The 55,786-nt window shown below is 63.2% G+C and carries 55 protein-coding genes and 4 pseudogenes (1 of these 59 cut by a window edge); 19 read left to right on the top strand and 40 right to left on the bottom strand.

Translation table 11 applies throughout. The features are described 5' to 3' along the window. The 6 genes from AAG816_RS19320 to AAG816_RS19295 form a co-directional block, all read right to left on the bottom strand. Positions 1-232 carry the beginning of a tyrosine-type recombinase/integrase gene (locus AAG816_RS19320; protein ID WP_341991305.1) on the bottom strand. It extends 401 nt beyond the left edge of the window, so 232 of the gene's 633 nt are visible here — the first part of the coding sequence; it begins with the start codon at positions 230-232; its stop codon lies beyond the left edge, outside the window. 272 nt (positions 233-504) lie between these two features. Next, on the bottom strand, positions 505-1,131 hold the full coding sequence (locus AAG816_RS19315) for a hypothetical protein (RefSeq protein ID WP_341991304.1): 627 nt from the start codon (positions 1,129-1,131) through the stop codon (positions 505-507). A gap of 44 nt (positions 1,132-1,175) precedes the next feature. Further along, on the bottom strand, positions 1,176-2,285 hold the full coding sequence (lpxD, locus tag AAG816_RS19310) for a UDP-3-O-(3-hydroxymyristoyl)glucosamine N-acyltransferase (RefSeq protein WP_341991303.1): 1,110 nt from the start codon (positions 2,283-2,285) through the stop codon (positions 1,176-1,178). Between the two features lie 203 nt (positions 2,286-2,488). Beyond that, positions 2,489-3,139 (bottom strand): DUF3313 domain-containing protein, encoded by a 651-nt coding sequence (locus tag AAG816_RS19305; RefSeq protein ID WP_341991302.1) that lies wholly within the window; start codon positions 3,137-3,139, stop codon positions 2,489-2,491. Positions 3,140-3,289: 150 nt separating this feature from the next. After that, entirely contained in the window at positions 3,290-4,648 is a 1,359-nt protein-coding gene (locus AAG816_RS19300; protein WP_341991301.1) for an ATP-binding protein, read from the bottom strand. Further along, a complete protein-coding gene (locus AAG816_RS19295) occupies positions 4,645-5,394 on the bottom strand; it encodes a response regulator (RefSeq protein ID WP_341991300.1) in 750 nt (249 codons plus the stop codon). The genes AAG816_RS19300 and AAG816_RS19295 overlap by 4 nt, the downstream gene beginning before the upstream one ends. A 766-nt stretch (positions 5,395-6,160) precedes the next feature. On the opposite strand from AAG816_RS19295, the pseudogene AAG816_RS19290 reads away from it, so the two are divergent. From AAG816_RS19290 to AAG816_RS19280, 3 genes and pseudogenes are all read left to right on the top strand, one after another. Further along, positions 6,161-6,319: pseudogene (locus tag AAG816_RS19290) on the top strand (site-specific integrase); the annotation flags it as partial. Positions 6,320-6,415: 96 nt separating this feature from the next. Further along, complete coding sequence (locus AAG816_RS19285) at positions 6,416-6,667, top strand: hypothetical protein (RefSeq protein ID WP_341991299.1); 252 nt, start codon at positions 6,416-6,418, stop codon at positions 6,665-6,667. Further along, positions 6,627-7,412, top strand: a complete 786-nt coding sequence (locus AAG816_RS19280; RefSeq protein ID WP_341991298.1) for a DUF4238 domain-containing protein — start codon at positions 6,627-6,629, stop codon at positions 7,410-7,412. Before AAG816_RS19285 ends, AAG816_RS19280 begins: the two co-directional genes overlap by 41 nt. 678 nt (positions 7,413-8,090) lie before the next feature. Here the strand turns inward: AAG816_RS19280 and AAG816_RS19275 are convergent. Beyond that, positions 8,091-9,800 carry a DUF6119 family protein gene (locus tag AAG816_RS19275; RefSeq protein ID WP_341991297.1) on the bottom strand — a complete coding sequence of 570 codons (1,710 nt, stop codon included), beginning with the start codon at positions 9,798-9,800 and terminating at the stop codon, positions 8,091-8,093. Positions 9,801-9,980: 180 nt separating this feature from the next. Between AAG816_RS19275 and AAG816_RS19270 the strand changes: the two genes are divergently transcribed. The 3 genes from AAG816_RS19270 to AAG816_RS19260 all read left to right on the top strand — a co-directional run bounded on the left by AAG816_RS19270 (position 9,981) and on the right by AAG816_RS19260 (position 13,168). Continuing rightward, positions 9,981-10,646, top strand: coding sequence for a hypothetical protein (locus AAG816_RS19270; protein WP_341991296.1), 666 nt, complete (start codon positions 9,981-9,983; stop codon positions 10,644-10,646). A 456-nt stretch (positions 10,647-11,102) separates the two neighbouring features. Further along, positions 11,103-11,861: a DUF5131 family protein gene (locus AAG816_RS19265; RefSeq protein ID WP_341991295.1), complete on the top strand. Its 759-nt coding sequence runs from the start codon at positions 11,103-11,105 to the stop codon at positions 11,859-11,861. Positions 11,862-11,902: 41 nt separating this feature from the next. Beyond that, positions 11,903-13,168, top strand: a complete 1,266-nt coding sequence (locus tag AAG816_RS19260) for a three-Cys-motif partner protein TcmP (protein ID WP_341991294.1) — start codon at positions 11,903-11,905, stop codon at positions 13,166-13,168. Positions 13,169-13,584: 416 nt separating this feature from the next. Here AAG816_RS19260 and AAG816_RS19255 read toward each other — a convergent pair whose 3' ends face one another. The 10 genes from AAG816_RS19255 to AAG816_RS19210 form a co-directional block, all read right to left on the bottom strand. Then, on the bottom strand, positions 13,585-14,991 hold the full coding sequence (locus AAG816_RS19255; protein ID WP_341991293.1) for a hypothetical protein: 1,407 nt from the start codon (positions 14,989-14,991) through the stop codon (positions 13,585-13,587). 173 nt (positions 14,992-15,164) lie between these two features. Continuing rightward, positions 15,165-15,413 carry a DUF2188 domain-containing protein gene (locus AAG816_RS19250; RefSeq protein ID WP_341991292.1) on the bottom strand — a complete coding sequence of 83 codons (249 nt, stop codon included), beginning with the start codon at positions 15,411-15,413 and terminating at the stop codon, positions 15,165-15,167. A 2-nt stretch (positions 15,414-15,415) separates the two neighbouring features. Further along, positions 15,416-17,686 carry a S8 family serine peptidase gene (locus AAG816_RS19245; RefSeq protein ID WP_341991291.1) on the bottom strand — a complete coding sequence of 757 codons (2,271 nt, stop codon included), beginning with the start codon at positions 17,684-17,686 and terminating at the stop codon, positions 15,416-15,418. Continuing rightward, positions 17,679-18,803, bottom strand: coding sequence for an AAA family ATPase (locus AAG816_RS19240; RefSeq protein WP_341991290.1), 1,125 nt, complete (start codon positions 18,801-18,803; stop codon positions 17,679-17,681). The genes AAG816_RS19245 and AAG816_RS19240 overlap by 8 nt, the downstream gene beginning before the upstream one ends. Positions 18,804-19,276: 473 nt before the next feature. Continuing rightward, positions 19,277-20,080 (bottom strand): ABC transporter ATP-binding protein, encoded by an 804-nt coding sequence (locus AAG816_RS19235; protein WP_341991289.1) that lies wholly within the window; start codon positions 20,078-20,080, stop codon positions 19,277-19,279. Next, entirely contained in the window at positions 20,077-20,874 is a 798-nt protein-coding gene (rutD, locus tag AAG816_RS19230) for a pyrimidine utilization protein D (RefSeq protein ID WP_341991288.1), read from the bottom strand. Before rutD ends, AAG816_RS19235 begins: the two co-directional genes overlap by 4 nt. Before the next feature lie 33 nt (positions 20,875-20,907). Then, complete coding sequence (locus AAG816_RS19225; RefSeq protein WP_341991287.1) at positions 20,908-21,708, bottom strand: ABC transporter permease; 801 nt, start codon at positions 21,706-21,708, stop codon at positions 20,908-20,910. A 4-nt stretch (positions 21,709-21,712) separates the two neighbouring features. Further along, positions 21,713-22,096 carry a pyrimidine utilization protein C gene (rutC, locus tag AAG816_RS19220; protein WP_341991286.1) on the bottom strand — a complete coding sequence of 128 codons (384 nt, stop codon included), beginning with the start codon at positions 22,094-22,096 and terminating at the stop codon, positions 21,713-21,715. Between the two features lie 5 nt (positions 22,097-22,101). After that, positions 22,102-22,848: a pyrimidine utilization protein B gene (rutB, locus tag AAG816_RS19215; protein ID WP_341991285.1), complete on the bottom strand. Its 747-nt coding sequence runs from the start codon at positions 22,846-22,848 to the stop codon at positions 22,102-22,104. 11 nt (positions 22,849-22,859) lie between these two features. Further along, positions 22,860-23,870 carry an ABC transporter substrate-binding protein gene (locus tag AAG816_RS19210; protein WP_341991284.1) on the bottom strand — a complete coding sequence of 337 codons (1,011 nt, stop codon included), beginning with the start codon at positions 23,868-23,870 and terminating at the stop codon, positions 22,860-22,862. A gap of 154 nt (positions 23,871-24,024) precedes the next feature. Here AAG816_RS19210 and AAG816_RS19205 point away from each other — a divergent pair, with 154 nt between their 5' ends. Continuing rightward, positions 24,025-24,924, top strand: coding sequence for a LysR family transcriptional regulator (locus AAG816_RS19205; protein WP_341991283.1), 900 nt, complete (start codon positions 24,025-24,027; stop codon positions 24,922-24,924). 141 nt (positions 24,925-25,065) lie between these two features. Here the strand turns inward: AAG816_RS19205 and AAG816_RS19200 are convergent, their stop codons facing one another. Both AAG816_RS19200 and AAG816_RS19195 read right to left on the bottom strand, forming a co-directional pair. Next, positions 25,066-25,737, bottom strand: a complete 672-nt coding sequence (locus tag AAG816_RS19200; RefSeq protein ID WP_341991282.1) for an RES family NAD+ phosphorylase — start codon at positions 25,735-25,737, stop codon at positions 25,066-25,068. Then, a complete protein-coding gene (locus AAG816_RS19195; RefSeq protein ID WP_341991281.1) occupies positions 25,734-26,255 on the bottom strand; it encodes an antitoxin Xre/MbcA/ParS toxin-binding domain-containing protein in 522 nt (173 codons plus the stop codon). The genes AAG816_RS19200 and AAG816_RS19195 overlap by 4 nt, the downstream gene beginning before the upstream one ends. A gap of 209 nt (positions 26,256-26,464) precedes the next feature. On the opposite strand from AAG816_RS19195, the pseudogene AAG816_RS19190 reads away from it, so the two are divergent. Then, positions 26,465-26,731 (top strand): annotated as a pseudogene (locus AAG816_RS19190) (DNA polymerase IV); the annotation flags it as partial. Positions 26,732-26,762: 31 nt separating this feature from the next. On the opposite strand, the pseudogene AAG816_RS19185 reads toward AAG816_RS19190, so the two are convergent. After that, positions 26,763-27,645 (bottom strand): annotated as a pseudogene (locus AAG816_RS19185) (IS3 family transposase); the annotation flags it as partial. Positions 27,646-27,719: 74 nt separating this feature from the next. Between AAG816_RS19185 and AAG816_RS19180 the strand changes: the two are divergent. Then, entirely contained in the window at positions 27,720-28,754 is a 1,035-nt protein-coding gene (locus AAG816_RS19180; RefSeq protein ID WP_341991280.1) for an IS110 family transposase, read from the top strand. A 259-nt stretch (positions 28,755-29,013) separates the two neighbouring features. Here the strand turns inward: AAG816_RS19180 and AAG816_RS19175 are convergent. The 3 genes and pseudogenes from AAG816_RS19175 to AAG816_RS19165 form a co-directional block, all read right to left on the bottom strand. Then, a pseudogene (locus AAG816_RS19175) lies at positions 29,014-29,247 on the bottom strand (transposase); the annotation flags it as partial. Between the two features lie 52 nt (positions 29,248-29,299). Continuing rightward, positions 29,300-29,539, bottom strand: coding sequence for a DUF4238 domain-containing protein (locus tag AAG816_RS19170; RefSeq protein ID WP_341991279.1), 240 nt, complete (start codon positions 29,537-29,539; stop codon positions 29,300-29,302). 19 nt (positions 29,540-29,558) lie between these two features. Then, a complete protein-coding gene (locus tag AAG816_RS19165; RefSeq protein ID WP_341991278.1) occupies positions 29,559-29,744 on the bottom strand; it encodes a hypothetical protein in 186 nt (61 codons plus the stop codon). Positions 29,745-29,825: 81 nt separating this feature from the next. On the opposite strand from AAG816_RS19165, the gene AAG816_RS19160 reads away from it, so the two are divergent. The 9 genes from AAG816_RS19160 to AAG816_RS19120 all read left to right on the top strand — a co-directional run bounded on the left by AAG816_RS19160 (position 29,826) and on the right by AAG816_RS19120 (position 42,957). Continuing rightward, the gene (locus AAG816_RS19160) at positions 29,826-34,184 is read left to right on the top strand and encodes a dsDNA nuclease domain-containing protein (RefSeq protein WP_341991277.1); all 4,359 of its coding nucleotides are present in this window, start codon (positions 29,826-29,828) and stop codon (positions 34,182-34,184) included. After that, the gene (locus tag AAG816_RS19155; protein WP_341991276.1) at positions 34,172-35,617 is read left to right on the top strand and encodes a hypothetical protein; all 1,446 of its coding nucleotides are present in this window, start codon (positions 34,172-34,174) and stop codon (positions 35,615-35,617) included. Before AAG816_RS19160 ends, AAG816_RS19155 begins: the two co-directional genes overlap by 13 nt. Positions 35,618-36,029: 412 nt before the next feature. Beyond that, positions 36,030-36,392, top strand: coding sequence for a hypothetical protein (locus AAG816_RS19150; protein WP_341991275.1), 363 nt, complete (start codon positions 36,030-36,032; stop codon positions 36,390-36,392). A gap of 65 nt (positions 36,393-36,457) precedes the next feature. After that, on the top strand, positions 36,458-37,729 hold the full coding sequence (locus AAG816_RS19145) for a TolC family protein (RefSeq protein ID WP_341991274.1): 1,272 nt from the start codon (positions 36,458-36,460) through the stop codon (positions 37,727-37,729). Continuing rightward, positions 37,726-38,709 (top strand): divalent metal ion exporter adaptor subunit IhpB, encoded by a 984-nt coding sequence (ihpB, locus tag AAG816_RS19140; RefSeq protein WP_341991273.1) that lies wholly within the window; start codon positions 37,726-37,728, stop codon positions 38,707-38,709. Before AAG816_RS19145 ends, ihpB begins: the two co-directional genes overlap by 4 nt. After that, entirely contained in the window at positions 38,699-39,064 is a 366-nt protein-coding gene (locus tag AAG816_RS19135; protein WP_341991272.1) for a P-II family nitrogen regulator, read from the top strand. Before ihpB ends, AAG816_RS19135 begins: the two co-directional genes overlap by 11 nt. Then, positions 39,061-42,270 (top strand): CusA/CzcA family heavy metal efflux RND transporter, encoded by a 3,210-nt coding sequence (locus AAG816_RS19130; RefSeq protein WP_341991271.1) that lies wholly within the window; start codon positions 39,061-39,063, stop codon positions 42,268-42,270. Before AAG816_RS19135 ends, AAG816_RS19130 begins: the two co-directional genes overlap by 4 nt. 18 nt (positions 42,271-42,288) lie before the next feature. Beyond that, the gene (locus AAG816_RS19125) at positions 42,289-42,672 is read left to right on the top strand and encodes a hypothetical protein (RefSeq protein ID WP_341991270.1); all 384 of its coding nucleotides are present in this window, start codon (positions 42,289-42,291) and stop codon (positions 42,670-42,672) included. A 9-nt stretch (positions 42,673-42,681) separates the two neighbouring features. Next, positions 42,682-42,957 (top strand): hypothetical protein, encoded by a 276-nt coding sequence (locus AAG816_RS19120; RefSeq protein ID WP_341991269.1) that lies wholly within the window; start codon positions 42,682-42,684, stop codon positions 42,955-42,957. A 183-nt stretch (positions 42,958-43,140) separates the two neighbouring features. Here AAG816_RS19120 and AAG816_RS19115 read toward each other — a convergent pair whose 3' ends face one another. The 13 genes from AAG816_RS19115 to AAG816_RS19055 all read right to left on the bottom strand — a co-directional run bounded on the left by AAG816_RS19115 (position 43,141) and on the right by AAG816_RS19055 (position 52,842). Further along, positions 43,141-43,587, bottom strand: a complete 447-nt coding sequence (locus AAG816_RS19115; protein WP_341991268.1) for a CopG family transcriptional regulator — start codon at positions 43,585-43,587, stop codon at positions 43,141-43,143. 5 nt (positions 43,588-43,592) lie between these two features. Continuing rightward, complete coding sequence (locus AAG816_RS19110; RefSeq protein WP_341991267.1) at positions 43,593-45,584, bottom strand: conjugal transfer protein TraG; 1,992 nt, start codon at positions 45,582-45,584, stop codon at positions 43,593-43,595. A 21-nt stretch (positions 45,585-45,605) separates the two neighbouring features. Further along, positions 45,606-47,336 (bottom strand): DUF3363 domain-containing protein, encoded by a 1,731-nt coding sequence (locus AAG816_RS19105; RefSeq protein ID WP_341991266.1) that lies wholly within the window; start codon positions 47,334-47,336, stop codon positions 45,606-45,608. 243 nt (positions 47,337-47,579) lie between these two features. Continuing rightward, positions 47,580-48,230 carry a lytic transglycosylase domain-containing protein gene (locus tag AAG816_RS19100; RefSeq protein ID WP_341991265.1) on the bottom strand — a complete coding sequence of 217 codons (651 nt, stop codon included), beginning with the start codon at positions 48,228-48,230 and terminating at the stop codon, positions 47,580-47,582. A gap of 13 nt (positions 48,231-48,243) precedes the next feature. Next, positions 48,244-48,789, bottom strand: coding sequence for a S26 family signal peptidase (locus AAG816_RS19095; RefSeq protein ID WP_341991264.1), 546 nt, complete (start codon positions 48,787-48,789; stop codon positions 48,244-48,246). After that, the gene (locus AAG816_RS19090; RefSeq protein ID WP_341991263.1) at positions 48,786-49,307 is read right to left on the bottom strand and encodes a DUF2840 domain-containing protein; all 522 of its coding nucleotides are present in this window, start codon (positions 49,305-49,307) and stop codon (positions 48,786-48,788) included. The genes AAG816_RS19095 and AAG816_RS19090 overlap by 4 nt, the downstream gene beginning before the upstream one ends. Further along, entirely contained in the window at positions 49,304-49,555 is a 252-nt protein-coding gene (locus AAG816_RS19085) for a hypothetical protein (protein ID WP_341991262.1), read from the bottom strand. Before AAG816_RS19085 ends, AAG816_RS19090 begins: the two co-directional genes overlap by 4 nt. After that, positions 49,552-50,205, bottom strand: coding sequence for a ParA family partition ATPase (gene parA, locus AAG816_RS19080; protein ID WP_341991261.1), 654 nt, complete (start codon positions 50,203-50,205; stop codon positions 49,552-49,554). The genes AAG816_RS19085 and parA overlap by 4 nt, the downstream gene beginning before the upstream one ends. Further along, the gene (locus tag AAG816_RS19075; protein ID WP_341991260.1) at positions 50,202-51,311 is read right to left on the bottom strand and encodes a replication initiator protein A; all 1,110 of its coding nucleotides are present in this window, start codon (positions 51,309-51,311) and stop codon (positions 50,202-50,204) included. The genes parA and AAG816_RS19075 overlap by 4 nt, the downstream gene beginning before the upstream one ends. 9 nt (positions 51,312-51,320) lie before the next feature. Next, positions 51,321-51,602 carry a helix-turn-helix domain-containing protein gene (locus AAG816_RS19070; RefSeq protein WP_214008348.1) on the bottom strand — a complete coding sequence of 94 codons (282 nt, stop codon included), beginning with the start codon at positions 51,600-51,602 and terminating at the stop codon, positions 51,321-51,323. A gap of 122 nt (positions 51,603-51,724) precedes the next feature. Further along, the gene (locus tag AAG816_RS19065; RefSeq protein WP_341991259.1) at positions 51,725-52,162 is read right to left on the bottom strand and encodes a DUF2285 domain-containing protein; all 438 of its coding nucleotides are present in this window, start codon (positions 52,160-52,162) and stop codon (positions 51,725-51,727) included. Further along, positions 52,116-52,457, bottom strand: coding sequence for a DUF6499 domain-containing protein (locus AAG816_RS19060; RefSeq protein ID WP_341991258.1), 342 nt, complete (start codon positions 52,455-52,457; stop codon positions 52,116-52,118). The genes AAG816_RS19065 and AAG816_RS19060 overlap by 47 nt, the downstream gene beginning before the upstream one ends. A 118-nt stretch (positions 52,458-52,575) precedes the next feature. Then, on the bottom strand, positions 52,576-52,842 hold the full coding sequence (locus tag AAG816_RS19055; RefSeq protein WP_132030438.1) for a DUF2285 domain-containing protein: 267 nt from the start codon (positions 52,840-52,842) through the stop codon (positions 52,576-52,578). A gap of 249 nt (positions 52,843-53,091) precedes the next feature. Here AAG816_RS19055 and AAG816_RS19050 point away from each other — a divergent pair, with 249 nt between their 5' ends. Continuing rightward, complete coding sequence (locus AAG816_RS19050; protein WP_341991257.1) at positions 53,092-53,340, top strand: helix-turn-helix transcriptional regulator; 249 nt, start codon at positions 53,092-53,094, stop codon at positions 53,338-53,340. Positions 53,341-53,424: 84 nt separating this feature from the next. Here the strand turns inward: AAG816_RS19050 and AAG816_RS19045 are convergent, their stop codons facing one another. The 4 genes from AAG816_RS19045 to AAG816_RS19030 form a co-directional block, all read right to left on the bottom strand. Further along, positions 53,425-53,751, bottom strand: coding sequence for a DUF736 domain-containing protein (locus AAG816_RS19045; RefSeq protein ID WP_332119894.1), 327 nt, complete (start codon positions 53,749-53,751; stop codon positions 53,425-53,427). A gap of 632 nt (positions 53,752-54,383) precedes the next feature. Then, on the bottom strand, positions 54,384-54,824 hold the full coding sequence (locus AAG816_RS19040; RefSeq protein ID WP_341991256.1) for a hypothetical protein: 441 nt from the start codon (positions 54,822-54,824) through the stop codon (positions 54,384-54,386). 86 nt (positions 54,825-54,910) lie between these two features. Next, positions 54,911-55,099 carry a hypothetical protein gene (locus AAG816_RS19035; protein ID WP_341991255.1) on the bottom strand — a complete coding sequence of 63 codons (189 nt, stop codon included), beginning with the start codon at positions 55,097-55,099 and terminating at the stop codon, positions 54,911-54,913. Positions 55,100-55,381: 282 nt separating this feature from the next. Further along, positions 55,382-55,786, bottom strand: a 405-nt coding sequence (locus AAG816_RS19030; protein ID WP_341991254.1) for a type II toxin-antitoxin system VapC family toxin, incomplete at its 5' end; no start/stop codon positions are given.

The raw sequence follows: 55,786 nt of genomic DNA, 5'->3' as shown, positions 1-55,786 counted from the left end.
CCGAGCCGGAAACAAGCGATCCGATCTTCATCTTGACGAGGTCGCAACCGCGAAGCTTGCTGTCGATCGCGAGGTCGAACAATGCCCGGTCCCGCATCCGCTCTTCGCGATCGAGGAAAAACCGGATCAACCAGATTTGCTTCACTTTGAGCGCTCGTTTGGCGCCGACCAGCTTGCCTGCATTCCAGGCTGGCCGACCTTTGGCGGCGGGGTCGTACTTTGAGATACCCACGTCATTTCTCCTTTTGGCCACTATGGCCAATGGCGAAATAGGAAGGGTCGGGAGTGGACGGGCCGGTCTCGGTTGCCGCTGTTCAGATTGCCGCCGTTCTGCTGCAGACCCCAAACTGGGCATTCGTGTCGTCGCAACTAACATCCGCTTATGGCGTAGCATTCACTCTTTGTAGCAGGCGGCTGGACCGCAGGAAGCCCATTGTCCGAATCATCTCCCATGTGACTCTGCCACCTACAGAGAGCGGTCCAATCGGCTTCACGGGCCGGTGATCATCGGATCGCGTTGGCGACCTGGGAAATCGCGCCCTTGCCGATATTAATTGTCGTGCCCGGGGCTGCGACGATCCAGGCGAACATGTCGCGACCACTTACCAGCATGGCTTCACCCGGCGAAATTTCGGGCGGGCCGGACGGACGGGCCGCCGCGACGGCGCGGGCGGGAAATCGCGCGGGCATGGCCGACGCCGGCACGGGCGCCAGCGTGGTTCTCGGCGTCAGGGGAGCGCGTATCAGTGGATCGCGTGTCGCGCAGCCTGTCGCGCAGCGGTCGCCGGCGACCTTGTCCTTGCGGGAGTCGCGCGCCTCGCGTTCGGTCGGCTTCGGAGGCTTCGCCGTCCCGGCCGCCGGTCGCGGATGAGGAAGCGGTGGCGTGAGCGGGATGGTGCGGGGCGCTAAGGGCCCGTCCGTCCCGTCGACCAGATGCTCCAGATCGGCGGTTTCCAGCGGCGAGCCGGTCGATGATACGCCTTGTGGCGACAGCAGGACCGGTGGGTACGTGTTGTTAGAGCGTGCCGCGTGAAACAGCCCGCCGGCAACCACGACAAAGCCGGCAGCAATGGTGAAGAGCTTTGTGGATCGGTTGCGCGGTGAGAGAGCCCTTCTGAGGAAAGGTGTCATGACGTCGTCTCCGGGGGATCACAGATGTGAAGGGGGCGGTGCCCTCAGGCTTCGGGGCGCAGGCGGCGGCGGAAGGTCTGGAACCAACCCTCGGCGAGGATCGTGCGGGGGCGCGCCATGGCGCGGCGCCGGCTGCCGAATGTCGCGATTCTCGCGAGTACGGCCTGTTCGCGGAGCCATTCGCGCGCGGGCTTGGCCGGGCTGCCGCCCCACCGCTCGCCGGCCGGAACGTCCCTCATCACACCAGAGGCGGCGGCAAGGCTGGCACCGCGCCCGATATGGAGATGGTCGGCGATGGCGGCCTGTCCGCCCACCACGACATAATCGTCGAGCACGGTCGAGCCGGCGATTCCGACTTGGGCCACGATGATGCAATGACGGCCGATGCGGACATTGTGGGCGATCTGGACCAGATTATCGATCTTGGTTCCCGCTCCGATGAGGGTGTCATGGCCACTGCCGCGGTCGACCGTGGTGTTGGCGCCAATCTCGACATCGTCGCCGATGACCACGCCACCGATCTGCGGGAATTTCCGGTGGCCACCGGCATCCAAGACGAACCCAAAGCCATCCTGACCGATGCGCACCCCCGCATGAAGGAGGACACGGTCGCCGATGCGGCACTTCGTGATGCTCACCCCCGTCGAAATCGCGCAGTCACGGCCGATCACGACATCGGGTCCGATCACCGTATGCGCGCCGATCGTGGTGCCGGCGCAGATCACCGCGTGGCTTCCGATGATGACGCCGGGGTCCATGGCGACCCCCGGCTCGATGATGACGGTCGGGTGAATGCGACAGGTCTCGTCGATGCCATCCAGCGGGAAGATGAGACCGGGCTTGAGCGCCTCGGGATGCAGCCAGCCGAGCAGGCGAGCATAGGCACTGCGCGGGTTATCGACGACGAGCGGCACCGTGCCCGGAGGAACCAGCGAGACGAAGCGCTGCTGAACGAGGCAGATGCCGGCGCGCGTGGTCCGCAGCAGATGCGCGTGGCCGGCCCCTTCCATGTACGAGACATGCCATGGCTCGGCGACATCGAGGCTCGCGGCACTCTCGACGCGGCGCTCGGATGTGATGTCAGGGGGCCCTAGCCCCAGATATTCGGCAATATCCGAAAGGTGTATCCCGTCACGCGGAGGTGCAACTGCCATGTTCGATGCTCCGTTGCTCGAAATTCCGCCAGTGCAGGGAATGCGAGTGAAGGTGTGAGCTGCGGACGCCGCGAGGGGGCGGACACCGCGGACGTCCGCAGCTCGGGTTCCGCCGGCATGGCGGGAGCCGGCGGAACCATGGGAGAGCGGGGCCTTGGCCCGCTCTGCAAGGGGGCAGGATGCCGACCGCGGCACCCAGGCGGCTAGTGCAGCCGTGCAGCGAGATCCTCGGCTCCCTTGTCGATCCCGGCCTTCGCCGCCGCGAGATCGCCCATGCTGGCGCCGATGTCCGAGGGCTTGGGAAACTGCTTGCCGACAAAGGCGCTGAGCAGCCGCTTGGAGCGCGCGTCGTAGATCTCGACCGCATACATCACCGCGCCGGTGAAGCTGCCTTCGCCGTCATTGGCGGTCTGGATGCCATTATAGACAAGGCCCGCCACGTCGATGCGCGAGAAGGTACCGAGCACCGGCGTGTTCTTGACCGCGCCGGTAAGCGTGACGCGGATGCGCAGCGTGTTCGGACCCGATTGCGGCGCCTGCGAAAAGCGTGTGGCGAGCTGCTGCGTGAAACGCGCATACATGTAATCGGCCAGCGCCTTGCGGTCCGCTTCCGACATGTCGCCAAACTGGTTGTCGGCGCCGCTGTAGATGACCACCGGCTCCACAGTCGCGCTGGTGTAGCTGGACCAATCGACGTTGCCGCCATAGGCGAAGGGGATGCGGGCGGCATTCGTGCCGGAGTTCGGCGCCAGAACCGAGGACGAGGCGAGATCCCGATAATGGCTCGGAGCCGCCGTCTGACAGCCCGCCAAAGCGAGGCTTGCGGCGATTATTGAACATAGACGGCTCCGCATCGACGGGACGCTCCTCATGTGCAAGGGGCGGTGGTGCTCCCTTTCGATGAGATGAACCTAGGCGGAGGAATATTTTGCTGGCTGTTTTGATGTTAAGAAACATTGCGGATCGAAGTACCGCCAAGGCGCGATCTTCGCTGATCCCGGTGGCTACTCGGATGTCTTGAGCACCGGCGCTTCAAGGTTGGGCGGCAGAACCAGACGCGCGATCAGGCCGTGGGGCTCCCGGTCGAGCAGACGCAGCGTGCCGCCATGCGCGCGGGCAATGCCATTGGCGATAGGCAGGCCAAGGCCGATCCCGCTGCGCGGGCCGACGGCGCGCGCCGGATCCCCCTTGAAGAACGGCTCCAGCGCTCGTTTCTTCATCGCGTCGGAAAGGCCGGGACCATCGTCACGGACCTCGATGACGATGTTGCCCGTTTCGTCCTCGGCGAGCACGAGTTCGATCGTCGTACCGTAGCGCGAGGCGTTGTCGATCAGGTTGCAGAGCGCGCGTGTGACGGCGCGGGGCATGCATTGGCACACCAGCCGGCGCGGTCCGGCCACCGAGACGGGAATGCTGGTGTCGGCATAATCAGCCGCGATTGTGTGCAACAGGCTCGACAGGTCGACACGGCGCGGGGCTTCCAGCCCGGTTTCCTTGTTGTTCAGGTAGCGCATGCTCTCGTCGATCATCGCCGCGAGGGTGGTGATGTCCTGCAGCATGGAGCGTTGCAACTCGACATCCGTGCAGCGTTCTGCCCGCATGCGCAGCCGGGTGAGCGGGGTGCGCAGATCGTGGCCGACGGAGCGTAGCAGACTGGTCCGCTCGTCGATCATGCGGGTGATCCGCGCTCGCATGACGTTGAGGGATTCTCCCAGACTGCGGATTTCCACTGCGCCCTCGGCGCGGAACGGCTCCTGCGAGGCCTCATCGAGGCTGATCCGCCGGGCCGCGGCGGCGAAATCGGTCAGCGGCCGCGTGAGGCGATGGCTGAGATAATAGGACAGCAACAGGACGGGCAGCACGACCAGCAAGGTCATGCCGAGACTGCGCAGCACCTCATCACGCCGTGAGGGAAAATCCAGAGGCTGGAGGCGCAGGCGGAGGAAGCGGTTGTCGTCCATCCGCGCAACAAGGTCGGCGAGCGGCGCCTTGTCCCCGCTCGTTCGGTCGGTGAGAGCGATCAAGCGCGCGACGAGAAGGCGGTAGGTCGGCTCGTCCATGGTGCGCGTACGCAGGTCGACGATGTTGTCAGCCGGCGGCATTGTCACCTCGGCAGATATGCCGCTTTCCGCCGCAAGACTCAGTGCCGTATCCAGCTCGCCGGGGGTGCTCGCTGCACGGAACCGTTCGGCAAGGATCGCGATGTTGCTCGCGACATAGCTGGCCCATTCGACGCGCGCATGGTCGGTCTCGCGCAGCGAGGCACGTATTGCGGCGAACGCGGCCAGGAGAAAAATGGGCAGCACGGCCAGCAGAAAGATCTGCTGGCGTATCGAGGCGAGGCCGAGGCGGCGCAGCATCATTGCCGTTCGACCACCGGCGTGAAGAGATAGCCGCCGAGGCGCACCGTCTTGATCAGCGTGGGCTCCTTGACGCTGGGTTCGATCTTTTGCCGGACGCGGCTCACATGCACGTCGATGCTGCGCTGGACCGGCCCGGCGGTGCCCGCATGGGTCAGGGACAGAAGCTGGTCACGGGTCATCACCTCTCCGGGATGGGAGCAGAAGGCGTGCAGAATATCGAACTCGGCGGTGGTCAGTGAAATCTCCACCCCGTCGGGGTCGTGGACGCTCCGCGCCACGGGGTCCAGCCGCCAGCCGGCAAACACCATCACCGCGCCGCGCGGCACCGCCGGCGCGGTATAGGAGGCGCGGCGCAGCAGGGCCTTGATCCGGGCCAGAAGCTCGCGGGAGTTGAACGGCTTGGTGACATAGTCGTCGGCACCGAGTTCGAGACCCAATATGCGGTCGATATCCTCGCCGAGGGCGGTCAGCATCAGTATCGGCACCGGTCCTGCGGCCCTCAGTCGGCGGCAGATGCTGAAGCCGTCCTCGCCGGGAAGCATGACGTCCAGCACGATGAGATCGAACGAGTGCTGCTTCAGCAGACGATCCATGTCGCGGCCGGAAAGGACGGTGCGGGCGACAATTCCCGCTGTGGTCACGAGGTCGACCAGCATCGCCGCGATCTCCCGGTCGTCTTCGACGATCAGAATACGCGAGGGGAGACCGTTGTCGGCGTAACACCACATTGCCGAGGCTTCCGACATGACACTGAGCTCCCGTCTCGTACCCGCCCACGTGCTCAGGTCCGCGGTGAGCGCGGCGCGCGGATCGGGAAGACATCCTTCGGTGACGCATCTTATGTAAAGTGGGGTGTGGAAATGTTGGTTTTTGTTTCGATCGGGGCGCAGTCCCGTTGAACACCCTGCGTCAGTGTCCACGAAAGTGGCAGCAGCTCACCCGGCCATAATGTATGAACCGCCCCTAGATTCCTGGACGCCTTCTTTCCTAAATTTGAGGCAAGGAGGCCCGGTTGGGCAAAACGAACTTCACCGAGGACTTCAAGCGCGACGCGGTCGTTCAGATCACCGAGCGGGGCTAAACGGCAACGTCTCCTTTCAGGAGATCGCTGATCTGATCTCTACGTCCGACATTGCGGCGCTTTGCTGACGGACGGCTCCGGGGCAGGTGGCAGACTGCCCGCTATTGGGAGCCTTCAAACGGGAAGCGGACATATCGCAGATGAATCCCCGAGGCTGAAACTGGACCAAATGCCGACGCCGGGAACGTCCGCTCGTGGGCAGTCTGGTAAAGCTGATCCACAACCATCCCACTACGCCCATTTCGATAACGTTGGATCACGCTCGATCTCACTGAATCATCGATGGTTTCTGCGATTTTTGCGGATTGCGTACTAGTGGGCGATTATGGCAGATTGGGAGTCGTTGAAGGGATAGAAAACGGCTTTCCGCTCCCAGCAAACGATCCCCATTTCTCCTCGACCGATCCCAGTTGCGGAACAGGAGGAACGCAATGCCAAGCCTGACCGACACCGCGACCCGACGCGCATTAAAGCGGGTCGAACTGAGCCAGAAACACGAAAACCTTGCTGATGGCGAAGGTCGTGGCACGGGACGCCTCGTCCTGGCCCTTAAGCCCATGCTGAAGCGCGTGATGGCTGACCGGATGGCACATTCCTCATGACCAACAGCGTGCGATATGCGAACGCATCCTCGAACCGCTATCTCTGGCCGACCCTGCGCCGTTTTCCTACTGGATGGTGCGCGTATGCATATCGTCGCCCATATCGAAAACGTCCTGTCGCCGGACGCGCTACAGCCGGAAGATCGAGCAACCTACGAAAAAGTTGGGTCGGACGAGCAGGCAAAACTGACGTGGGCTCCGGCCGGGCCGTCCCCACTTAAACCCACGGCTACCGGCAGATCAGAGTTTCTTTGGTTGGAAAATGATAAGAAATATTGGGTGATATTTGATAAAAATGACCATACGACAGCACTATGTCCCTCAAGTTTACCTTGAATCGTGGTGCAATGAGAAAAAACAGCTCGACGTCCATGATAAGATCGCGGGTAAATCACTAAACCCCTCGCCTCTGAACGTGCTCAATGAGCGGTACTATTACGAAGAGCCGCAATCATCGCCAACGAATGAACTGGAACGACAATTCGGTGCATATGAAGGCGCATTTGGCGCGACGCTTAAATTCCTGAACTTCGTCATCGACGGCGCTATCCAAAATGGCCAACCAATCGCCGCGACTTTGGAGAATATGCTGGAGAATCTGCCGCGTCACGCCGTTGCGTTGAAGGAGTTCGCGGGGGTTGCTTATTTTCGGACACCGGGAGCGCTGCGCGCGATGCGGGAGCAACTTGCTGCGGACGGTGCCCCGTTGGCTGCGAAAGCGCTCGACGCGCTGAACTCACCATATGCGCTGGGCAAGGATGCATTTGAATCCACGCTGCTTGAGCGGTTCCGAGAACTGAGTATGATCATCGGCTATACAGGCGGAGAGCGCTTGTACACCGGAGACTGGCCCTGCTATCCTTTGGCAGGCGGTGAGCATCACGCGAACTTCGGGTACGACATCGGCAATCACGTCGCGGCCTTTGCGGGGATGGCCGTGACGCCGAGGCTCTACATTCTGTTCCTCCCAAACCTCCAAAAACGAGCACCGTTTGTGCTGGGCAGAATGATGCCTACTGATCTTGTTCGCCAAACAAACGAGATGGTGAGCGAGGTCGCGATGCGCTGGGTGGTTCGCTAGACTACCGGCATTCAGTGGGACAATCCTTCCGCGGATGGCGACAGTTCGGCCTCCTCGGTGGTCTTCGAACATATCGTCATATGCGCGCCATCGCCGTGGAAGCGAAACACCGAGTTCATCGAGATTGACCGCGCGCTTTTGCAGCACAAAGCTGTCCCCCCCGCTCGCGTATCTCGAAAAATCGGACGCCTCAGCTTCTATTCTCCAGCGCCCTCACCGTTGCGTATATGACCGACACGGGACACCGCATTCCGAACACCACCTCCTCAAGTTCCAACGGAGAATTCTGTTCGCTCCGCGGGCCGATCAGGCGCCATTCACGTTCATAGGCCCACGGTTTGGCCTTCTTCAGCAGGACAGCTTCGTCGACCCGACGCCTCGCAACGTCGTCGCCATTCAGCATCGCTAAGACATCTCTCGCACCAAACGGCCTGCTCCCGCCATGACGAACCTTCTGAACCGTTTCGCCCGCGGCATCGTGGATCGAATAGCCGCTTAAGGAAAAGGATCAATGGCTGACGGATGAAGGGCGGGTTTTGGCAGTCGCCGAGACTGCTGTGAATGACCGAAACGGGGGCGCTTTGCTGGCAGACGGCTACGGGGCCGGGAGCGGAATGGCAGCTTTTGAAGGAAAAGGCGGAAAAGAGGACGCTGCGGGCCGAGGTCCGACCGGCTGACTCAGGGTCCTAGAATGACTTTTCGAAACACGATTCCCACCCTGAAGCTACGATCCTCAGTTAGAAAGCGGTGGCTCTGCATCAGTTCGTACCGCGACATGAACGGCAGCTTGCCCAGCGAGAAATCGTCCTCATCGTGAAGTACGCAAAACACGACGGAGTAGTCCTTTTCGTTGAGATCCGTCTTCTTCTCCGGAATCAATGCAAGGAAGCCCGGCTTGTTTTTCGAAACATTCACGGGATCGTCATCGGCATTGATCCACGCCGCCATTCCATTACGGCAGGCGGTATCTGTCGAAAAGGCGTGGGCGTAGAACCTGCCTTGCGTGAACAGGTGGCTAATCGATGCCGCGCCGGAGGAATAGCGTTTGACGTGAATGATGGAGCGATCGGCATGCAGCAGGTCGCACACTTCGTATCGACGCTGCCCCGCGATCTCGAGCTTGGCCTTGTCGAGGAGATAGAGATCCGCACAATCTTCCGCCGCTCGACGGTTGAAAACCTCCTCGCGGTTCTCCTTCCGATCGGCCTTGTAGATGTTGATGCCGTGAGGGAGGTAGGCGGGATCAAGCAGGAGATCATGGTCGTGGAGATACTGTTCGACCGACGCCTTTAGCTCCTCGGACACCTCACGCCACTGCCCCGACGAAAGAACAAATGTCCGCCCGTTCCATTCGATCTCAGCCACCAGGCATCGATAGGCATCCCAGCGCACGAAGGTTCGATTGAACTCCGGATCGTACTCAAATATCTTCCACCCCTTGACACGGGTCTCGTCGAGACCCTTCAGCCGGCGGCGCTTGACTGCGATCAGGTCGGCGATGCGCAGATCGTCGAACGTCTCGATCTCTTCGTCACCATCCTTCTCGACGTAGGCGAACGAGCTGTCGTCGGCGGCGAGAAAGTCCGGCGGCGCGAGGTGAATGGCCTTGAAATTCCTCGCTTCAATGGCTGCGCAGAGCAAGCGGTTCAGCTCCGCTATGACGACCGGGTCGCTCTCGTGCCGGAGGATATCGTACACCTTTAGGTCGGTCTTGGTGTAGTCGTCTGAGACATATCGCTCTTCAAGCTTCCGGCAGAGCTGCGCGAGATAATTCCAGGTTACTTCCTGATCCTTCGGGAACTTGATCAGGATGCTGTCCTTGCCGCGGAAGGATTCGACCAGTTCCTTGTACTCCGTCTTCACATGGCCAGAGATCGTGCGGAGGAATTCGGACTCGGTGTTGATACCGAACACGCCGAGGCTTGTCCCCGTGCTGGCCTGCCGCTCGGTCTGTCGGCTGATTGCCTCGTGCGCGGCTGTCTGGATCCGCCGGAGCTTCTCGGCGTCGCAGATGTTCATCCCGACCTTAATGCCGAAGTCGTAGACGATCTGATCCTTATCCAGGTAAGTGTCGCCATGCTGGCCAAAAGCAGCCGCGTAGAACACATCGTCCGCGCCATCCTTGCCGATGACCCGCAGTGCCATGAGGGCACGCGGATATTTGTTGAATGCCTCGTAGGTGTATTTCTTCTCTGCGAAGCCGGAGTTGAGGAAGCGGAGCCAGGGGATCTGCTCGTCGGTCTTCTGACCGCCGCCCGCGGGATCGTATTTGATATACCCCTCGAATTCGTCGTTCGGATCGATGTGGGTGTAGGTCCCTAGATCGCCCTTTAAGAATTCTTCGAAATTCTTACCGTCCTTGATCCTAAAAAGTGTGATGCGCTTCATGTCCGACATAACGTCCGCCCCCGCGTGACAAGTGCCTCTACATCAAATCATATCGAACCTTAATTTCAAACTCTGCTCCACAGGATCGGGGCAACTGCCCAAGACGAAATGATTCATCCTCTTGCGCCGATATAAAGTTTCAATTTAAACTTTTTTGTCAATCTTGGGAATGTAGGTCACATGTCCGTTCTGGATATTCCTCTCCGAAAAGCACTGCAGTTGTTCTATGCGCCATCACCGTTACGGCGGTCAATTTTGAAAGAGGATATTCGTCTTGACCGCAAGAAGGACGCCGGCGGCAACCGGAGCCAAGGCGGAGATTTCTATGTACCCTTTTGGGCAGATGTGAAGAAGCACATATCGGGCAATGGTGATCTAGCACGATTGACCAATGACCGTATAGAATCGAATAGAAGCTTCAAGCGACTCTACCCGCTACTGCAAGACGGCGTTCTCGAACTGCTCAGTGCAAAATTGCGCTGGTCAAACGAGCCGATTGAGATCATCCCCAAAAGCGTGCACGGCGACCTGAGAATTGAAGATATTGGTGGTAAAATCCGAATACGAGACGCTCTACACGCGCGAGTCAGGGGTGAATACACCCGTGTTGTGTATCCTTACTTCAGCGAGGAACCTGCTCTCTCCGAGGAAGGCGGACGATTGGGTCTGTGGGCGATGCAAAATGCGCTGATAAAATTTGATGCGGATGACATGCGCATCATCGACCCACTTCGCAAGACCTTCTTTTCCCCGCAAACCGCACCGTTGCGGGGTGATGAAGAGACGGTTTTTCGTGAAAGGTACCGATCACTGATCGGCGAATGGGAGCACTTGAAACGCGACTGAGATAGGTGCGGCTTGCCGAGACACGTAGAGCCTTCTACCGTTCTTTAGCACATTGAGAAACGTCCGCTTTTCGGACGTGTCACGGTCGGCCGAATTGTCCCAAAAGGGGGCGCATTGCAGACCAGCACTTTTGGGGCCGGTAGCTGACTGGCCGCTTTTGATTCACGAGCAACAATAACGGACTGTTCGGATCACGCGCCGTCCGCAAGTGGGGCGTAGATCCCACCCCACCTAATAGAGCGAAAAATGCCAGCGTGGATCGAGGTTCGATACCCGCGAAGTCGGAGGTTCACGTGCGCCATCGAGACCCGCGGGAAGGCTATAGAGATGGACGACCTTCTGCTCGCACCGGAGCCCGACGCTTTGAAAGGCGAAAATCGCGATGACTCATCAAAGCCCGATTGGCATGGTTTGTTTACGCCACGTGACTCATGATGAGGAGAGGAGACAGCTAGAATGGCCGAAACCTCAATCGAATGGACCGATGTGACTTGGAATCCGGTAGCAGGATGCTCTGTCGCTACGTCTGGTTGCACCAACTGCTACGCCATGCGTATGGCGGCACGGCTCGAAGCAATGGGCGTGGACAAGTACGTCGGGACCACGCGCAAAAGCGGCGGACGAGCAAAGTGGACGGGCCAAATTGTTTTGGACCCGCAGGCGTTGACAATACCTATGACGTGGAAAAAGCCCCGCAAGGTCTTTGTCAACTCCATGTCCGATCTGTTCCACCCAGACGTGCCGGTAGATTTCATCGCTCAGGTGTGGGCCACTATGGCAGCCACACCGCATCACACCTACCAAATATTGACCAAGCGACCAGAGCGGATGGCTGAAGTCCTATCGGTGGCCGAATTTGCGTTGCTCCCCAATGTCTGGCTGGGCACCAGCGTCGAAGACAGTCGCGTTGTGAATCGCCTCGACAGCCTCCGTCAGGTACCCGCTGCGGTAAGGTTCGTATCCTTCGAGCCGCTGATTGGATCTGTCGCCGGCGCGGAACTGCTCGACATCCACTGGGCGATTGTCGGCGGAGAGTCCGGCCCTGATGCGCGCCCAATGGAATCGCCTTGGGTCGATGAAATCCACGACGCCTGCCGCCGGGCGGGTACAGCCTTCTTCTTCAAGCAGTGGGGGGGCAGGAACAAGAAGGCCACCGGCAGGACCTATCGCGACCAAACGTGGGATGAACTACCGAGATTTAGTCCCACTTGCTAACCGGCAGATTTCGTGGAGTCATGCGAAAAGGGGGGCAACGCATGGCGAAAGACAGCTTTCGATGGGTAGTTGGTCAATCAGCGCCGAAGATCGAGAGCCACAGCAATGCCAAGCTCGATCTGCTTGCAGCCTATCTAGATCGGTACTTTGAGACCGTCGCTTCTCAGCCCCAGATCGACAATATCGCCATTACATTGGTCGACGGGTTTTCCGGGGGCGGCAAGTATCAGCTTTTCGGGGAAGAACGTCCCGGCTCACCACTGGTGCTCCTGGAGGCGGTTAAACGGGCCGAACGCCTTCTCAACGAAAGCAGGCGAAAACCCCTAATCCTCGATGCGAAGTTCTACTTTATCGACGCCAACAGGGATGCAGTAGATTATTTGCGTCAGACCCTCACCGACAAGGGCTATGGCGACGACATTAACTCCGGCCGTATTATAATTCTCCCCGGCGAGTTCGAGGCTTTGTGGGTGGATGTCCTAAATGGAATTCGTTCTCGCCAACGCGCTGGTCGGTCTCTCTTCGTATTGGACCAGAAGGGGTGGAATCAAGTCCAGTTCGCTACCATCCGGACCATTCTCAGAGATTTGCCCAAGGCCGAAGTGTTGCTGACCTTCGCGGTCGATTGGTTGCTGTCCTACCTCAATGAGGGGCCGGCGTTCGCGAGCGCCATGGCGAAAGTAGGTATTCAGGGTCAGCAGCTTGCAGAGTATATCGAAGCCCGCGGAGATGCGGGCCATCAGTACGTCATTCCTCGGCTACTCGCGAGGGACATCCAGCAAATGACCGGCGCGCCGTTTTTCACGCCGTTCTTTTTGAGGTCGCAGCAAGCCGGTCGCCACTTGTGGCTCGTCCACCTATCGAAAATCGTCACCGCGAGAAATGTGATGGTTGAGAGCCACTGGACCGTGGGAAACACGTCGCTTCACCGCGGCACCGCAGGTCTGAACATGCTTGGCTTTGACCCGCACTGGGCGGACGGCGTCGCCTTCGACTTCGGTTTCGACGCCCAGGCCCAAGCCGACATCAATACGGCGATTATTGACCAGTTGCCGCACCGGGTCGAAGCCCTTGAACGGCGAGGCGTTCCGACCGTGGGTCACCTCATCGAGGAAATCGCAAACGACACCGCTGCTACCCGAGACCAGATGGAGGCCAGCATCATGCTGCTCTGTCAGGAACGTCAGATCGATTTGGTGAGCGCTGCAGGTTCGCAGCGGAGGCCGGGCGCAAAACCAGCGCCCGGCAATTTCATAAGGCTATCGCGGCAATTGCTCATACCCGGTGTCGCAATGCCGTCGAGATAAAGCCTAGGACGCCTTTTTTCCTTAAGGGTAGCAGATTCTGAATATACGCAAGGACCACAGGCCGCGGCTGTGAAACACGGCTCAAAGCAGATTAATAGGTCCTGAACCTAGCCGACACTCGACAGCTCGACGGCCTGGCCGGTCAGGTGGCGCGCTCCAGTCGGCAGGCCATGGGGCACTTCTTGTCTGTCGAAGGCTGGTCACGGCACGTCATCCCGCTCCTGAAGCAGAATCCAGACAAATCCATATTCTTGATGGAGTGCTTCGACCTGCGCACCGTCCTCGATCAGCGCCTCGACCTTCGTCGGCCTCTGAAGGCGAAGATCTCGGTCTTAAACCTCGAGGCCGATCGCAGATTTTGCTTCGCCGAAGTTAGGTGAGGCGACGGTCCGTAGCGGCCCAGGCACGCCTTGAAGTCAGACTACGACACGCTCCTCTTCACCGCCGACCAGATGCGTGATCTGTGTACGCGACGCCAATACCGTCCCTTCGGGCGTGAGGGTCACCTGCTGGCCATCTCTGAAATAGTGCTGAGTGATGCCGTCGAAGGCGGTCTCGGATAACGGGATCTTGGCGTTGGGATTGTGGAATATCTGTAGTTCGTCTGACCAATACTCCACGTAGTCGTCACGCCCGATCTCCTCAAAGAACGGGAGAGGGTGGACGGCGTTAGGGTCCGGATTCAGCCGGGTTCCCATGCGATAGTATTTGTGCGCCTCGGGCATGAAGCCGGCGGCGATCCCCATCCGGTCAAATTTCGCCAGAGTGCCTGCGTTGGAGAACACCACCGCGGCGATGTTCTCAGCGCCCGGCAGATCGAAGAAGCCGGTCTCGATCACTTTTTCCTTGAAGACGTGGTTTCCGCCCTTGATGGCCCGGGTCAGTAGTTCCCCGTCGAGCAGCTCCCACTCGATGCGATGGCCATAGAGGTACGGCCACAGCGCAGAAGCGGTATAGGTCATCGAGCCGGGCTCGCCATCGCCGCCGGTGACATGAAAGTCTGCGACCGCCAGGAGAAACGGCTTTCCGGCCGCATCGCCCCTTTCCCAATAGCTGCGCCCATCCTTGTCCTTCTTGTTGAGCTTGCTGGTTAGCGACGAGCCGAACTTCATCGGCATGTAGTGTTCGAGAAAGTCCCGCATCTCCTCCGGCGTCTTCGGATCTGGCCGGTCGGCCAAAACCCCGTCCTCCGAGGGGCTGACCGTGGTCGCCTCGACCGTAAAGGCGATGCCGGGCGCCTCACAGGTGAAGTCGGGCGCTTCCGGCTGCGAGATGTCGAAACCGAGCTCCCGGAATGCCGCCCATAAGAACATTTCCCAGAGGCGCTGGTCGAAGCCCTTTCCCTGAAACTCTTTGACGAAGTGCGGGTCCGTCGGCGCCAACCAAGGGCTGATTTCTTTGAACACAGATCGGCTCGGGTGCCGGCCAGGACTATCGATGAGCACGCGGAAATGCGGGTGCAGATCCTTGGGCGTGGCGTTAGTCGGCACGGCCAGCACGTCGGTCGGGTAATTGGTCTCGTCTTCTTGGTCTCCGAGGGCGAGGAAATCGCTGTCATCGATGGCGACCGCAATTCGCTCGCGAACGCGCTGAACCGCAACAGCTTCATTGTCGATGCTGGTCTCGACGTCGACGCAGCGGAACCGCCCGATTTTGTCCCGCGCCATCAAGATCCAGCCAAAGTCCTGATCGGTCGTGTCTAAGAAGACGAGCCCCAGCACGCGCTCATCGTGGTCGCTCCAGTGCGATAGCTCGATCGACATTAGCCGGGCGAGCGCGCGGCGTGCGCCGAGGGCAAAAAGATCGAAACGCGCACGTTTCATCGGGCGGCTCACCGCCTCTCGAATTGCACGACGCGTCGCTCTGCGTTTGGCCTCTCCCGTGTTGACCAAGATAGCTAGGAACCGGCCTACATGCACGCTGGTAGAGATCGCCCTTGGAGGACACCCAGCGTCTTCGCAACGTGCAGCGATGATTCAGCTCGGGCAGCCCTGGGTCAGTGTTCCCGATCGCGCGGCGGATTCGGGTCGTTGCCGCCGCCAAGGGTATCCTTGCTCCGGATCAAGCCGTCGCGGCCCTTGACTGTCAGCTCGCCGCCGCCGGCGTTGGTCAGCTTCTCCTTGCCCGAGGCAATTGCCTCCTTCTGGGTGTCGAATACGAAGCCTTTGGATGCGTCGTTGCGCTTATCGACCCACTTGTTGTCGGATGCCCTGCGGAAGACGGTGCGATCAGGATCCTTGCCCATGTTCAGCCTCCTTCATTGTCGACGTCGATGTCAGTTTCGATGATGGCACTCTCGACGAAGGCCCCGAGCTGATCGCGCAGCTCATTGTAGACGTCGTCGTCTTCGTCCCCGGTACCCAGCGACAGGACGAATTCCGTTTCCATCTCGGGAACTTCGTCGGCGGCCGACATCCCGTAGAGATAGAGATCTCGCACGTAGACCCGGGCATAGACGCGCAGAGCATCGCCATCGAAGCTCAAGCTTTGAAAGGCGTTATGGTGGTGTCGGATCGGGCTCCACTTGTGATCGAATGTCCGAGCATCCGCTTCCGTTATCTTGTCGGTTTCGAGCGACCCAAGGAGGTTATGGAATTTCGGTATGCCCTTCGGCGTTAGGCCACGCTGGCGCTGCACAGCGGTTGCTAGGCGCACGCTGAAATAGTTCGGCCCTGCGATGTCGCTGACCATCGGGTGTGGGTTCAAAACCGCGGTTAGAGTGCCAAAACCCTTCAGCTTGCCCGATTCACGCATGGACCGAGGAATGGGCAGCTCCCAATAGTAGGCAGCGCCCGGGCGCAGCGAGGCCTTCCATTGCAGCGTGACCACGCCGTTTCGGCACTCCCAGGGCAAGGAGCTGACGGCCGGCGTTCCGAAGCCAAGGGTATGGTTGTGCCCATCGCCATCGGCATTGTGCAGCAACAAGGCTTTGACTAGGTCCGGAGAGGCATCCCGCACACGGTGCATGGTATGCGCCGCAACCGCGGAGGTGAGCGCCGTCGAGAAGCTCGAGCCCGCGATAACGGTGCCACCGATCGCCCGCACATGTGAGAAGTGCGAGAGGTCAGGCTTGAGCATGCTGGCGGGACCAGGACCGCTGAGGCTGACCGGGCATTCGCCCCCCGGCGAACCGTTGGCGCTGTGAAGGCGGCCGCCGACGGTTAGCGCAGCTTCGCAGTCCGCGGGGGGCTGCAGGAGATCTCCTGGCTTGTTGCCGATCGAGACAACTGGCAGAACGCCGTGCTTGCGGGCCAGAACCGCAATGTCATGGCCCAAGGGGCTGACCAGGTCGAACTGGCACGGTTGCCGCTGATTGAGCGAGAAGTTCCAGACCTTGGTGCCCGGGTTCGCGGTCATGACGCCATCGAGGTAAGCGATGAAGTCCTGAGGGTCGACGAACGAGCGCACGCTATCCTTGGCGACCGCTTGAACGGTGCCGACCTGGCAGTAGAGCGGCGGGAGCGTGAGGTTGTTGTTCCAGTCGTGGCCCTGGACGATCAGCGACGTCACTCGGTTGCCGTGCAGCGTGTCGGCATCGACCGTGCGGATCAGAGGCGGCGCGCGCCAGGCTTCAGCCGGACGATATGAAGCGGCAGTGAGGCCCCCGTCGACCACTCCAACGATCGGGAGAGAGGAAAGGTTTGCCGGAAGCGGCCGGTCAGGCTCACGCCCCTCGCCCGGAGACGTCGATGTCAGCGGCTGGACCGGCTCGATGCGGTACACGGTGCCTGAAGCCACCAACTGCTCGAGCGCAGCCGGGCTGGGCACAATAACCGTAGTTCGGGCGCGGTGGTGGGCGCGATACTCTCGTACCGCTAGGTTAAGCCGATCGCCGGTTGACGCAACAGCCTGCAGGCTGCGCCGCATGAGTGCAGGCGCATCGCCTGGCATGTCGGTCGTCAGCCCGACCAGCAGCGGCGCCGGCGGGATGATCACCCCATCCCGCAAAGCAGAAAATGATTGGATTAGGCTTTCCGCGGCGTCACGGCCCCGCAGCGGCATAAGCCAGACGACAAATGCCCTTCCGGCGCCGGCTTTTGGGGCAGCATCCCAGATCTCGGCCAGGTTGGAACTGCCGGCCGTATCGTCCTCACTAAAGAAGCGGACGGATTCGACGCGGGAAATATCGACCTGCTCCTTGGCCACGTCAGTACGCTCGACCAGGCGGCCGAGCTCAGTGAGTTGGTCGGCGCGGATCTCGACGAGGTAACCCGTGCGGTAGGGCGCGATCAGACGAGCGTCGCGCGTCGCCTGAAACAGGTCGTTCGGTGTCCAGGTGGGAGCCAGGGAGTCGTCGAACATGGCGGCATAGAGAACCACCTTGCCACTGAATTTTGGCCGAGCAGCGGACTGCGCTGCTAGCGTTCGCAGTTGCAGTCCGAGCGCGTGGCGCTGCCTATTAAGGCGATCGGCCTTAATGCCGAAGGCGTTTTTGCCACCGCCGGTGATCCCCTCGGGTTTGGGGTCCTTTGTAAAGCGCAGGACCGGATTCAGAAGCGGGTTACGAGAATCAGCCATGTCCCGCCTCCTTCAGGTAGCGATAGACCATCTGCCGGCTCACGCCGACGATCTCGGCAATGTCGCCTGGGCGAACGCGGCCTTGGTCATGCAGAAAGAGGCTCAGGCTCTTCTTCTCGGCCGTGTCGAGCTCGCGGTTTTTGAGCAACTGCGGGCTGCCTGCGCGTGAGGACTGCACTGCCACCAAGATCTGCGCGAGGCTTGGCTCCTGATGGCCGAGAACGGCGCGCCGGCGAACCGCGAGCGCGATGTTCTCGATGTCGGCGCCGCTTAGCCCATCCGATGCCCTTGCCAGAAGATGCGCTTCATTCAGCTTGGTCTCGTCATCCTGATAAAGGAAATGCAGCCATAGGCTGGCCCGCACATCCTCGCTTGGCAGTCCAAGTTCGACCTTATATGGGAAGCGGCGCCAAATAGCCGGATCCAGCAGGTGCGGATGGTTGGTGGCTCCGATCGTAACGACGTCGTTGGGGAGCGAGTCCAATCCCTGCAGGACGGTATTCACGACGCGCTTGAGCTCACCGAGCTCATGCCGGTCGTCACGCAGCTTGGCAATGGCATCTATTTCGTCCAGGAACAGCACCGCATTCCGGGCTGGGACAAACTCGAATATGCCGCGGATGTTCTTCGCCGTTTCGCCCAAGCGCGACGAAATCAAGGAGTCCAGCCGCGCCACATAAAACGGTCGCTGCAGCATGGCTGCTATCGAGCTTGCAAGAAGTGTCTTGCCGGTGCCAGGAGGTCCGTACAGCAGCATACTGAGCTGCGAGGACACCCCCTTTTCGGTCAGCAAGTGAATGTTTTTCGCATCTTCGACCAGTTGCGAGACCGTCTGTCCGGCTTCGCCAGACAACATCACCGGAGTGGTTGGCCACTGGCCTTCCTCAATGAGCGGCAAGCGGGACCCAGCGTCACGCGGGAGGGCCTCGGCATACCCTGAGGCCTGAAGCGGCACGCCGCGTTTGCGGAGAAGGGTCTGCAGGGCCTTGGCCCCCTCAAGATCCTTCTGCTCGGCCATCAGCTTGGCAATATTGGTGCCGATGCGGCGCACGCCGGTGTAGTCCGCGGACATCGCGGCGTCGACGAGGGCTGTGATGAGTGATTTATCAACCTGCATGATATTATTTTCGCAAAGCGATCGCCGTGTGTCAACTTAATATCAAAAATTGTAAACTATTTATCATGGCGAGGGCTCAGCACAGTTTCTGCAGCAAGCCTACCGATCGCAGTTTCAAGCTGGGATAGGTTCATTTCCCATAGCGTAGTCGTGCAGGTCGCTTTTGGTGGCATTCCAGTGGCGGCCGGCGCTGTGCCCGATCGCACACTGCCGCCAGCACTGCTTTAATCGGCGGATGTCCGCATTTGGGCCACAGCCGTTGCCAGATGAATGGCCTGAATGGGGGCGCAAAGCGGACGTTGCTCAAAGGGCAGTTGAGGGGCCACCTCAGGTGACGTTGGCTGTGCTCATCGCCCTCCACAAAGAGAGGTGATTGTCATCGGCACGGCGGACTTGGGGTCTTAAATGCCATGCGAATTAGGAGCCGGATAAAGTCAGGCGCGGGCTGGGCTTAATCGCGCGCTGCTAAAGCCTCACGCTGCTGAGCTAACGGCATCGCGCGGCTTGTCCAAATCGGCCCAGATCCGAGCGAAATACTCGGTGAACAGTGGGTCGGAGCGTAGATCCACGGGATCGCGGCCAATCTTCGGCAAGGTGATGTGGTGAAGGTTGCGCACCACCGTGGGGCGCAGGCCCAGAACCAGCACGCGGTCCGCCATGGCGATGGCCTCGCCGATGTCGTGGGTGACGAGAATGGCGCTCTTGCCGCGCTCGGCGATGATGCGCGTCACATCCGCCTGAAGCAGCAGGCGGGTCTGGAAATCCAGTGCCGAGAAGGGCTCGTCCAGCAGGATCACACCCGGATCGAACGCGAGCGTGCGCATGATAGCCACGCGCTGGCGCATGCCGCCGGACAGGATGGCGGGCTTGGCATGCTCGAAGCCGGACAGGCCATAGGCCGCGATCAGCCCCATGGCGATCTCGCGGGCTTGCGCCTTGGGCGTGCCGCGCACCTCAAGGCCGAGGACGACATTTTCCAGCACCGTGCGCCAGGGCAGCAGCAGGTCCTTCTGGAGCATGTAGCCCACATGGCCGGTGGCCTGCTCCACCCGCCGCCCGTTCACCTCCACGTGGCCGCGCGTGGGTTCCAGCAGGCCGGAGATGATGTTGAACAAGGTGGACTTGCCGCAGCCGGACGGGCCGACAATGGCCAGCGTCTCGCCCTCATACAGCTCGAAATCCACCTTGCGGATGGCTTCCACCCCGCCCGTGGCGGCGGCGAAGGTCATGCCGATATCCTGAGCCCGCAGGACGATCTTGCGGCCGGTGTCGCTCATCGGTCGGTCTCCGCGTAGAAGTCCAGCATCAGGGTGTTGAACACATCCGGGCTGACGGTGGTGAAGGCATGGGCGCCCCATTCCACCTCCGCGATCTTCGCGCCGGGAATGCTGTCGCTAAGCTCTTGGGAGAGATAGGATGGCACCAGCGCATCGTCCCGCGCGGCCGCGAGCAGGGTGGGTACGCGGATGTCGGAAAGCCGCGCCCGCCCGTCAAAGGCGAGGAAGGTCTCGATGCGTGAGACCATGGTGTCGATGCCGGGGAAGTGCGCGACCATGTGCGCTTCCTCGGCCTCCAGAAGCTGCGTATTCTCAGCGATCCAGCGCGGCGGATAGAGGAAAAGCGGCTGCGCCCGCACGTAGGCCTGCGGCCCGGAGGTGAGCAGGATGCGCGTGCGCACCTCGAAGCAGCGGCGGATGAAGGCATCCGCCTGCGCCCAGCCGTTCACGATGGTGAGGCTGCGCACCCGCTCCGGCGCCGCAAGGGCGAGTTCCATGCCGATGATGCCCCCAATGGCATGGCCGGCGATGTGGGCATCGTCCACCCCCGCGGCATCGAGCACGCGGGCCATGTCGCCCGCCATTTCGGCGATGCTGCGCGGGCCGATCTCGCGGCCGCTGCGCCCCGTGCCCGCATGGTCATAGAGGATGACCTGATGGGTGCGGGACAGCGCCTCCACCTGGGGCCGCCAGAAGCTGCCGGAGCCGCCCATGCCGGCCGACAGCAGGATGGGCGTGCCGGTGCCGTGGACTTCATAATAGAGGTCGGCGTCGCCGCCGGTTGCATAGGGCATGGACGAGAAACCCGGTCTGAAGAGGAAGAGGGATCAGCCGCGCAGGCGGCGCTCGATCCAGTCGATGGCGCCGTACATAGCGAGCGCGACGGCCATCAGGGCGGCGATGCCGACCCAGACCGCGTTGAGGTCATAAAGCACCCCGGCATAGTAGATCATGTAGCCGAGGCCCTCCTTGGAGGCGATATACTCGCCCACCACCGCGCCGATGAGCGCAAAGCCCACATTGAGCCGGAAGGCGGAGACGATCCACGGCATGGCGCCGGGCACGATGACCGTGCGCCAGGTGCGCAGCCGCCCTGCCCCCAGCGAACGCATGAGCTTCACCAGATCCGCATCCACCTCCTTCGCGCCCTGCTGGGCGGTGATGAGCGCGACGATGAAGGTGATGATGGCGGCAATGGCGATCTTGGAGCCGAGGCCGATGCCGAACCAGACGATGATGAGCGGCGCCAGCGCGATCTTCGGCAGGCCGTTGAGCGCGATCATATAGGGCCGCAGCACCGCCGCGCCGGTGGGAAACAGCCAGAGCAGGAGCCCCGCCGCGCTGCCGCACACCGTGCCGATGGCAAAGCCGGCGATTGCCTCCCATGCGGTCAAGGCGGAATCGCGCAGCAACTCTCCCGAGAGCAGCAGCGTCCACCCCTTGGCGAACACGCCGCTCGGCTGGCCATAGAGATAGACCGCCAGGACGCCGGTGCGGATGGCAATTTCCCATGCGCCCAGCAGCGCCGCCAGCAGCAGCACCTGATAGAGCGCGACGCGGGAGGGCGACGGCACGCGCACGCGCCAGCCACCGGCCTGCGGCAAGGCCTCTGTCCGTGCGAGTGCCATGGGCTCAGCCCCGCTTGTGCGCGATGGAGGCGATCTCCACCCGCGCGCCCGGCTTCACGAGGCCCACCTGCACGCAATAGCGCGCCGGCTTCTCGCCCGGAAAGTATTCCGCATAGACCTTGTTGATGGCGGCATAGTCGCCCCAATGGGTGAGGAAGACGTGGTTGAAGGTCACGTCCGCCATGGTGGCGCCGGCGGCTTCCAGAATGCTCTTGATGATCTCCAGCACATGCCGGGTCTGCGCCTCGGCGTCGTCCGGGAACACCACGTTATTGTCCTTGTCGAAGGGCAGCGTGCCCGAGACATAGACCACATTGTCGGCCTGCATGCCGGGGGAGAAGGGCGCAAGCGGCGTGCCGGAACCGGCGGGAATGACGGCGCGGGTCATGGGTCTCAACCTTCCTTTGGGGAAATGGGGGCGATCTGGCCGAAGGTGCGGCGGAAGTCGGCGACGGACGAGACCCAGCCGAAGAAGGTCTCGATATTGTAGAGCGCCGCCTTCTGCACGAAGTCCGGCCCCGCCTGATGGGTCGCGTCTTCCAGAACGATGCCGAAATATTCGAGGTGGAAGCCGTCCCGCAGGGTGGATTCCACGCAGACATTGGTGGCGATGCCGCAGAAGACGAGGTTGCGGATGCCCCGCGCCCGCAGGATGCTGTCGAACTGCGAGTTGAAGAAGCCGGAATAGCGCGGCTTCGGCACCCTGATGTCGCCCGGCTGCGGCGCCAGCGCATCCACCAGCTCATAATCCCAGCCGCCCTTGGCGAGCAGCTTGCCCGCCAGTTCAGGCTTGCGGCGCATGGTCTTCAGCGCATTGGACTTGTGCCAGTTGGGCGAGCCGGGGCCACCGGCTTCCACATAATCCGCGTCCCAGCCGTTCTGAAAGAAGATGACCTGCACGCCGGCCGCACGGGCGATGGCCACGGTTTCGGCGCACTGGTCGATGGCGGCCTTGGCACCGGAGATGTCGAAGCCGGCGAGGTCCAGATAGCCGCCGGGCGAAGCATAGGCATTCTGCATGTCCACCACCACCACAGCCGTCTCCTCCACGGCGAGGGTCAGCGGCTCGGGGCGGGCCGGGAGGGTGACGGTGCGGCGCGTGGCGGGATACGCAGTTGCAACAGGGGAGAGAACAGTCATTGCGATGCCTTTCAGCCGGCCGTGCCGAACTCTTTCGCGGCCTTCAGGGCGAAAGAGTTCTCGACCATCTGCGCATAGGGCAAGGCCTCCTTCACCGAGCCGCCGGCTAGTTCCAGCTGCATGGCGCGGTCCCATTCCTCAGCGGAAATGGTGGGCGCGGTGGGAATGGCCGTGCGGGAGCCGAAGAAGTTCTTCGTGGCGTTGGCGATGACGCTGGGCGCCACCTTGGGGAAGTATTTCTCGGAGACCTGCGTGAACAACGCATTGTCCTGGTGCATCAGCTTCTGCGCCTCTGCCAGCGCATTGCAGAAGCCCTGAACGGCGGCGGGGTTCTTGGCGATGAAGTCCTCGGTCGCCATGGCGGTGGTGAAGGCCACGGGGCCGATGATGTCGGCAAAGGAGAGCACCGGCTTCAGCCCGAACTGCTCCGCACCGATGGAGATGTCCCATTCGAACGCGGTCGCCACGTCGGCGCGACCATCTTTCACCGCCGCTGCCTGCGCGCCCGCCGGCAGTTCGAGGAAGGTGACGGCGGCCTCCTTGGGATCGAACTTGCCGATCGCCTTCATAGCGTAGCTCGGCACCTGGATGGTGGAAGAGGGAAACTTCAGCGTGGCAATAGTCTTGCCCTTCAGGTCCTCGATGGAGCGGATGGGGCTGTCCGGCCGGGCCATGGCCCACATGGAGACGCCGCCCACGATCTTGGCGATGCTCTTGATCTTGCCGCCCTCGCGCGTCGCGTTAACCGACATGCCCGGGCTGGTCACGCCGAACTGCGCGCGGCCGGACAGCAGGATGGGCGTGGGCAACGCGATGCCGCCGGCGGTGGAGACTTCCGCCTCCAGCCCGTGCTTGGCGAAAAGGCCCTTGTCCGCCGCCACATAGAGCGAGGCATACATGCCGAGGCGCAAGGCTTCGGAAATCGTCACCACGGTTCCGGCAGCCCGTGCGGGAAGCCCGAAGGCGGCCAAAGTAGCGCCGGCAAAAGAGAGTTTCAGCAGCGAGCGACGGTCCATCACCATGTCAGACCCCATCTGGCAGGAAGCGGCGGTGGCTTGACGCCCCGTCCATTCGGCATCGCCCGGAAGAGCTATGCTCATTAATTAAGCGCGGCCAGAATGGTGGCATTCACGCCTTTTATTAACAAGACGGCAAAAAATGATATATTCATCAGCCATGTCGATAAATCTGAATCTGCGCCAGTTGCGTGCCTTCCTGGCCGTCGCTCAGACCGGCAGCTTCAGCCGTGCGGCGCGACAGCTTGGCCTGTCCCAGTCCGCCCTAAGCCAGGCGGTGCAGCAACTGGAGGAAGAACTGGGTGTGCGGCTGCTGGACCGAACCACCCGCTCCGTGCAGCTCAGTGCCATAGGCACGGATTTCCTGCCCGGCATCCAGCGGCTGCTTGCGGATCTAGATCATCAGTTGCAGGATCTGAAGGATCTCAAGGAACACCGGCGCGGTCATGTCACCGTCACCTGTGTGCCCTCGGTGGCGCTGCGGCTGCTGCCAGCGATCCTCGCGCAGTTCCAGGTGGCGCATCCCCTGGTCACCGTCTCGGTGCGCGAGGCGCCGCGCCACCAGATCATCGCATCCCTGCGCTCGGGAGATGCGGAACTCGGCATCGCCAACGTGCCGGGGGATGACCCCGACCTCGACGCCACCCCCCTCCTCACCGACACCTTCGCCCTCGTGATGAGGCGCGACCATCCGTTATCGGTTCGCGAGAGCGTCGGATGGTCCGAAGCGGCCGCGGCTGGCATCATTGCTATGGCACCGGGCACGGGCATCCGGCTCGAAATGGATCGCGGGCTACCGGTGGCGGCGCTGCCCCGCTATGAGGCGGAGCATCCCGCCACCCTTCTGGCCATGGTAGAGGCTGGGATCGGCGTCGCGCCCCTTCCCGGCCTCGCCTGGCCGAAGCCGGATCACCCCGTCCTCACCTTCCGTCCACTCATCGAGCCGCGCGTGGAGCGTGCGCTCTATCTGATCCGGCGCGCGGGGCGTGATCTCTCCCCGGCGGGCCGCTCCCTGCATCGCGCCATCCTGTCGGGACCGGCCGAGAATGGCCTGAGGTAGAGGCTCTGCACGTCAGGGGAGTTGCAAGCAAGTTGGCCGCCACTCTTGAAGACCCAGGCCGCATGAGGCAAATGACGTTGCCCCCGGCTTTTATCCAAAGGAGAGCTGGCCAAGGGTCACGCCCGCAGCCGCTTCACAAGATCAAACAGATAATCTCTCGACCTCGATCCGTTTAGAACCTGCGGTGATTGTAATCCGCAGGTGCAATGTCTGGACGATCCCGGTCACGGTTCGTGGGCGATATGCAACGACGTTGGTCCCTCCCACCTTCCTGATACTGTCGTAGATCAACCCGTTGCCGCCGCCGCTCCTGATGGCCTCCCCAAATACCTGGGATGCCGCGTAGGAGGTGGCGTCGTAAAGATCGCTGCGTCCCGTGCGTTGGCCTCTAATGTCGAGGTAGCTGCCTTCTAGAACGGATGTGTAGACGCGGTACGTTCGGGTCTCCGTCTCGATCGAACGCGCGACGGCTTCCCGCCGGAGATGGTGCGCTACTTCCACGACCGCCGTATCCAGATCAGCGGCCGCATACCAGGCGCCGAGCTCTGGCGAGTTGAACCTCATCCCGGACGGGGGGACATGAAGAAACGCCGCCATCACGATGCTCGAGTTGGGCTGGCCAAAGACCCACTCCGCCCGATCCAAGCGAGCCAGCCGATCGGCTACGAGGCGATCACTTGTCCAACCGGCGAGGTCCATCACCGCTTCCAGATCGGAGGCAGTCGCAACGGTGTCGAACACCGAGATAGGAGGAAAGCGGGACGGAATGACCCTGTAGGACGGCTTCGGAGCATCCGAGTATCTATCGGTCACGACCAGGCGATGTCCTCATCCCGATAGGGTTCAAAGTTCTCGTCGATCTCATTGGGTTCCATGTAGAGACCGCCTCGAGCGGCATCGAGGAAGCGCCGGGTCGTCAAGAGGGCGTCCTGGGTTCCACTCGCCATCACCTCAAGAGGTGCCCTGCCGCCGAAGACCAATGCACGATGGTGTCCCCGAAGCCACGCGATGCCTTCGGCTTCGGTCTCACGGAGGATGCGCAGGGCCGACCAGATGCCAAGCACCGCTGAAATCCTGACCAACGTGTCGAAATCCAGCGTGAGGTCTCGATGCTGCTGCACCGCCTTGACCCAATTGTAGTAGGTCGAACGCGACGGGCTGCCGAGCATGCGTAGACGCTGTTCCTCAGTGAGATTCCATAGGTTTGCGAGCGCCACGAAGGTCCGTAGGCCTGGCCCGCTTACCTGGCGGCGCTTTGCGGGCGTGAAAATCTCGTCGCTCACGATCTGCGGTCCGGCTGGAACGGACCTTCCGGCCTCAACCTTTGGCATCACCGCCTCCATGTTCATATAGAGACATAGTCCAAATTTGGACTATCGGCAATGCGGCAGGCTCTGATGACACCTTTCGGTAGCGTTGGGCGACAATGCGGCTGCATATGCTGCCTTTTTGTTCTCATTTCGCTACTGGACGTCTGACTGGGGAGCTAATCCCCCGATGGCTTCCACCGCATCTGCAAGCGAGCAGCACGGCGATGAAGATGGCACCCGGCGACGAGAACCGATCAAGCGCGCCCACACGCAAGATCATCCACGTCGACATGGATGCCTTCTACGCGTCGGTGGAGCAGCGCGACGATCCCCAACTCCGCGGCAAACCCGTCGCCGTTGGCGGGTCAGCCGCAAGGGGCGTTGTCGCAGCAGCCAGCTACGAGGCGCGGGCTTTTGGCGTGCATTCCGCGATGCCATCGGTGACCGCGAAGCGGAAATGCTCGGAGCTGATTTTCGTCCCACCACGCTTCGAGGTGAATAGCCCCGAGTTTCGTAGACGCCGTCGGGCTACGTATTTTGCTGCCGTTCGAACTCCACGGGTGACAGCATCCCGTTCCTGACGTGCTTGCGCTTGGGGTTGTAGAACATCTCGATGTAGTCGAACACGTCCTGCCTTGCCTCTTCGCGCGTTCGGTAGGTCTTGCGGCGGATTCGCTCCCGCTTGAGCAGATTGAAGAAGCTCTCTGCCACCGCGTTGTCGTGGCAGTTCCCGCGCCGGCTCATCGAGTGCTCAAGATTGTTGTGCTTCAGGAAGGCAGCCCAATCCATGCTGGTGAACTGGGAGCCCTGATCCGAGTGAACCAGGACCGTGGTCTTCGGCTTCCGTCGCCATACCGCCATGAGCAACGCCTGCAGCACGACGTCGGTGACCTGCCGGCTCTGCAGTGACCAACCAATGACACGGCGGGAGAACAGGTCGATCACCACGGCCAGATAGGCAAAGCCTTCCTGGGTCCTGATGTAGGTGATGTCCGTCACCCACGCTTTGTCCTGCGCCTCGACATCGAACTGTCGGGCGAGGGTGTTGTCGACCACGACCGACGGCTTGCCGCCATGAGATCCCGGCCGGCGTCGATAGCCGATCTGAGCCTTGATCCCGGCCAGCCTAGCGAGGCGGGCGACCCGGTTGGCGCAACTGGTCTCGCCCTGATCGAGCAGGTCGTCATGCAGCTTGCGGTAGCCATAGACCCGGCCGCTTTCCTTCCAGGCCTTATCGAGAAGCTCGATCTGGCGCGCATCCTCCCGAGCTCTCCGGCTCAACGGATTCTTCAGCCAGGCATAGAAACCGCTGGGCTGGATGCGCAGGCAGCGACACATCGCCCGCACCGGGAACTGGCGGCGATGCTCGGCCACAAACGTATCTCACTTTGCATCCTTGGCGAAATACGCGGTGGCTTTTATGGAATGGCCCGCCCCTTATCGCAGGGCGCTATGCTGGCGCCCAGAATGACAAGGAGAGAACCGATGACGAAGACACCAATCGCCGTGCTCGGGATCGATCTGGGCAAGAACAGTTGCAGCCTGGCTGGCATGGATGCTGCCGGTGCGGTAGTGCTGCGCAAGCGGATGACGCGCGATGCGATCGTAACGTTTGCGACGACCTTGCCTGCGTGTGTCATCGCGATGGAGGCGTGCTGCGGCGCGCACTTCCTCGGCCGTACCTTGGCGCTGTACGGGCACACGATCCGCCTTATGTCGCCGGAATATGTCCAGCCCTACGTCAAGGCGCAAAAGACCGACGATCGCGACGCCGAGGCGATCGCCGAAGCAGCAACGCGGCCGACGATGCGCTTCGTCTCGCTGAAGAGCGAGGACCAGCTTGATCTGCAGATCCTGCACAGGGTGCGGGAACGACTGGTCAACGCACGCACCGCGCTGATCAACCAGTTGCGTGCGGTGCTACTCGAACGTGGGATCATCTTGCCGAAGGGTCGCATCAACCTGATGCGCCGCCTCGAAGACCTTATGGCTGGCGATCCGGCTGTCAGTGCTCGCACCGCCACGTTGCTGGCCGACCTTCGCGACGAGTGGGCGGGGCTCGACCAGCGGGCCAAGGCGTATGACGACGAACTTGCCGCACTGATCCGCGAGGACGTGCAGGCGCGACGACTGGCGACCATCCCCGGCATCGGCGTCATCAACGCCACCGCGTTGCTCGCCGCTATCGGTGACGGCAGCGCCTTCGCCAAGGGTCGTGATCTGGCGGCATGGCTCGGTCTGACACCGCGACAGCACTCGACCGGCGGCAAGACGAAGCTGCTCGGGATCAGCAAGCGCGGGAACGGCTATCTGCGCAAGCAGCTGATCCACGGTGCTCGTGCCGCCATGCCTCACTTGGCCGCCAAGCCGAACCAACTCGGCACCTGGTTGCAGGCCATGCTGACGCGGGCTCATCCCAATGTTGTGGTGGTGGCGTTGGCGGCGAAGCTGGCGCGCATTGCCTGGGCCGTGCTGCGGCATGAAAAGGACTTCGGTCGGCAGGCGCTCGTAGCCGCCTGATCGTCAGGGAACAGCGGTCGGCATAACGCCGGACGCTCACATTGTCTGCGTGAGGTGAACTGAAGATGGCATAACGGGCCGTACCGGCAGTCTGGAAACCTGGTTCTAAATGTGGTGCCCGGCACCGGCGCTTTTATGAGGACCAGACTGCGCGGATATCCATCTTGGCCAGGGCATAAGCCTTGAGACCGGATACGTTGATGCAGACCATCGTGCCGTCTTTTGACAAACCTCTTGCGGACGGGGCGGGCCATACGTTTAGGATGTCGCGCTCCTCGGTGACCCGCGCCAGCTCCGCTTTCAGACGGCGGATCTCTGCAGCTTGGTCAACACCAGCCGGGGCCGGTGGCTTCGAGAACTTCCGCTTCCAGGCGTAAAGCGAGTGCTGGCTAACGCCGAGCCGCTTGGACACCTCTGCAACCGGGTAGCCCCGCTCCGTGATCTGCGCGACCGCGTCACGCTTGAAATCGTCCGTGAAATGTCCGGGCCCCATCATGGCCTCCTTGCCTCAAAATTAGGGAAGAAGGCGTCCAAAAATCTAGGGGCTATTCAATCGCGCGTTGCATGATCTCGCCGTATGCGCCCTCAGGCTCCTGAAGCGCGCGTTCCAGTTCGCCGTCCCGCCCGTAGAAGTAGGGCCTCGCGCACTGCCCTTTCGCGGGTGCTCCTTTAATCGACAATTCCCGGCCGATATTGAAAACATTGATGGCCGCGCCTTCATCATCCGCGCAGAAGGCGCGGAGGTAGCAACAGGGCACGAAGTTCTGGGACTTATTGGCGGGCATGATCGTTGGCCAAAGACAACTAGACATATATAGCTTTGATCTTTACTTGATCGATGCGGCAGGCAATGGCGACCTTGTCGCACATCTCTTGTAGCATTGTGATTTCCTCCGGCGAGAGCTCGCGCACCTGGAGCATGACGATATCCGAATGCACATCAGACTGCCAAGGCTGGCAGGAATTCGTCGTCGCCGGTGACAACACCATTGGGTGACTCCTCGGATACCGGAGTGTCACCGAATTAGCAAAACGCGCTATAGTTAGCTTCGTTTTGCTAAGGACTACCGCTTGCCCAATAAGACAATTAAGCCTTCGACAATAACCCGGGTCGGTTACGAATACCAGGACCTGGTTGGAGTTGAAGCGCTCATCCAGTTTTACCGCGATCCCGACAGTTATGCGTGGATCCAGCTCGAGGCCGTCGAGAACGGAACGTCGCTCGACGACGTTGTGATCGCGCGCGCCGATGGTAGCTACGACTACATCCAGGTGAAGTTCACCGTCGACAAGACGGACTACCCATTCGATTGGACCTGGCTGACCGAGACCAAAGGCAAGGGCACCTCGCTGCTCACCAAGTGGTCGACCTCTTTGCGGAAGCTGGAAGGGTCAGGTGTGGTTCGCTCAGCGTCGCTGCGGACCAATCGTGTACCGGATGCCGCGATAAAGGCCTGTCTCGTCGGTGATCAAATCGACCTCTCCAAAATACCGGCCGCCGTCCTTTCCTTGCTTCAGGAACATTGTGGTGGGGCGGCAGAATGTGAGGCGTTCTTTGGGCAATTCCGCTTCCGGCATAGCGAGCGCGACTTTGACCAGTATGAGAATGCCCTGCGCGATCAGCTGGTGCCATCTGATCTGGAGCCGAACGGATGGCTGTTTCTGCGTGAGCGGGTAAGAACGTGGACGACCCGCAGGAACCAGCCGCCGCCTGACGGGCGCATTCTTCACGAGCACCTCGTTCAGGCCATTACGAAGCAGCGACCGCAGCCGATTCGTCAGGACTTTCGGGTTACCCCGAACTATGTGCTTCCCAGCCGACAATTCGGCGAGGCGATCGTGTCACGGCTCAAGAAAGGGGCGCCTATCACGGTCGTTTGGGGGACGCCGGGCAAAGGCAAGAGCACGTTCCTGAGTGCCCTAACGAACCGTTTGAGGAGGGAGCGCGCAGGTTCGCCAGTGATCCGCCATCACTACTTCCTAGCGCTCGATGACGCCACTCCCGATCGTTCGTCGTTCATGACAATCGCAGCGTCGCTCATCAATCAGCTCTTCGTGCTCTACCCCGACAGCGTCGGTGGGCAAATCGAGAGACCAACTGACCTAAGACCTTTGCTTGAGCGCGCGGCCCGGTACTTCGCGGCTAAAGGGCAGCGCCTCTACGTTATCATCGATGGGCTCGATCACGTGTGGCGCGAGACCGCGCGGGTCGACCAGTTGAATCAACTCTTCAGTTATCTGCTTCCGGTTCCTGACAATGTTAGTCTTGTGGTCGGCACACAGAAGGTGTCGGACGACCAGCTGCCGCGAAAGTTGATCCAGCAGGCCAAGTCGAAGGACTGGGTCGAGATTCCCGCGATGGACGAGGTCGCCGTTGCCAAATGGGTGGCGGCACAAGACCGCGCCAAGCAACTGCTGGTGCGAACCTACAATGGCGAGGATAGAAGCAAGGCGGTCGATGCGATCGCGGAGAGCTTCTACAAGATCTCCAAAGGGCATCCTCTGCACCTGATCTACGCGTTCGAGAGCGTGGCGCTCTCAAACAGGCCGATCCGGTCGGAAGACGTCGATGCGATCCCGTCATGTCCGGATGGCGACATCCGGACCTACTATGCGGCGCTCTGGAGCGGCCTCACGCCCGATGCGCGGGAGACTCTACAAGCTATGGCCGGAACGGCGTTCTTCTGGCCAAGTGCTGGAATTCGCAAGTGTTTCGGCGATTTTTCGGAGATCGCATTTCTGGTCGAGGCACGAGAGTCCGGACTAGTGCCTTTTCATGGCAGCATCTTTGCGTGGGTCAGGGAGCGGGCGGATCACAAGGATGCATACGAGGCACTTTTGCCGCGTATCGTCGCGTGGCTTGAGGCTGACGCGCCAGCGCTATGGCGTTGGGGATGGCTATGGCTCACTCGTGCGCGGATGGGGGACGCAAAACCTCTGCTCGACGGCACGACGCGAGACTGGATCAAGGGGTCTCTGGCGTCGGGCTACAGCGATCGACAGGTGATCGAAATTCTGACCGCGGCCGAGTGGGCGGCTTTTCACATAGGAGACCTCGCCAAGACCGTCAGCCTGCATTGGCTGAAGATTCGGGCGCTCAACGTGCGTGACTACCAATCGGGCGACTACGCATCGTTTCAGGCGAATGCCATCTCTGCCGCTGCGAACTGGGAGCAGTTGCGCATCCTCGCGGACGATCCCGGTGGGCTCACTGAAGGCGAGCTGGTGTCACTCCTTGAGGTGGCGCCGGATGGGCTGAAGGCAGAGATGTGCGAGGCTTCCATGACCGAGCTGCGGCGTCGCTTGAACGTTTGGATTGAGCTTCGTCACAAACCTCAGGACGAGTTCGTCGGGACAACCCACAGGCTCATGGAGGTTGCGAGCGCAGGGGACAAGGAGACCGCCGAGAGAATGGTGTCCTTCCTCAAAGGCTTCAGGGATCCGATGTCGCTGTTGATCGATTTCGTTCGCGATATCGGCAGGTCAGGCAACCTCGACGTTCTCATCTGGCTCACGTCCAAATTCAGAGCCGACAAATGGGCTGCGCTCATCAAGAACATCCACGACCAGATCGCCCGAACGGGTGGATATCTTGGAGTCGACCTCGGCTTGCGCCACGCCGTGTCGCCCAAAACGCCCGTGAGTCCACTGCTGATGTGCTGGTTCCTGCTGCGTGATCGCAGCGCCAGCCGCCGAATGACGCTGCCGCCACCGCCCATGGGGCTCGGCGATGAGGATATGCGCTTCGGTCGCGCCGCAGGAGTCGACCGCTTCTTGCATACGGTATTCTTTTCGGCTCTGGCGTGCGCCCTCCGAGCCGAGGGAGATCATTCCATGATCCACCCGGGGCTCGATCAGATGAAGATCGGGTGGCTTCGCGAAGGAATCGCTTGTTTGGAGACGGCAGCGGCGCAGATCGCAAGCGGCGCGTTACCAGCAGACTTTACCAGCGTGTTCGTCGCCGCCGCCAAGCTCGAGCCGGTACCATTCAAGGGAAACAGCAACGAGGCTGAACACAGGCGCTATCTGGCTTTCCGGCTCGCATTGTTCCGCATCGCCCGCGATCTTCATCTAGTCTCCAAGGGCCCGGTCGCTGTCGCGCACGCCGAACTGGCCGTTGCGAGAGCCTCGCCGCATTGGCTTGATGAGTTGTGGATCGAGGACGACATCGAGGATCAACGGCACATCCTCGGGAATAGCTCCAAGGCGCTGCTTGATGACAGCGTCGCGGCTCTTGCCGGGAAGGTAACTCCGTTCAATGAGCGGGCCGATGCCTGGGTGAGATACGCCCGGTTTTCGCGGGCCTATAAGCTGGGCCGCGAGGCCGAGCTGATGGCGCGAGCGGCCGACTGCGTGATCGGCTATGGCTATCGGAAGGACCTGAATGCCGTCGAGGCACTGGAGGCCGTGGGCGAGGCTCATCGAGCAGGCATAACGGACTCACTGCCTAATATACTAAGGCTAACCCCGGTCGTGGAGCGGATCACCGACTTCACCGACGGTGACGAGACCGGCCATGTCCGCTCGAAGTTGATCGAGCTTGTGGCCAATACAAGACCGGACCGATTGCCTCAGTTCTACCGACACTATCTGGAAGAGGAGGAATGGCACTACGCAGACGACTGCCTCACGTCGTTCATCGGCACTGGGGACTCCTCAGCCGAGACGTTCGCCGCGCTCACGAAAACGCTGGTCGATCACAGGTCAGTGTCGAAGCTGGGCAAGGCAGGCGGGACCGGCAGTCCGGCCGCAGCGCTCTGGGAAAGGCAGGTCGCGTTTCTGGGTGGAGCGCCCGAAGACCGTCACGGCGGATCGAGCGGAGACAGCCTCGGGCCCGAGAAGCCATGGCGTGTGTCGCCAACGTCGTTTAGGGCGACCCAGTTCGAGAAGCTAGTGAAGGAGGCTCATCATCCCGACTCTGATTTCCGCAATCGCAAAGAATTTCTGACGAGTTGGCTGTCTCATTGGGTCGCGAAGGGGCAAGGCAAGAAGGCAATCGACGCGATCGAGGCATACGTGACGACGGGCAAGTCGACGATCTACGCTGAGGATACCTTCGACGCCGTGTATGAGGCCTCGTGCGCCATCGAAGGACCTGAGAGCGCTTACAAATGGCTGGTCCGCGCGCAGATCGCACGGAATGGCTGGCAAGCATATTGGGCTTCTGAAGATGAGGTCATGCGAAGGCTGGGATGGGCCGCACAGTATCACAAGGCCGACTGGTGGCAATTTATCGTCGATACATCGGCGGCTGATCGCTACGGCGCTCCTCGAGGCAACTCACTTGTAATCGGGCAGCGCTACCTGATGCGCTTTCTGGTGATGGTGGGAGAGCGGGATATGGCCGGAGCGGTCGCCGCCACGTTGGTGGGGTGCTTCGTCTCTGAGGTGGGCGATCAGCCGATCGGGGAGATCACATGGCTCTCGTAGAACGCGACGTAGCGTTGACGCTGCTGGTCGAGCGTCTGGGTTGGCCTGTGAAGCTGGTCCGTTGGCGGGCGGCGCGCGCGTTGCGCGAGCTGTTGCAGTCGGAAGAATGGGGCGAAAGAGCTCGCGCGGCGCTGCTCGATTGGCTTTCGTCTCGCCGATTGGAATCGGAGGTGACGGGCGCTCTCAGTGTGCTGCTCGTGACGGACCCTGCGGCACGTCCAAGCTTCGATGCGGTCGTCGGCACGATCACATGGCCTTCGCTCCTCGCGGATTTACTGCTGGAGCGCTGCTACGGGCCGGGACAGGTGATGGGCGGATGGGAGAGGGACCTCGAAGATCCTCCGGAGGACTTCGCGGCGCCACCTTACTTTCTGTCGCACCAGCGATCGGTCGTCCCTCCGATCCTTTTGATGGACCTCGAGCACCTGGAGGAAAAACATGGTCCGCCGTTCACGAGACAATGGGCTTATGAATGGGATCGCATCATGCGACGCACCAGTGTGCCCTACTCGGACTATCCGTCCTACTTCGGCGACTACGGACTCGCCCAGTACGGCGCCCATCCTCAGGTCGTCTCGCGGCAGAGCGAGGTCTTTCGCTCCGCATATCAACGCACATTGGGTCACGCTGTCGCGGCCTGGGGAATGCCGCTCGACAAAGCCGCGCTCTATGCGACTGAGGCGCTGCCGGTGCTGCCGCGTCTGTTCGATCTCGACCTGGGAACACAACCCCACGCCATTGACCGGTTCAGGCGTGACGCCTGCGGGGATGGTGCTGATCTTGAAGCGCTCGCGCGTTCCGTCATCGCGTCCTTGGCGGATTCGCCATTTCAGCTGGCCGCAATCACCGCGCCAGCACCATACGATGTCTCTGAGTTTGGACGCATCTCGCTCACCGGTTATCTGATATCCGAAGACTTTGTTCCCACCGATGACGAAGAGTGGCGCGTGCCTCGAAAGATGATCATGTTGAAGGATCTTGGTCTCTATGGGGACATGCCGGATCTGGATATCGAACGGATCACGGTACGAGGAAAGGTCGGGACCTCGCTGCCGCTGACGTTCGAGGTGATGCCGCATCCCCACGGGTTTTGGCACGATGAAATAATTACGTCTGGCATGTCCGTTCCTTGCTCATACTGCTTTGACGGTCCCGCCAAAATCGACGCTCGGGCAGAGGGAATCGTGACAGAGAGCTTGGGACGGCGGACCTCGAAAACGCAGGTCTGGTTGGACCGATGGACTCCGCTCCATGATCCGGAGGGTCACACGCGTTGCGGCGCTCTCTGCATGGCGGATGGTAGCCTTGTCGCGCACGCAAAATCCAAGCTCGGGTTCGACCTTGCGTGGCGCGTTGAGGTCATCACGTGGGCGAGGGAGAAGGGCTACGGGGATTTGAAGAAGCAGGTGCGCGCCGTTTTCTTCCGCGACTAGGCCGTTCGGCGCGATCTGCCTCTGGGCCGCGGCGCTGATGCGCGAGTCGATCGCCAACGCCGTTTTCGGCGTGCCCTAGGGAATGTAGTGTCGTTCACGGCTCGACGTCAGCGGCCCGACCGCTTTTAGGAGATCGGAGAGCCGGCCTGAACGGCCGGAATGGCGGCGCAAAGCGGACGTCGCTGAAAGGGCAGTCGAGGGGCCGTGACGTTGCCCCAGTCTTTATCCAGCAGTGAGTTCGCCTTGACGTTTGGTTGACCAGCTCCAGGATGCTGGACTGGCCTGCCGGCTGAAGATGCACGTGGATAGCGAGGCTACACGGTGCCTGAATAATTTGCGACACCGCGGTCAAAATGACGCGCACGCCTCGGGGCCGTTGACAGGTGTCCGCGTTTGAAGTTCTACATGCCTCATGGTCAACACCATCGTCCATGCTTTGCGCGCCCTGTCCGATTTGGCCTTCCGTCAAGTCGTTGGCATCGTCGTATTGCTGTGTCTGGTGCTTGGCCCGGTGGGCAGCGAGATGGCGACCCATCATGAGGATGACCTCGATGCGTCCATCGCCTTGAGCGCGGGCGATACCGGCGGGACGGCAGCCAGCCACCAGGCTACGCTTGTGGTCATCGATCATGACTGCCACGGCTGCAATGCAGCGCTTGATGTGGTTCGCGACAATATCTTCATGGCGCGGCTGTCCCACCCATTGGACCTGACGTCCGAGGCCCTCATCCTCGGCCAGTCACCGACAGCCCAGCTTCGCCCTCCAAGAGCCTGATCCTTCCGCACGTCGCGCGCTGACGCCCTGCGTCGGCCAATGCAGACCCATGCCTGGAATGGATCATGTCTTTTCGTGCCCTCGCGCTTGCGCTTGGGGCAGCGCTTGCGCTGCTTCTCGCGCCGCAGACGCTTGCCGCCTCCGCGCGCCCCCTCACGCTGACACAGGCCCTGGCCAGTGCGCTGGCCGCAAACCCCAGGCTGACCGCCGCCGAGCGCGATATCGGCATGGCCGGCGGTCGACGGCTGCAAGCGGATGCGCTGCCCAATCCCAACCTCTCGCTTGACGTTGAGAATGTCGCCGGCACCACCTCCTACCAGGGGCTGGATCTGGCGGAGACCACGCTCCAGATCAGCCAATTGGTCGAACTTGGCGGCAAGCGCGAAGCCCGGATCGCTGCCACCAGCGCCGGCGCCAGCGTCGCCCGCTGGGAGCGCGAAGCCATACGCCTCCAGGTGTTTGCGGAAACCACCGCCGCTTTCATCGCGGTGCTGAGTGCGCAGCGCCGGCTGGATGTGTTGCAGGCTCAGGTCGACGCGATCGAGCGCCTGGCGCCCTTGCTTCAGACCCGTGTGCAGGCGGGCGCATCCTCCGCCGCCGAAGTCTCCCGTGCCCGCGTCGCTTCGGATCTGGCACGGGTGGACCTGGAGAAGGCCAAGGGGTTGCTTGCGACGGCGCGCCGGGAACTGGCGCTGCTCATGGGGCTGCCCGAGGCGAAATTCGGCCCGGCCACCGGCAATCTCCACAAGGTCAACGCGCCGCCACCGCTGCAAAGCCTGCTGCGGGACGCACAGGGGAATCCGCAACTCACCCGCTTCACCGCCATCAAGGCGCAGCGCAGTGCCGAATTGAGCGGCGCCCACGCCAAGGCCGTGCCCGACGTAACCCTCGGAGTCGGTTATCGGCACTATAGCGAGACCGCCGACAGCGGCATGGTGTTCTCGCTGTCCGTACCGCTGCCGGTGTTCGATCAGAACCAGGGCAATATTCTTGAAGCGCGCGAGTCACTTCGGCGGGCGGAAGCAGAAGAGGCCATCGCGCGCAGCGCACTGATCTCCCAACTGGGCCGCGCCTACGACACCCTGAAAGCCGCCCATGCCGAAATCGGCCTGTTGCGCGCCAGCACCATTCCCGGCGCGCGCAACGCATTCGAGGGCATCGAGACCGGCTATTCCGAGGGCCGCTACACCCTGCTGGAACTGCTCGACGCCCAATCCATCCTGACCGACACCGCACTGCGCGAACTCGATGCGCTGGTAGCGTTCCACACCGCGCTGGCGACCCTTGAGGGTTTGACCGGCCGCCCGGTGAGCTTCAGCAAAGGAAAAACCAAATGAGCCGCTCGGTGCGACGCGACGTGGCGCTGCTTCTGCTTGGCCTCGTGGCCGGCGCAGGCGCGCTCTATACCCTTCAAGACCGCCCGCCCTCCGTGGCCGCCAGCAAGGCGGCGGAGAGCCGCCACGGGAAAGACGGCCACGGCGAAAAGGAAGGCCATGCGGAAGGCGCGGTCGAGCTCACCGACGCCAAGCTGGCCGCAGCGGACATCGGCCTGGAGACCGCCGGGCCGGAAAAGCTGCGCCAGAAGCTCCGCCTCAATGGGCTGATCCAGCCCAACCAGGAAACCATCGTCCAGGTGAGCCCGCGCTATCCCGGCATTGTGCGCGAGCTCCACAAGCGTCTCGGCGACACGGTCAACAAGGGCGACGTGCTGGCCGTGGTGGAGAGCAACCAGAGCCTCACCGCCTATGAGATCAAGGCGCCCATTGCCGGGACGGTGGTGGATCGCCAGGCGGCCCTCGGGGAGTATGTCTCCGAGCAGAAGCCAACTTTCGTGGTGGCGGATCTGTCCACGCTGTGGGTGGATCTGTCGGTGTACCGCCGGGACTTTTCCAAGGTCCGCATCGGGGACGAAGTCCTCATCGATCCTGAAGATGGCGGCGCGGCCATTCGCGGCAAGGTGCTGTATGTCTCGCCGATCGGGGCCGCCGATACCCAGAGTGCCCTCGCCCGCGTGGTGATCCCGAACGACGGCCTGCGCCTGCGGCCCGGCCTGTTCGCGGTCGGCACCATTGTGCTGGCGGAAAAGCCCGTCGACCTCGCCGTGCGCACCAGCGCGCTGCAGAGCGTGGACAGCCGCACGGTGGTGTTCGTGCGCAACGGCGACGCCTTCGAGCCCAGGGACGTGGAACTGGGTGAGCGCGACAAGGAGTGGGCCGAAGTTCTGTTCGGCCTGATGCCCGGGGACATCTACGCCGCCAAGAACAGCTTTGTGGTCAAGGCCGAGCTGGCCAAGGGGAGCGCCAGCCATGAGCACTGAGCCGTTGAAGCTCATCACCGCCTTCATCCATCCGCACCTGGAAAGTCGGGTGGTGCGGGCCCTCCACTATCTGCCGGAGTTTCCCGGCTTCTCCTTGTCGGAAACCCGCGGCCAAGGACGGGGACGCGGCGCTGGCGGCACCTATGTCGCCAGCGAGACCGAGCTCGTCTATCAGCGCCATCTGCAGCTCCAGATCATCTGTCCGGCCTCGGCGGTGGAAGCTCTTTCCCGGACGCTGATCGCCGCCGCCTGGACCGGGCGCAAGGGCGACGGCGTGGTCTTCGTCACGCCAGTTGAAAGCTTCTCCCGCATTCGCGAAGCCGGTGCAGCCACGGCACAGGGGGACGCGCGGTGATCGATGCCATCCTCGCCTTCTCCATCCGCCAGCGCTGGCTGGTGATCCTGGTGTGCCTGGGCACCGCCGCGTTCGGCGCCTGGAACTTCACCCGCCTGCCCATCGATGCGGTGCCCGACATCACCAATGTCCAGGTGCAGATCAACACGTCCGCGCCCGGCTTCTCACCGCTGGAAACTGAGCAGCGGATCACCTTTCCCATCGAGACCGCCATCGGCGGCCTGCCGGGACTACAATATACCCGCTCGCTCTCCCGCTACGGCCTCAGCCAGGTGACCGTCGTGTTCCGGGACGGAACCGACACCTTCTTCGCCCGCCAGTTGGTGAACGAACGCATACAGCAGGCCAAGGACCAGCTCCCGCCCGGCGTCGAGATGTCCATGGGCCCGATCTCCACCGGCCTCGGCGAGATCTACATGTACACGGTGGAGGCCAGGGAGGGGGTGAAGAAGCCGTCGGGCGAAGCCTTCACCCCCACCGATCTGCGCACCATCCAGGACTGGATCATCAAGCCGCAGTTGCGCACCGTGCCCGGCGTGGTCGAGGTCAACACCATCGGCGGCTTCGAAAAGCAGTTCCATGTGCTGCCGGACCCGGCGCGGCTCATGGCCTACCGGATCTCGTTCCGGGACGTGATGACCGCGCTGGCGGCGAACAACGCCAACGTGGGCGCCGGCTATATCGAGCGGAACGGCGAGCAATATCTGGTGCGCACACCCGGTCAGGTGGCGGATGCGGCGGAAATCCGCGAGATCGTCATCGGCAGCTTTTCCGGCACGCCGATCCGCATCGGCGACGTGGCCGACGTGCGCGAAGGCAAGGAATTGCGCACCGGCGCCGCGACGATCAACGGCAAGGAGACGGTGCTCGGCACCACCATGCTGCTGCTGGGCGAGAACAGCCGCACCGTGGCGCAACGGGTCGAGCAGAAACTGAAGGAGATTTCCCGGTCGCTGCCGGAAGGGGTGATCGCCCGCACCGTCTATGACCGCGCCCATCTGGTGGAGGCCACCATCGCCACGGTGGAGAAGAACCTCGTGGAAGGGGCGCTGTTCGTCATCGTGGTGCTGTTCGTGCTGCTGGGCAACATCCGGGCCGCGCTGGTGACTGCATGCGTCATCCCGCTCGCCATGCTCTTCACCATCACCGGCATGGTGCACAACAAGGTCAGCGCCAACCTGATGAGCCTGGGGGCCATCGACTTCGGCATCATCATCGACGGCGCGGTCATCATCGTCGAGAACTGCCTGCGGCTGCTGGCGGAGGAACAGCACCGCAGGGGCCGCCTGCTTACCCGCCCGGAGCGGTTCGAAACCATCCTGGCCGGCTCCAAGGAGGTGATCCGGCCGAGCCTGTTCGGCACCATGATCATCGCCGTGGTCTATCTGCCCGTCCTCACCCTCACCGGCGTGGAAGGCAAGATGTTCACGCCCATGGCGGTGACGGTACTGATGGCGCTGCTGGGCGCGGCCCTGTTCTCCATGACCTTCATCCCCGCCGCTGTGGCCCTGGTGGTCACCGGCAAGGTCTCCGAACATGAGAACTTCATCATGCGCGGCGCCCGGCGCATCTATACGCCGCTGCTGGATGCCTGCATCACCTACCGCGGCATCGTGGCGGTGGGGGCATTGGCCCTGGTCATCGCCAGCGGTCTGGCAGCCGCGCGCATGGGCGGCGAGTTCATCCCGAGCCTGGACGAAGGTGATGCCGCCATCCAGGCGCTGCGAGTGCCCGGCACCAGCCTCACCCAATCCATCGAAATGCAGCAGGCGCTGGAGAAGCGCCTTCTGCAGGTGCCTGAGGTCAAAGAGATATTTGCCCGCGTCGGTACCGCCGAGGTCGCCACCGATCCCATGCCGCCGTCCATTTCCGATGGCTACATCATCCTGAAGCCGCGCAAGGAATGGCCGGATCCCGCCAAGCCCAAGGCTCAGGTGGTTCAGGATATCGAGAAGGCAGCAGAGGACGTTCCCGGCAGCAATTATGAGCTCTCCCAGCCCATCCAATTGCGCTTCAACGAGCTGATCTCCGGCATCCGCAGCGATGTGGGCGTCAAGATCTTCGGTGATGATCTCGACACCCTGCTCCAGGTCGCCGGCCAGGTTCAGGCGGCGCTCCAGCAGGTGCAAGGCGCCGCCGACGTGAAGACGGAACAGGTCTCCGGCCTGCCCATGCTCACGGTGGAACTGAACCGGGCGGCCATGGCGCGCTATGGCGTCAGCGTCGCCGATGTGCAGCAGATCATCGAGATCGCGGTGGGCGGTAAGTCAGCCGGGGTTCTGTTCGAGGGTGACCGGCGGTTCGACATCATCGTGCGCCTGCCGGAAGAGCTGCGCACCGACGTGGAAGCCCTGCGGGCGCTGCCCATTCCCCTGCCGCCGGCGAGCGGCGACGTGAAGCCGGTGCGCGCCGGCTGGGGAACGGGCGCCGCCGCCCAGATCCGCTACGTGCCGTTGGCCTCCATCGCCAGCCTCACGGTCTCGCCCGGCCCCAACCAGATCAGCCGCGAGAACGGCAAGCGCCGCATCGTGGTCAGCGCCAATGTCCGCGACCGGGACCTCGGCTCCTTCGTGGCTGATGCCCAGAAGCAGGTGGCGGAGAAGGTCCGCCTGCCCGAGGGCTATTGGGTGGGCTGGGGCGGACAGTTCGAACAGCTGGTGTCCGCCACCCAGCGCCTGGTGATCGTGGTGCCGATCGCCCTGGCGCTGATCTTCCTGCTGCTGTTCATGAGCTTCGGCTCAATGGGCGATGCCCTGCTGGTGTTCAGCGGCGTGCCGCTGGCCCTCACCGGCGGCATCGCGGCGCTGCTGCTGCGGGACATCCCGTTGTCCATCAGTGCCGGCATCGGCTTCATCGCCCTGTCTGGGGTGGCGGTGCTGAACGGCCTGGTGATCATCGCCTTCATCCAGCGCCTGCGCGAGGAGGGGAAGGCGATCCTGGAAGCCGTGCGCGAGGGGGCCCTGACCCGCTTGCGCCCGGTGCTGATGACCGCCTTGGTGGCCGCCCTCGGCTTCGTGCCCATGGCCATCGCCACCGGCCCCGGCGCGGAAGTGCAGCGGCCGCTGGCCACCGTGGTCATCGGCGGCATCATCTCCTCCACCATCCTGACCCTTCTGGTTCTGCCAGCGCTCTACGTCCTGTTCCGGCGTGAGACCGAGCAACCGGAATCCGCCCCCAACGCGATCCCCGAAATCGCCTCCATCTAACCAAGAAGGATCCTGCCCATGTTCAAAGCCATCATCATCGCCGGCACGCTACTGTTCGCCGCCCCCGCCCCCGCCCTGGCCCAGCACGCCCACAGCGCCCAGAAGGGGCCGAACGGCGGGCCGATGGAAGACGTGGCCGGCGTACATGTGGAGTTGGTCGTCTCCGGCCAGGCCGTCGCCGTGAACGTCTTCGATGAAGCCGGCAAGCCGTTGGATGCGAATGGCTATTCCGGCTCGGCCCAGGTGACCGCCGGAACCGATCGCAAGACCTTTGCGCTCACCCCGGCCGGCACCGCGCTCACCGCCCAGGCGCCCGCCGCCATACCCTCCGGCGCCGCGATCACGCTGGTGATCAAGACCGCCGCCGGAAAGTCCGGCCAGGCCAAGTTCTCGGCGCCCTGAGGAGAAGGAATGCCCTCAATGACCTCGCGTTTTCGCACTTCCAGCACCGTGGCCGCATCGCTTCTGCTTGCGGCCAGCCTGACGGCGCCGGCCCTGGCCCTGGAGCCCCTCCCCAAGAGCAACAAGGAGAGGGAGCGGCACATCTTTCGTGACGTGCAAATGGGGCTGAGCCATCCCACTCCCGAGGCGAAGGCCGTCGCCCCCACGGCGCCCAAGCCGCTGTTTCCCTGGCTGCCGCCCGCCGCCGATCCCAATCGGGCGGGCGGGAGCTCCGGAGCGAAGTGAGCGGCCTTCCATGCAGCGGCTGACCCACGTCCTGAATGGCTAAGTTCACCACCAGCAAATGAAGAAACTCTAATGTATTATCTCAAGTATTTCACTTTTGATTTCATGCCGAATACTGGATTATGACGGCATGAAAATAAGCAGCGGACATCGCTGAAAGCGCAGTCAAGGGGCCGCTATCGGTCAACTCCGGTAGCCCCCATCTATATCCGATCCTGCAACATCCTCCACGATCTCCTGCCGCAGCTGCGGCCCCTTTGCGAGGCGCCGGCCGAGCGCGCGGGTGTAGGCTGCGTAGCGCTCCGAGAGCTTGGCACGCGCGGCCTGGGCCGCGGGTTCGGGAAGCGCGGGGGTGGTGGCGAGCCAGAAGCGGATGAAGGTGGCGAAAGCCTCGGTCGAGATGCCGAGGTCACGCTCCAGCCGCGAGAGACGGCGATCGATCTGGCCGAGGCGCCGGGCAAGAGCGGCCTCCTGGCGCTCGGCACTGTCGGGGGACAGGAAGGAGGCAATCGCGGCCTGGGCAATCAGGGACATGGACTGGTCGCGCTGGGCCGCGTAGTGGGCCAGCAGGTCCATGATGTCGGGCTCGAGATAGACGGAGATCTGCGCTTTCTTCGTGCGACCTGCCATGGCGATCACAGCTCCATGCCGTCATTGGGATTGAGGCTGACCTGTCGAGCCACGCCTTGCATGAGGCCGGTCATGCGCCGGTTCCGGGTGGCGACGTCCTCCATCTCGTCGTGGCGATCCGTGTCGAACTCGAACTCATTCTCGATGGGCTGGCTTTTCTCGACCGGCTTCACGCGACTGAGCTCGGGCTGGTGCCGGTGCTCAGAGCCGGTCGGGTCATCGTCTCGACCTTCGTCGGCGGTGCTCCGGGCCAAGCCCTCCTGTGGTGCGGGCACCGGCAGCGCGGTCCAGTCATCGTACTGCAAGGCCGAACCACGAGTGGTCGTTGGCGGCGGCAGGAGCCGGTCCCGAAAGCGCGCATCCTCGTAGTAGCGGGCCTTCTTTGCCCGGATCGGCGGGGTGCCGGCGACCATGACGATCTCGTCCGTGGGCGGCAGTTGCATAACCTCGCCGGGCGTTAGCAGCGGGCGGGCAGTCTCCGAGCGCGACACCATGAGATGGCCAAGCCAAGGCGATAGCCGATGGCCGGCGTAGTTCTTCATGGCCTTCATCTCGGTGGCGGTGCCGAGCGCATCGGACACGCGCTTGGCGGTGCGCTCGTCGTTGGTGGCGAAGCTCACCCGGACATGGCAGTTGTCGAGGATCGAGTTGTTCGGCCCATAAGCCTTCTCGATCTGGTTCAGCGACTGGGCGATGAGGAAGGCTTTGAGCCCATATCCCGCCATGAAGGCGAGCGCGCTCTCGAAGAAGTCGAGCCGCCCCAGCGCTGGAAACTCGTCGAGCATGAGCAGCAGACGGTGGCGTCCGCCCTTGGCCTGCAGGTCCTCGGTCAGACGCCGGCCAATCTGGTTGAGGAGCAGGCGGATCAGCGGCTTGGTGCGATTGATGTCGGAGGGCGGCACCACGAGGTAGAGGGTCGCGGGAGCCTTGCCGCCGACGATATCGGCGATGCGCCAGTCGCAGCGCCGCGTCACCTCGGCAATCACCGGATCGCGGTAGAGGCCGAGGAAGGACATGGCGGTGGAGAGCACGCCCGAGCGCTCATTGTCGGATTTGTTCAGCAGTTCGCGGGCGGCGCTGGCGATGACGGGGTGCGGGCCCGCCTCGCCGAGGTGGGCGGTCTTCATCATGGCGTCGAGCGTGGTCTCGATCGGCCGCTTCGGATCGGAGAGGAAGGCGGCAACGCCGGCGAGCGTCTTGTCCTTTTCGGCATAGAGCACGTGGAGGATGGCACCGACGAGCAGCGCGTGGCTGGTCTTTTCCCAATGGTTTCGCTTTTCCAGCGAGCCTTCGGGGTCGACGAGAATGTCGGCGATGTTCTGGACGTCGCGCACTTCCCACTCGCCGCGACGCACCTCCAGCAGCGGATTATAGGCGGCGGACTTGGCATTGGTCGGGTCGAACAGCAGCACGCGGCCATGCCGGGCGCGGAAGCCGGCGGTGAGATGCCAGTTCTCGCCCTTGATGTCATGGACGATGGCCGATCCCGGCCAGGTCAGCAGCGAGGGCACGACCAGGCCGACGCCCTTGCCGGACCGGGTCGGCGCGAAGCACAGCACATGCTCGGGCCCGTCATGACGCAGATAGGCACGGTCGAAGCGGCCGAGCACGACGCCATCGGTGCCGAGGAGCCCGGCGGCGCGGACCTCCTCCTTCTCGGCCCAGCGCGCCGAACCATAGGTCTCGACCCTGGAGGCCTCGCGGGCCCGCCACACCGACAGGGCGATGGCGACCGCGATGGAGAGGAAACCGCCGGAGGCTGCGATTAGCGCGCCCCGGAAGAATACGTTCGGCGCATAGGCATCGAAAAAGTACCACCACCAGAAGAAGGCCAGCGGGTAGTAGACCGGCAACCCGAGCCACTCGAACCACGGCGCGCCCAACTGTGCCTGAAAGCCGAGGCTCCAGGCCACATATTGTGTCGCGCCCCAGATGGTCGCGAGCACGATCAGCAGCACGGTGAGAATCTGCCCCCAGAGGATTTTCGTCGCCGACATGGTGATAATCCCTCTCTCAGGTCAGAGGCCGAGGCCGCGCTTGCGCCCGAAGCTCCAGTCGACGCCACAATCGTCACGGGCGACGCCGGAGACATGCTTGCCGAGCTGGCGCTCCAGCGAGGGCGACCAGGGCACGAGCTGGAAGCCGAGCCCGTCATCGAGCATGGCAAAGCGTCCGGACGCGAGGTTGAGGCGCTGGCGGTAGGTGCCGGCGACATACTCGCCGGTGCCGGCCTTGTTGAACGGCAGGCCGGTCTCGGCGGCGAGCTTCTCGCCGACGGCCTCCAGTTCCCTGCGGCGGAGCGTATCGATGAGATTGCGGGCGAAGACGACGCGCCGTCCCTGTCGTTCGGCCAGCCCCTCGCGGATGAGATGCTCGGCGCGTCGGTCAAGTGCCTGGCTCACCTCCGCGCCGAAGCCGCCGTCCGACAGAGCAACGGGGTCACGCGCGATGGCCTGCCGGTCGAGCCAGGTGGCGCCGGTGGCTGTGACCTGGTGGGCGAGATCCAGATCGGAGCGCACGGCGAGTGCCACACGTCGCTTGCCGTGCGCATCGTCGAAAGTCCGGAGCTCGACGATGGAGCCAGGCGCGCCGTCACCGGCTGCGTCGAGGTCGGGCAGCCGGATGTGATGGGACCGCCCGTCCACGCCATCGACGATGGCATAAGCGGAGCCGTGGAGTTCGTCATCGAGACCGCGCGCGACCAACCGGCCGATCACCGGCACGTCGAGGCTCTCGGCGGCGAGGACATAGCTCGCCGTGCCGCGCTCGATCCCGCGGTCGGTCAGGGCGCGGTGCATGCGCTTGATGATGTCGCCGCGCTCACCGAGCGCGCGCAATGTAGCCTCGGCTTCCGGCTCCATCACCCATTGGGCGTTGCCGATCTCCTTGGCGAGGCCGAGCGCCTCGAGTTTGCGAAGGCGCCCGATCTTTAGCGTATGGTGCTCGTCCGGCTGTCGGCAGGGAGCCGGCGCCATGTCGATGATGCCGCTCTCGCGGACAAGCTGGCGGTCGAGCTCGGTCCACCGCTCTGCCTCGATCTGACGTTCCAAACTCCGGCGGATATCGAGCTCGGTCCGCGAGCCGAGTTCCTGGGTGATCAGGTCTCTGGCGCGATCACGCATGCCCTCTTTGATGTAGTCGCGGGAGATCACGAGATCCTGGTCATCGTCGCGGCGCCCCCGGACGATCAGATGCACATGGGGATGCTCGGTGTTCCAATGATCGACGGCGACCCAGTCGAGACCGGTGCCGAGGTCCCTTTCCATCTGTCGGGCGAGGTCACGGGTGAAGGCCCGCAGGTCCTCCATCTCCAGGGCGTCGTCGGGCGAGACGATGAATCGGAAATGGTGCCGGTCCTCGCGGCAGCGCTCGGTGAAGGCGTCGACATCCACGCTGTCGCTCTCGGGTCCGAACAGCCGTGCCTTCTCGCCGTCTCGTGTCACCCCCTCGCGGCGGAGATAGGTGAGGTGTTGACTGAGGGAGCCCGCGCGGGCCGTGTGTCGGAGGACGCGGGCCTTCACCACGGCGCCGCGTGACCGTGGCGTGATCCGGCGGCTGGCCTGAAGGCTGGCGACCTGCCCGCTGCCGAAACGCGAGCGGTTGCCAGAGGCGATCTTGCCGGAGCGAGAGACCCCGCCGCCGGCCTTCCGGGCCGCGGCGAGCGCCTGGGCGACGAAGGGGCGGGCGTGCTGGGCGCGGGTCGAGCGGATGCGGCCGGGACGGACGCGGAACTCGCGGTCATCGCTCATGGCGAAGCCTCGCAATGTGTAGAAATTTGTTGATTTGCAGCCATTTGCGGGGCGCGTGAAACGTGTGGTTTGGCTCCGCAAGGTGCCGGGGACACAGAAAAAGCCTGCAGAAACAACACCCCGACCGCCGCGCAATGTGCGCTCTTTTATCCTGCCCTCGTGCGGTCGTGGTTCCTGTCCTAAGCCTCCCGGCCCTCCATGAAGCGCCGGAACCCGACAGGACGCGAAAGTGGGGCCGCCTCGTCATGGCGCCCTCCGCGATGGCAAAGGTTCAACGAACAGCGCGTCTGATCGCGGCGCGAGGAGCGCGGCATCGGTGGGATTGCTGCGCGCGGGCTGCGCGGCGAACAGCGGAGCCTCGCGCCAGCTTTGCGCCATTGGGCGCACCGATGCGGTGGCGCCGGCCGCAGACTGATTGTCGATGATCTGCGCCAGAGCCGCGGTGTAATTGCGCGTCTCCGGCGGCAGCGGCTTGCCGGCAAGCGACGCCTCATAGCGCGTCGGCCCGGCATTGTAGGCCGCGAGCATGGCGCGGATGCTGCCATAGCGGTCATGGAGCTGGCGCAAATAGGCAGCGCCGGCGAGGATATTGTCGCGCGGGTCATACGGATCGGCGCCGAGACCATAATGGATGCGAAGCTCGTTCCAGGTCGTGGGCATGATCTGCATCAGCCCCATGGCACCAGCCGATGAGACGGCGCGCGGGTCGCCGCCGCTCTCGGCTCGCAGCACCGCACGGATCCAGCTGGCCGGAAGCTCGAAGCGCTGCGCAGCCTCGTCGATAAAGGCAGCGTAGAATGTGACGGAATACCCCACGGTCGGCATGGTGCTTTGCGCCGTGGCAGAGTCAGCCGACGCACCGCCGATCAACAGTCCGGATGCGAGGAAGAGCACAGAGGGATGCACGTCAGCGCACCGCAGCGCGCCAGATGAAGTCGCCGTCGCCGGCTTCATCCGTGAGGAGTGGCATTGCCCGCCCGATGACGGTGCCGCCTGAAATCGGCCCGAAATACCGTCCGTCGAGACTGTCGCCGACGTCCGGGTTCATCAGGAACAGATGACCGGGAGCGATACGCCGGCACCCCTGCCAGACCGGCAGGTCCCGGCCCAAGCTGTCGCGCCGAAGGGCTTCACCCAGCGGCACGCCATCGACGGTGATGGCGTCGTTGAGGCGGCAGACAACCTGCCCCGGCAGCCCCATCACGCGCTTCAGCAGCGGTGTGCCTTCGCCGAGATAACCCCGTGCGATGAGGAACGCGGCGAGCGGCGGTGGCGGCATCACCGCGACAAGATCGGTGATCTCAAGATGATCGGCCGGCTCGACCGAGTAGAGCCCGACAGGAACGCTGGCCGAGACATTCCAGATCAACTTGAGCGGCGTCGGCAGCGTGGCGGCGTAGGCCACGCCGACGCTGGCGGCCGCAGCCATCAGCACATAGGCGGCGCGGCTCATTGTCCGCACTCCCGCCGCTTCAGCCACGCCTGATGGCGCTCTATCGTGTAGGCGCGCGGCTCGAAGCCGACGCTGACGCGGTGCGCGACATGCCCCCAGTGATCAGGGGCGACGGTTGCCCCATCGATGCCGATCGCTTCGATGGCGTCGATATGCTGCAGGATTTTCTCGACCTTCGGCCAGCCATCCACCCGCAGCAGGATCTCGCCGCCGGGACGCACGAAGGGCAGCGTCTGGTAGCCTTCGCCCGGCGCCACGCAGCGCACGATATCGAGGCGGGAGGCCACGGTGCCGAAGTCATTCGACGCCCACCGGACAAAGGCGAAGATGCAGCCGGGAGGGAAAGACAGGATGCGCCGGCGGCGATCCAGAAGCTGCTCATGTGCGTGATGGCCGAAGCGGATCCAGTTCTCGATCCGCTTCTCGATATGGGTCAGCTCGACATGGGTCAGGGCATCGGACTGGGGACTGGACGCGGATGCCGTGCTGGCCGTACGGGGCGCAAACGCCGCGCTCATGGCTGATCTCCTGATGTAAGAGGGAATTCACGCGCGAGGAGGGCGCGCAGCATCTCGGCGACGGTGACGCCGCGCCGGAAGGCGGCGACCTTGATCCGCCCGCGCAGTTCGGGCGTCACATCGATGGTGAGGCGCGCGGTGAACGCGGCGCCGGGGCGGTGCTCTGGCGCGACATCTGCTGCCTTGATCCAGTGCTCGGGATCAGCAGGCCGAGAGGCGAAGTCGCGGCGGATCGGGCGTTCGCTCATCGCGCGGGCCTCCCGAGGTCGAGACCATTGATCTCGGCGGAAAGCGCAGCGATCTCGCGCGTGGCCGGCCCGGCATCGTCGCGCTCGAAGACGAGACGCCCGGATTGCGCCGCCGCCGCAAAGGCGATGCGCTGGCCGATGGTGCTGGCGAGCACCGGGGGATCGTGATCGGCCAGAGTCCGCGCGGTCTCGCGCGCGAGAACCGTGCGCGCGCCGCAGCGGTTCAAGACGAACCGGACCAGCATCTCCGGGCGGTAGATCCGCGCCTCGCGGATCAGCGCCAGCATCTCGGCCGAGGCCCAGCCATCGAAGGGCGAGGGCTGCACCGGGATCAGCACCAGGTCGGCGGCGAGCAGCGCCGAGCGCATCAGCCCTGCGACGCGGGGCGGACCATCGATGACGATGTGATCCGCGTCACGCGCGAGCTCGGGTGCTTCACGATGCAGCGTGTCGCGGGCGAGCCCAACGACACCGAACAGCCGTGGCAGGCCTTCGTGGCTGCGCTGCTCCGACCAGTCGAGGCTGGAGCCCTGCGGATCGGCATCGATCAGCGTGATCCGCTGTCCTTGCCGGGCCCATTGCCCGGCGAGATGCAGCGCCAGCGTCGTCTGGCCGACCCCGCCGTTCTGGTTGAGGAGCGCGACGATCATCGCCGATCTCCCCCGCGAGGGGGTGTCTGCGAAGATATGCCAGGCGGCGTCTTCCCAGGCCGTTTTGCCCGCTGCCGATGCTGATCTGCGGCGCTCTCAAAAGCGCTCGCGCGCCTCTTAAAGTTAGATTCTGGGTTAGACTCTAAGTTAAGGGCGCGATTTTCAGATACAGGACAGTGGGTTAAGGCCTGTTTGGGTTCCTGATAGCACGAGCCACCGGTTCCTGATGGCACGATAGTCCGGGTTCCCGATAGCACGAGGCTATCCACAGGGTGTCCACAGGGCGCGGCAGGCTCGAAGGCCAGCAGCAGCCGGCCACTGACCTCGACCTCGACGAACAGCATGTAGCCGGGAAGCGGCTGGCGCCGGATCAGATCCCTGAGTTCGAAGGCAAAGCGCTTGAACGGCGATAGGCTGCCCGACTTCTGGTGCAGGTGCCGGAAATCAAACCGCCACCCGTCCTGTTGCCGCCCGCCATGCTTGCGCACCAGACGGTAGAGCCAGCGCTCAAGTCCGCCCGTCAGCCCGAAATAGGCCCGGTCGATGGTGAGCACGAGCGCATCGTCGAGTACGGCACGGTAGAACCAGTCCGGCAGGATGAGGTCGACACCATCGGGCCGTCCGTTGCGGTCGGTCCGTTCCTGCCATTCATTGATCCAGGAGAAGCGGTGCCGGCGTCCCTCTGCCGGCTGGCGGATGGTGGTCGAGACCGTCGTGGACTGGAGACGGTCGAGCGCGGCCTTGAGGCGCTGATAATCCCGCAGCGAGGTGCCGCGCCCGACAAAAGTGAGGATCTCATAGGGCGTCGCCGCCATCAGGCGCGAGGTGCGAAGCCCCGCGTCGCGGGCCTCGACGATCTGGCTGGCGGCCCAGATGAGAATGTCGGCGTCCCAGATCGTCGCCATGCCGTGGTCGGGCACGGCCTCGACCCGGATGGCGATGCTGCCCGTCCGAAAATCGATCGGCGCGACGCGCGGCGTCTTGGAGAGGGAGAAGAAGGGATAGGCCATGAGATCCTGCGCATCGCGTAGTGCGAAGTCCCCTGGCAGGGCGCGGAACAGATCGAGCTGTCCGCGCTCCGAGAGGCTATGATGCCGCGCCGCCATGGGGAGCGGTCAGCGCGCGGCGCGGCCGGCGAACGAACCTGCGGCAAGCGCATGGCGCTTGGCCGGCAGGACGGAGCCGCGCGGATCGGAGGTCGAGGTGACGGCGCCGCGCTCGGTCCAGGCCTGCAGGTCGTCGATGGAATAGACGACGCGCCCGCCGAGCTTGCGATAGGCGGGACCGGTGCCATAGGTGCGGTGCTTCTCAAGCGTACGGGCCGACAGGCTGAGAAACTCGGCGGCTTCCTTGGTGCGCAGGTAGCGCGGCGGGAGGGTGGCGAGATCGGGTCGCATGGAGCGGGCCTCCGTGGGCGTGGCGGGAGCCACCGGAGTGCGGCGGCGGACGGTGACCACGGTGGCGGAGGAGGAATGTCGGGAGGGATGGGGAAGATTGGGGGGCTAAAATCCCCACCCCGTCACGGGCGGCGACGGTGGCGGAACAGCCGCAGATAGCCGCCGGCGATCAGGCCGGTGCCGCCTTCCACTAGGCCGATGACGCGGTCGCGCAGGGGAGACGTCTTCCAGGGATCGGCCGCGACACGCTCAGTGCCGAAGATGGCCTCGGCGATGTCACGGTAGCTGGCACCCCGGTTTCGTCCGTCGCAGGCCTGAAGCATCAGCCGCAGGCGTCCGCGCTGCTGGCAAGTCATGCGGGTGTCGGGTGGCAAGGGCTTCCCACGGTGCGCATGCCAGAGGCGGTTCAGCGCCTCGATACGGCCAGGCAGATCGTCGTCGAAGGGGATCAGGGCGGCGATCGGTGCGCCGGGTTCAACGCCGGGAAGCAGAAGATGCGGCGCCGCCGCATGATCAGGTGGTTCGGCAGGTGCAGCGTGAGGCAACGTGCCGGGGCTCAACAGATTGTCGGGAAGCTCGGTGAGGACGGTGACGGCCGGATTGATCCGTGGGGACCAGTGGACCGGTTGACGGGTCGCGGGGAGCGAAGGTTTCGCGGGGACATCGCAACCCCCAGAGATGTTCGGCCTCTGCCGGGAGCGGCGCTGCCGTGTTGCCGGTCTCCATGAGGCTGCGATAGGCCTGCTGGTAGGATGGATCCCGCCTCAGGCACTCCCAGGCCAATCCCTCCACCGAGAGATCATCGAAATAGTCGTAGGTCCGACTGTCTCGCCAGCGCGACGTATCGGGCTTCATGAGCGACTCCCAGACGGTGCATGCCGTGGGGTCATCAATTGAAGATTGTATCGCCGGGCAGAACTCACCTCACAGGCAACAGGTGATGCGGCGCGCGCATCACCTGGACCGGGGCGCTTCAGTTGATGCGATGTGGGAGCAGATCGCGATAGCCTGTCTGGGCGAGCCAGCGGGCGCGCTCCAGATGGCTGTCATGCACCGCCCGGGCGCGGGCAGGCTCCTGCGCCGGATCAATCCCGAACAGGACGACCACCACTTCCTGCCAGTCGGCTCCCTCAGTGGTCGCGTCGAGGAGGCGCATATAGAGCTTGATATGGGTGCGGTCATAGGCGGTCAGTTCCTGACCGGACGGCGCCTTATCATCAAACGCCTTGGCCACGTCCATCCCCCGCAGGCTGCCGTTTCTTCTGTCGCAAACCAAGCCGTCGGCGACGGCGTGGGGCTGCAATTTGGGATCATTCTATCATGCGTGCTCATAAAGCCGAACGCTGCGTCGCCGGTGCGCACACCTGATCCACCGTCTCTTTGGCACTGACAATGCGCGGCACTCAGCGACCGCTGCCCACACCGTGGCGAGCGCGATGTAGAGAATACTCCGTGGTGAAATACTCATCAAGCGACTGCTCTCTCGGCCATGGAGATCCGAGAGGTGTTCGCGCGCAATCTGAAGGCCTTGCGGCTGGCCAAGGGGCTGTCGCAGGAGGAGCTTGCGCACCTCGCGGACATTGATCGCACCTATATCAGCTCGCTCGAGCGGTGCGTTTACAACGCCAGCATCGATGTGGTGCAGCGGCTCGCCTCGGTTCTCGGCGTCGAGGCCTCCGACCTGCTCCTGCGTCGGTCGACAGGCCCGACCGAGACCGATCTCGAAGACGACAAGTAGGGCTCGATTTTAGCCGTCGCGATATTGGCTACTTGCCGATGGACCGCGTCCCCGGCCTCGGTGGCCGGGGACGCGGTCCGCGCATCAGTCCCCGCGGCGCCCGTTGGGGCGGGACCAGATGAGGGAGAAGTTCTCGCCGTCCTCGTCGTCGAAGAGGTTGGCGTAGATGGCGGCGTTGAAGCTCGGATCGTCGAGCTTGAGGCCCAGATAGTCGCGGCCTTCGGTGGAGCGCTTGGACCAGGCGGCGCCGATCTCGGCGCGGCCGACCAGGACCCGGTGGCTGGGAGCGTTCTCCCCGGTGGCGCGGGTGTCGGGGATGATGCGCACGCCCCGGGCCTGCACGCCGAGGGTCACGATGTCGCCGGTGAACTCATTGGTGCCGGTCTTCTTGAAGGTGCCGATGGTGGCCATGTTCCGTCTCCGTCCTGTCTCCTGAGCCCGCACCATTGCGGCCTCGATGGCGATCGGGAGGCCGAAGGCGAGCGACGCCACATCGCCTCGGGGTCCCCGTCGCGCTGGCGCGATGGGGTGAGGATTGCGACCGCAGCACAGCGGAGGACGGCGCAGGCGCGACTTTGTTGCTGCGCGAGGAATGACGGCGATCCGGGGTCCCTGCGCAGCGCGCGGGGTGGGCGTCAGCAGGGGAAGAAAGTCGGGTCCAGCCGTTGTGGCATAGGCGCTCGAGGCGCAGCCGTCCTTCGGCCAGATCAGGCCATTGAAGAGGCCGTTTGGAGCGGGCACGGGCGGATGGATGACGGAGAGGTGTGGCCCGCGCGCCGGATATCGAGACCCGACCGACCCACACAGCCAGACGATGCGCTGGGTCGGGCCAATCTGCCCATTCCCCGTCCCGCCAACGTCGCGAATGCTCTGCCCCGAGGGGCCTTTCGACTGTGACGCGGCCGCCGTCCTCCCCGCGCACCAATCTTGCCGCATCAGAGGGCGAAGCCGGCGCGCCGGATCTCCGCTCCCTTCCGGCAAAACCGCATGACGCGGATGATGAAGCCCGCCGCTGTCGGGTGCGCCGAACGGATATCGTGGTGTCAGGGACGGGAGCTGTGCCCGTCAGAAGGGCCGAACGCCTTCGTCTCGATGATGCGCACGATGGCTACAATGCCGACCACGCCGGCTCCGATGATCGAAAACACCATCTGCCACGTCTGGGAGGGTATGGTGTGCTTCACGATGCCATGGGTGGCGTGGAAGCCCGCGGCTGCGGCCGGGAAGACGAACACGGAGGCGATGAGAAGGCGCGCCCAGGTCGGACGGACGGTGGCGAGCAGGAACCGACCCAAACCCAAGGTCAGGGCTGCGGCAGCAAAGCCGACAAGAATAGCGCCGAGCCATCCGGCGCCGGTGCCATAGGCCCATGTGCCCGCCGTGATGCCCGCAAACAGCGGCAACGCGAATACCGCCAGCGTGAAGGGCAGCCAGCAAAGGAATGCGATCGTCGCCATGCTGAGGAGAATGCCGATGAAGATCATGGTGGTGGCTCCATAAGATCAGATGGATGCGCCTCCACCACCTCCGACGCACTCGTACGATGAGCAGAAATGTCGGCGGCCACCATTCATGGCCGCCTGTTCGTCTCCCAGGTGGCGAAGGGGTCGATTTCGCGGACGATGGCGGCTTCGTCGCCGTCGTATTCTGCAGCCGGGGCGACGGAGAGCGTGCCGTCGCCAGCGCGGAAGATTACGACGGTGGCCATCAGGGTGGTGGCGAGGCTGAAGGCGAAGGCGTGAGCGATCTGGGCGGACATCGACCTGGCTCCTGCGCGAGCGGAGGTCCATCCCCCGCTGACAGGCGCCCGAAAGGGCCGGCCGGTGGCCGCAATCACCATGTCCGGCGCAGCCGGAGCGGCGGCACGCGCAGCGTAGTCCGACCCTTCATGGGTTGATGGCGTCAGGCCATCGGCTGGACCCAAGGATCAGCGTCGTGAAGCGGGGATGGTCGTCCGGTCAGGAGACCGTGATGGCGGGTTACTGCGCAGGTCGCTTCCGCAGCGTTGTCAGGTTCAACACGTGCTGACTGTGGCAGGTCGTCAGCGGTCCACGTTCCACGGATTGATGACCGCCACACCGGCGGCATGGAAGGCGCTGGTATCGCGCGTGGCCACAGCGAAGCCCCGGGAGGCTGTGATCGCAGCGATATAGCCGTCGGGCGTCGGAAAGCCCTTACCTGCCGCACGCGCCTTCACGGCGAGGTCGGCATAGCGTCGTGCGGCAGCGATATCGAAAGGCAAGACTCGGTCGGCGAACAGCTCCATCACCCCGTCCAGGGCTTCGGTGAGCCGGTCTTTGCGCTTGCCCGCGGGCAGCGCACCGATGCCGTACAACAGTTCGGCGATGGTGACGCTGGAGAGATAGAGCGTCTCGGCCGCCTGCTCGTCGAGCCACGCCCGCACGGTGTCGTCGGGCGTGGGCTTCATCGCCTCCGAGATGACATT

This window comes from Azorhizobium sp. AG788 (assembly GCF_943371865.1).
Taxonomy (GTDB): domain Bacteria; phylum Pseudomonadota; class Alphaproteobacteria; order Rhizobiales; family Xanthobacteraceae; genus Azorhizobium.
The sequence above is the reverse complement of the archived record's forward strand: the minus strand, read 5'-3'. Positions and strand labels throughout refer to the sequence as shown.

Bases quoted from the DNA above. Each gene is read 5' to 3' on its own strand.
- AAG816_RS19060 (WP_341991258.1), bottom strand. From the start codon at position 52,457: ATGAAGCCCGATACGTCGCGCTGGCGAGACAGTCGGACCTACGACTAT.
- AAG816_RS19180 (WP_341991280.1), top strand. From the start codon at position 27,720: ATGACGAAGACACCAATCGCCGTGCTCGGGATCGATCTGGGCAAGAAC.
- AAG816_RS19275 (WP_341991297.1), bottom strand. From the start codon at position 9,800: ATGAAGCGCATCACACTTTTTAGGATCAAGGACGGTAAGAATTTCGAA.
- AAG816_RS19245 (WP_341991291.1), bottom strand. From the start codon at position 17,686: ATGGCTGATTCTCGTAACCCGCTTCTGAATCCGGTCCTGCGCTTTACA.
- AAG816_RS19070 (WP_214008348.1), bottom strand. From the start codon at position 51,602: ATGCGACCCGATCTCGCCACCCTCCCGCCGCGCTACCTGCGCACCAAG.
- AAG816_RS19250 (WP_341991292.1), bottom strand. From the start codon at position 15,413: ATGGGCAAGGATCCTGATCGCACCGTCTTCCGCAGGGCATCCGACAAC.
- AAG816_RS19050 (WP_341991257.1), top strand. From the start codon at position 53,092: ATGGAGATCCGAGAGGTGTTCGCGCGCAATCTGAAGGCCTTGCGGCTG.
- AAG816_RS19085 (WP_341991262.1), bottom strand. From the start codon at position 49,555: ATGAGCGAACGCCCGATCCGCCGCGACTTCGCCTCTCGGCCTGCTGAT.
- AAG816_RS19240 (WP_341991290.1), bottom strand. From the start codon at position 18,803: ATGCAGGTTGATAAATCACTCATCACAGCCCTCGTCGACGCCGCGATG.
- AAG816_RS19280 (WP_341991298.1), top strand. From the start codon at position 6,627: ATGACCATACGACAGCACTATGTCCCTCAAGTTTACCTTGAATCGTGG.
- rutD (WP_341991288.1), bottom strand. From the start codon at position 20,874: ATGCCCTATGCAACCGGCGGCGACGCCGACCTCTATTATGAAGTCCAC.
- ihpB (WP_341991273.1), top strand. From the start codon at position 37,726: ATGAGCCGCTCGGTGCGACGCGACGTGGCGCTGCTTCTGCTTGGCCTC.
- AAG816_RS19120 (WP_341991269.1), top strand. From the start codon at position 42,682: ATGCCCTCAATGACCTCGCGTTTTCGCACTTCCAGCACCGTGGCCGCA.
- AAG816_RS19040 (WP_341991256.1), bottom strand. From the start codon at position 54,824: ATGATCTTCATCGGCATTCTCCTCAGCATGGCGACGATCGCATTCCTT.
- AAG816_RS19195 (WP_341991281.1), bottom strand. From the start codon at position 26,255: ATGCCAAAGGTTGAGGCCGGAAGGTCCGTTCCAGCCGGACCGCAGATC.
- AAG816_RS19090 (WP_341991263.1), bottom strand. From the start codon at position 49,307: ATGAGCGCGGCGTTTGCGCCCCGTACGGCCAGCACGGCATCCGCGTCC.
- AAG816_RS19305 (WP_341991302.1), bottom strand. From the start codon at position 3,139: ATGCGGAGCCGTCTATGTTCAATAATCGCCGCAAGCCTCGCTTTGGCG.
- AAG816_RS19105 (WP_341991266.1), bottom strand. From the start codon at position 47,336: ATGAGCGATGACCGCGAGTTCCGCGTCCGTCCCGGCCGCATCCGCTCG.
- AAG816_RS19150 (WP_341991275.1), top strand. From the start codon at position 36,030: ATGGTCAACACCATCGTCCATGCTTTGCGCGCCCTGTCCGATTTGGCC.
- AAG816_RS19045 (WP_332119894.1), bottom strand. From the start codon at position 53,751: ATGGCCACCATCGGCACCTTCAAGAAGACCGGCACCAATGAGTTCACC.
- AAG816_RS19110 (WP_341991267.1), bottom strand. From the start codon at position 45,584: ATGTCGGCGACGAAAATCCTCTGGGGGCAGATTCTCACCGTGCTGCTG.
- AAG816_RS19265 (WP_341991295.1), top strand. From the start codon at position 11,103: ATGGCCGAAACCTCAATCGAATGGACCGATGTGACTTGGAATCCGGTA.
- AAG816_RS19295 (WP_341991300.1), bottom strand. From the start codon at position 5,394: ATGTCGGAAGCCTCGGCAATGTGGTGTTACGCCGACAACGGTCTCCCC.
- AAG816_RS19155 (WP_341991276.1), top strand. From the start codon at position 34,172: ATGGCTCTCGTAGAACGCGACGTAGCGTTGACGCTGCTGGTCGAGCGT.
- AAG816_RS19300 (WP_341991301.1), bottom strand. From the start codon at position 4,648: ATGATGCTGCGCCGCCTCGGCCTCGCCTCGATACGCCAGCAGATCTTT.
- AAG816_RS19115 (WP_341991268.1), bottom strand. From the start codon at position 43,587: ATGGCAGGTCGCACGAAGAAAGCGCAGATCTCCGTCTATCTCGAGCCC.
- AAG816_RS19055 (WP_132030438.1), bottom strand. From the start codon at position 52,842: ATGGACGTGGCCAAGGCGTTTGATGATAAGGCGCCGTCCGGTCAGGAA.
- AAG816_RS19125 (WP_341991270.1), top strand. From the start codon at position 42,289: ATGTTCAAAGCCATCATCATCGCCGGCACGCTACTGTTCGCCGCCCCC.
- AAG816_RS19035 (WP_341991255.1), bottom strand. From the start codon at position 55,099: ATGTCCGCCCAGATCGCTCACGCCTTCGCCTTCAGCCTCGCCACCACC.
- AAG816_RS19210 (WP_341991284.1), bottom strand. From the start codon at position 23,870: ATGGTGATGGACCGTCGCTCGCTGCTGAAACTCTCTTTTGCCGGCGCT.
- AAG816_RS19235 (WP_341991289.1), bottom strand. From the start codon at position 20,080: ATGAGCGACACCGGCCGCAAGATCGTCCTGCGGGCTCAGGATATCGGC.
- AAG816_RS19135 (WP_341991272.1), top strand. From the start codon at position 38,699: ATGAGCACTGAGCCGTTGAAGCTCATCACCGCCTTCATCCATCCGCAC.
- AAG816_RS19205 (WP_341991283.1), top strand. From the start codon at position 24,025: ATGTCGATAAATCTGAATCTGCGCCAGTTGCGTGCCTTCCTGGCCGTC.
- AAG816_RS19270 (WP_341991296.1), top strand. From the start codon at position 9,981: ATGTCCGTTCTGGATATTCCTCTCCGAAAAGCACTGCAGTTGTTCTAT.
- AAG816_RS19255 (WP_341991293.1), bottom strand. From the start codon at position 14,991: ATGAAACGTGCGCGTTTCGATCTTTTTGCCCTCGGCGCACGCCGCGCG.
- AAG816_RS19075 (WP_341991260.1), bottom strand. From the start codon at position 51,311: ATGGCGGCGCGGCATCATAGCCTCTCGGAGCGCGGACAGCTCGATCTG.
- parA (WP_341991261.1), bottom strand. From the start codon at position 50,205: ATGATCGTCGCGCTCCTCAACCAGAACGGCGGGGTCGGCCAGACGACG.
- AAG816_RS19095 (WP_341991264.1), bottom strand. From the start codon at position 48,789: ATGAGCCGCGCCGCCTATGTGCTGATGGCTGCGGCCGCCAGCGTCGGC.
- AAG816_RS19285 (WP_341991299.1), top strand. From the start codon at position 6,416: ATGCATATCGTCGCCCATATCGAAAACGTCCTGTCGCCGGACGCGCTA.
- AAG816_RS19315 (WP_341991304.1), bottom strand. From the start codon at position 1,131: ATGACACCTTTCCTCAGAAGGGCTCTCTCACCGCGCAACCGATCCACA.
- AAG816_RS19145 (WP_341991274.1), top strand. From the start codon at position 36,458: ATGTCTTTTCGTGCCCTCGCGCTTGCGCTTGGGGCAGCGCTTGCGCTG.
- rutC (WP_341991286.1), bottom strand. From the start codon at position 22,096: ATGACCCGCGCCGTCATTCCCGCCGGTTCCGGCACGCCGCTTGCGCCC.
- AAG816_RS19170 (WP_341991279.1), bottom strand. From the start codon at position 29,539: ATGCCCGCCAATAAGTCCCAGAACTTCGTGCCCTGTTGCTACCTCCGC.
- AAG816_RS19165 (WP_341991278.1), bottom strand. From the start codon at position 29,744: ATGGTGTTGTCACCGGCGACGACGAATTCCTGCCAGCCTTGGCAGTCT.
- rutB (WP_341991285.1), bottom strand. From the start codon at position 22,848: ATGACTGTTCTCTCCCCTGTTGCAACTGCGTATCCCGCCACGCGCCGC.
- lpxD (WP_341991303.1), bottom strand. From the start codon at position 2,285: ATGGCAGTTGCACCTCCGCGTGACGGGATACACCTTTCGGATATTGCC.
- AAG816_RS19260 (WP_341991294.1), top strand. From the start codon at position 11,903: ATGGCGAAAGACAGCTTTCGATGGGTAGTTGGTCAATCAGCGCCGAAG.
- AAG816_RS19225 (WP_341991287.1), bottom strand. From the start codon at position 21,708: ATGGCACTCGCACGGACAGAGGCCTTGCCGCAGGCCGGTGGCTGGCGC.